Source organism: Allobosea massiliensis (genome assembly GCF_042655245.1).
Lineage (GTDB): Bacteria > Pseudomonadota > Alphaproteobacteria > Rhizobiales > Beijerinckiaceae > Allobosea > Allobosea massiliensis.
In genome coordinates, this window is the sequence record NZ_JBHSLU010000043.1 from 1 (window position 1) to 52,374 (window position 52,374).

The window sequence follows — 52,374 nt, forward strand, 5'->3', positions numbered from 1 at the left end:
GGGGATCTCTCGGTTCAGGGTTGGCGTTCACAACCCAAACCTAACCGGCAATCGCCGGTGACCACCGTCAGCTACACCACGCTATGGGACACGACCTGTCAGGAACGTCTGCTCAGTGCGGAAGCTATCAACGATCGAATCACGGAAAGCGAAACCGGTCGCTCGATCTCGACGGCCTTGCGCTTCGAACCAAAGCTCATAAACCCGATCCAGATTCGTTCGCGTCCGAAAATCGAGGCTCAAATAACGTGACACGGCCTCATCGGGAGTGACGCCTTGGGCAATCAGGCTGTTGAGGTAGGTATCACCCAGTTCCGGGTCGAATGGGCCGTTCGGCGCGTGAGGAACGCGCTCGTTTTTCGGATGAGGCCGACCGGCAAAGGGCCATAAAAAAACGGCCGATACGAGTGGAACATCAATCACCCGCGTCCCTATCGGCAGGCTTGAACGAGCTATCCTACTGGCAGCGTCAGAAACCTGCCAAATGACGAAATCAGCTTCTGCCAGGATCGACGCGCAGGCGGGATCAGACTCGACATGTGGATTGACGTACTCCGAGGCTCCACGCATGCCCGTGGTCAACGAACTGCCGTAGAGCTTCGAGAGCCTAAACATCTGGCAATTGCCGACGAAGGCCACGCGCCGGTCAGTCAGCACCCGTTCCGCAGCCAGCTGATCAAGATCACGCGGTTGCCGGCCCGTCCGATCGACCGAGGATTCAGATGGGGCAGTGGACCGCATGATACCCCCCAAGCCCCACCCTCAGCCGCAGGGCAGTTGCACTCTTACGAAGCTATCAAATGCTCCTGATCTGCTTCTATTGACTTTGAAAGACCCAATAGCCGGCAACGCCCACATGGCAGCGCCCGAGCACGCACATTTGACCTGCTGGAGCCCGCGGTAGCGCGCGAACACGCTCTGCCGGCCTGCCGAAAAAATGGCGATCTCGTAGGACTGCGGCGCCTAGCCGGGTACCTCCATGCCGGGCGAACCGACCGGCATGCCTGGAACCGCGATGCCGATCGCCTTCGGACGCGCGACGAGCAAGCGCTTCACCGCCTCGGCCGGGACATGGCCCTCGATGACGTAACCGCCGATTACGGCCGTGTGGCACGACATCGAGGCCTCGGGCACGCCGAGCCTGGTCTTGAGCGGCATCACATCGTCGACCAGGACCACCTCGACCGCCAGGTCGGCGGCCCTGATATGCTCGACCCAGTTGCCGCAACAGCCGCAATTCGGGTCGCGGGTCACGATCATCTTCGGCAGAGCTTCCGTAGGCGGCCATGTAGACGAACTGGTCCTTGCCCGTGACGTCACCCGCCGCGTAGACGCCAGCCTTGGTGGTGCGCATGCGGTCGTCGACAAGGATGGCGACGCTGGTCTCGTCCTCGATGGCCATGAATATGACGCCCTTCGCCGACCCGGCCGCTGCTGCACCAGCACGAGGCCGGCGACGTCGACCTGACGCCGGTCCCGGTAAGCGACCGCCTCCATGCAGGTCAGGATGCGCCTGCGCGCGAACTCGTCGCGCAGGAAAGCGCGCCCGCAAGGGCTGCAAATCTCTCCAGCCGGCTCGTAGGGGCTGCTGGTTGAGCGTCAGTCAGATTATCGATCTGCCGCTGCAGCTGGGCGATGACATGCCGGGAAAATGGGCCGAGATGCAGGTATAGCGCCATCATCAGCAGCACATAGGGCAATGCCTGACGATGATGGACGAGGCAGTCGAGCACGATCCGGTCAAGCCGGACCGGGTCCGAAAATCGATCGGCGCCGAGGCCACCTTCGCGACCGACATCGTCGAGCGCGACGCCGCGCGGTCCGAGCTCACACCTCTCGTCGCGAAGGTACGGCGCCATTGCGAGGCCAAGCAGCTCAGCGCGCGTACGATGACGCTGAAAGTAAAATACGCCGACTTCCAGGCGGTGACGCAAAGTCGGACGGTCCCGGGGCCATTCACCGGGTCAGAGGAGGTCGAGTGGTTCGCCCAGGCGCTTCTCGATCCGCTGTTCCCGGTTCCGAAAGGCATCCTATAGCGCGACGATCTGGATGCGAGCGGCGCGTCAATCAGGATGAGAACTGATTGTCGCGGCGGGTTGAGATTGGTGCTTTTGATTGTCGCTGGCAAGGTCAGCCGGATGGCTGCTCGTCTCCCGCCGGCGCTTGGTCGATGGTCTTGATTGTCGCGTAGGTCGGCGGCCTGCCTGCTCCGGTGCGCCGCTGGACGGCGGCTCGGCGCCGGTAGCTCTCGACGTTCATCTCGAAGATCGTGGCGTGATGGACGAGCCGGTCGACGGCGGCGAGCGTCATGGCAGGGTCCGGGAAGATCCGATTCCATTCGCCGAAGGGCTGATTGGCGGTGATGAGCGTCGATCGACGCTCATATCGGGCGCTGATCAGCTCGAACAGGACGGACGTCTCGGCCTGATCCTTGGCGACATAGGCGAGATCGTCGAGGATCAGCAGGTGGTACTTGTCGAGCCGGGCGATGGCCGCTTCCAGGGAGAGTTCCCGGCGCGCGACCTGCAGCTTCTGGACGAGGTCGGAGGTGCGGGTGAACAGCACGCGCCAGCCATTCTCGATCAGCGCGAGGCCGATCGCCGCGGCCAGATGGCTTTTACCGCCGCCGGGCGGGCCGAACAGGATCAGGTTCGCGCCCTTCTCGAGCCAGCCGTCGCCGGAGCAGATCGCCATGACCTGGGCGCGCGAGATCATCGGCACGGCGTCGAAGGCGAAGCTGTCCAGGGTTTTGCCGGGCGGAAGGCGCGCCTCGCCGAGATGACGCTCGATACGCCGCCGGTCCCGTTCGGCGATCTCGTGCTCGGCGAGCGCCGCCAGGAAGCGGGCGGCGGGCCAGCCCTCCTTGTCGGCGCGCTGGGCGATATCGGGCCAGTTCAGCTTGATGGCGGGCAGACGCAGGTCGTTGAGGATGAGAGCCAGCCTCTGTGCGTCGATCGGGTGAGTGACCGGTGTCATGCCGCGGCTCCCGACAACAGCACGTCATAGACGGCGAGCGGGACGAGTTCGATGGTCACCACCGGCAGCGCGGCAGGATCCGGCGCAAAGCGTCTGCGCAAGGCCGCCATGTCGGGAAGGCCGCCAGCCGTCAGCATGGATGTCAGGATTTCGGCGAGCTCGGCTTCACAGGCGCGCTCATGCGCCAGGGCGAGCAGATCGACCATGGTCCGGCAGGCGACGCGCTCGGGCAATCGTTCGACGAGGCGATCGAAGGTGCGCCGATAGGCCTCGCGCGGGAACAGCCGGTCGCGATAGACCAGGTTGAGGAGGGCCATCGGCTTGCGGCGCAAGGCGTGGATCACATGGCGATAATCGACGACATGGCCATGCTTGCCATTGCCGTATGATCGGCCGCGCAGCAGCGTCATCAACTTGGTGCCGCCGATGAACACGTCGAGCCGGTCGTCATAGAGCCGGACCCGCAGCCTGTGTCCGATCAGTCGGGACGGGACGGAGTAGAATACTTTCCTCAAGGTGAAGCCGCTGCTCGAGGTGACGGTGACGATCGTCTCCTCGTAATCGCAGGTCCGGCGATCCGGCAGCATCTGGAGATGGCCGCGTTCGGCGTCGATGCGGGCGGCATTGCGACGATTCTTGGCGGCGACGGTCTCATCGATGAAGCGCCGATATCCGGCAAGGTCGTCGAAGTCGGCGCTGGTGCGCAGCAGCAGGGCGTCGCGGATCGCGGCTTTCAGATGGCCGTGAGCGCTCTCGACCGAACCGTTCTCGTGGGCGACACCGCGATTATTGCGCGTCGGCGTCATGCCGTAATGGGCGCACAAAGCGTCGTAGCGCCGCGTCAGATCGGTCCTGGCATCGGCGTCGAGATTGCAGAACGCGGCCGACAGGCTGTCGCTGCGATGCTCGGTGGGACTGCCTCCCAAAGCCCACAGCGCATTCTGCAAGCCCTCGGCCAGCGCGACGTAGCTTTCCCCGCCCAGGATCACATGCGCCTGCTCGAAGCCCGACCAGACGAGCCGGAAGTGGTAAAGTCGATGATCCAGCGCGACGCCGGCGACGCTGACGCCGAGATCGGCCATGTCGGTGAAGTCCGACAATCCCATCCGGCCGGGCTCGTGGATCTGCCGGAAGATGATTTCCTGCTCCGGGCCATGGATGGCGCGCCAGGCGCGGATGCGGCGCTCCATCGTGCGCCGGACGCCGGGGTCGAGATCGGGATGGCGCCGCCGCATCTCCTCGAAGATGCCGATCGGGCGAAGGCCCGGCGCCGAGCGCAGCAGCGGCACGATCTCATCGTCGAAGATCAACGCAAGGGGGTCGGGCCTACGGCGACCACGCAGCCTGTCGCTTTGCGAGGGAAGGCCTGGATCGCCCGATATCCGATATCCTGTCGCGGTGCTGAACCCGGCCTTCGCCGCCGCGATCGCGACAACGTCGTTCTGTCGGAACTTCATGAAGAGCCTCATCTGGTGATCGGTGACGTGGCGGCCGGGCACGCAAGGTCTCCTCCATGTGAGGAGACAGTCTGCGACAGCCGGCCGGCCGCGATCATCAGCGACGATGCTCCGCAAGAAGCTCGCCTTCGTCGGGGGGGCGCGACAGCTACGGGCTACGCCCTGCGCTGCCGCGCCCCCCGACGATTCTCACCTTGATTGTCGCGCAACTCGCATCGTGATTGTCGCGTCGCAGCATCCTCTGATCAGCGTGACCGACCCGACGCTCAACGACGCAGCGGCGACCCCGGTGACCGATCCACAGCTCTCGCTGCTCTAGCGTGACCGACCTGGACAGCTCAGGCAGCCTTGCCACGCGGCTTCCGCCGCTGTTGACCCAGGCCCATTTTCTTAGCCAGGCTGGAACGCGCCTCGGCATAGGCCGGAGCGACCATTGGGTAGTCGGCCGGAAGCCCCCAACGAGCCCGATACTGCTCGGGCGTCATGTCGTAGGCGGTGCGAAGGTGCCGCTTCAACGATTTGAACTTCTTGCCGTCTTCGAGGCAGACGATGTGGTCTGCGGTGATCGACTTCTTGATCGGCACCGCCGGTGTAGGCTTCTCCTCAACCGCGGGCGCGGCCGCCTCAGAGCCCAATCCGGTGATCGCTGCGTGGGTCGTTGCGATCAGGTTTGGCAGCTCGGCCGCAGGCACGCTGTTATTCGAGACGTAGGCCGAAACAATATCAGCGACCAGGCCGACCAGAACGTCGTTGTTCTCTGCCATTGTGCTCTCCCGCAATGCCGGCGAAGCGCCCGCAGAAATTGGAATTAGCTGCCTACTATCTTCAACGAAGACAAACCGACTCGCTATTGTCTACAACAACATAGTCTCAACGAGCCCGCCACGGCCAGAGAGCTATCCACAATTTCCTGATCAGCCCATGAGGTCTCGATTGCTCGCCGCAGACATTTCCGCGCCGACATCGGTCGCAATGCGGCTCCCGACCGCCCGTGGCTACTCGACCATTTTCCGGTATCGATCCAGGGTGCGGCGCACGAGGTCGGCCTCGTCGAGCGCGACATGTGCGAAGTGTGCGACGAGGGAGGCAACGCGCGTCCGCTCGCGCTCCTGATCGCCGTCGGGAACACTCGGTCTCACCTCGTTCCAAACGAGATCGAACGCCGCATGCGCGCGGGCGACGTCGATAGGATCGTTCAACGAAGAAAACGGCATGGTCCGATCATCATGTCCCGGTGGCCGCCTTGGCGAACCGCCGGATTGTGCAATCCCAGCATCCTAGGATGATGGCGCGCCTTTTTTGAGGAGATGCGACGATGGCGACCGGCACCGTGAAGTGGTTCAACGCCACGAAGGGTTTCGGCTTTATCCAGCCGGGCACCGGCAGGACGTCTTGGCCCATATCAGCGCCGCAGAGCAAGCGCCCCGCGCGAGCTTCGCGACGGTCAGAGGGTCTCCTAGGAGCTCGCCCAGAACAAGCGGTCCGGCCGGACCTCGGCCGAGCAGTTGCAGGCGCTGTAGTCGCGAGCTAGCGCGGCCAGAAAAGCGCCGCTCCCTCGTACCGGTCATTCTCTCACCCGTGCTGCGATCATCCTCGTCAAGTCGTCTCCTGCCGAGGCCGGCCGCGCGGGGGGGCGCAATGAGTTCGACAGCAGGTGCTTCCTTTCATGAGGTGGGGGTCTCAACCGATCGTCGCGAGGATCGGGAAGCGTTCGAGCAACCAGAACGCCATGGTCGATAAATGGCCGGACAACATCGCCAGGCCCATTGCGATCATCGTCAGGCCCGCCAGGACCTGAAGGGTGCGCCCGATCCGGCGCAGCCGACGCAGGCGGGCCGCGAAGCCTTCGGCGAATAGGGCCGCCAGCAGGAACGGAAGGCCAAGGCCGAGGGAGTAGAGGCTGAGGAGCGCCACGCCATCGAGCGCGGTCGCGGATGCCGCACTGACGGTCAGAATGGCGCCCAGCACCGGACCGATGCATGGGGTCCAGCCGAAGCCGAAAGCCACGCCGAGGAGATAGGCGCCAACCGGATGTCCGCCTCTGGCCGGGCCCTCGAGGCGCAGCTCCCGCTCAAGCCAGGCAAACCGGACGAGGCCCGTGGTGAAGATGCCGAAGACGATGACAATCACGCCACCGACGAGGCCCGCTTCATAGCGATAGCTGCGGAAGGCGTCCCCCAAGGCCGTCGCGCCCGCTCCCAGGATAACGAAGACGGTCGAGAAGCCGAGCACGAAGCTAACACTCAGGAATAGCGTCGACAGCCGCCGCGCAACGCGAGAGCCTGCCGGTCCCGTCTCGACGGCATTGCCCGCAATGAAAGAGATATAGCCGGGCACGAGCGGCAGCACGCAGGGTGACAGAAAGGAGATCGCTCCGGCCGCCAAAGCAGTCAGGACCCCGATATTTCCAATCTCGCTCACGGCTGCGCGCCCCGATTTCCGGGCTCGGACAGCGTGGGGACATGTCGGGAGATCTCTGAGATCAGCTCCGGCGAATCCCATTCCTTCGGCCCGACCCAGCGCAGCACCTCGGCGCCGTCGGGGCCGAGCAGGAGCGTGGTCGGAAGCCCCGTGATCTTGAACGACCGGACCGCCTTGCCTTCTCGGTCGAGATAGATCGTAAGGTCCTTGATGCCGAACTGTGAATAGAACGGCTTCACCACTTCGGCGCCGTCGCGGTCGACCGACAGCGCGACCACTTCGAAGGCTTTGCTCCCCATCTGGCCCTGCAAGCGATCGAGCGAAGGCATCTCGGTGCGGCACGACAGGCACCAGGTCGCCCAAATATTCAAGAGGATCGCTTTGCCGCGCAGCTCTGCGAGGCGAATGGACCGGCCGTCCGCGCGCTCGAACTTCAGATCGAGCGCGCGCCGGCTCTGCACTGGCGTCGCCCGTTCCGACCAGATCGTACTGCTTCCGTAGACGACTGCAACGACACCGGGTATGGCCAGCATGGCCAGCGCGACGTACAGGCGGTATCTTCCTGGTGTGTTGTGAGCGATCACGTCATCGCCCTGTGTTCGCTGCCTTCCTCCACCGGCTTTGGGAGCCTCTTGCATCACCGCGTCCGAACTCCCCGATAGAGAGAGATGGAGCCACTAGGCGTCGCAATAGCGGCCGTCTCCTCAACATTTTGGAATCCCGCGCCGCGCATCAGTTCCGGAAGGACCCCACGGGCATTAGGTTCTGTGTTCACGCGCCCATCGAGATTCTGAATGATGCCTCTGAACAGAAATCGCATTATTTGCGTGCGCTGAAGGCCATAGTCCGCGATGTGAAGCTCACCACCGGCGGCAAGCGCAGCATACATCGCGGTGAGCGCTGCCACCTTCTCGGCCATCGGCACCTGATGAAACACAAGGCTGGACACGATCTTGGTCGGACGCCGCCCTTCCAGCAATACCGCCACTTGTCGCGCGAAGCCGACGTGCAGAACAACGGAGAGGCCGGCGGCTGACAATCGCTTCTGCGCTCGCGCCAGCACGGCCGGATCGGGATCGACCCCAATGAGCTGAGCGGACGGCGCGACATTTCCTACGCGCAGCAAAAGCGAACCGGTGCCGCAGCCAACATCGAGGATGACGTCGCTGGGCGTAGGGCGGAGTTGCTCAATGAGAGCATTGCGCCACTGACGCTCACGAGTCAGCGCCGCAACCCCGATGTCGTAGAAGGGAGTAAGCCAATGATGTCCGGCGGCAGGCGTGTAGGTCAGTTCAGGTGGCATGATCGGTCCTTTCCGTTCGGCCATCATGCAACCTGTAGCGACTACAGGATCAATACCGAAAAGCTGTGAGGTTCGTCGTGCTGTGTTCGGCAGCAAGGCACCGTCCTTCTTCAAGCCGGGCACCACACGGTCACCACCAGATGGAGACGGAAAACCGTCCGCCAGATAGCGTGTTCAAACTCGGGGGATTCTGCGCCGTTGCATGGTGGCGCATTGGGGAATCGCGTATTGATGATTCGCGGTTTTGCCTCCCTACGAGGCAATCGATGAGGCGCGTGCTATGCAGAGGCTTCATTCGGTCGCGACCGCCATCGATGCCGTTAATGCCGTCATCGCGAAACTCGTCTGCTGGGGATTGCTTGCAAATGCGATCCTCATCGCCGGCAACGCGGTGGCGCGGAAAGCTTTTTCAGTCGCATGGCCGCTGGCATTCGACATGCAGTGGCATTTTTTTTCAGCCGTCGTGCTTTTGATGGCGGCTTACACCCTCCAGCGCGACCAGCATGTGCGGATCGACATTCTCGCGCAGAGGCTCGGAGAGCGCGGCCTTGCCTGGCTCGATCTGATCGGCATCGTCACGGTGCTGCTGCCGGTTTGCGTCGCGATGATCTGGATCAGCTGGCCGCAATTTGCCACCTCATTCCTCGCCAGCGAGACGCGGGCCAGCCGCGAAAGCCTGAGTTCGCTGCCTGCCTGGATCATCAAAGGCTTCATTCCGGCAGGTTTCCTACTTCTCGCTCTTCAAGGTCTTGCCGAAGCCCTGCGCTGCGTCGCTGCGCTCAGACGAATCGCGCCACGACCACTTCAGCGGTTCCAACTGATCGAGAGGGAGAATTGACCGCCGAACTGCTCGCGCCCGCGATGCTTTGCGCCCTCGTCGCGGTTCTGTTGGTCGGGTTTCCTGTAGCGTTTTCGTTGGCAGCCGTAGCGGGCGTCTTCGGCGCCTTGGGCGTGTCTTCGGGTGCCTTTCCACCCACGTTCCTGACCGCGATGTACTTCCGCGTCCTGGGCATGTTCAACAACGAGAACCTGCTAGCGATCCCGTTGCTCGTGCTCATGGGTCTGATCCTCGAAAGGACAGGCATTGCAGAGGACATGCTGCTGGCGCTCAATCGCCTCTTCCGCAGACTGCCTGGCGGGCTAGCCTATGCGGTCGTCATTGTCGGCACGGTCCTGTCGCCGATCGTCGGATTTGTTTCGGCGTCAGTCATCGCGCTTGGATTGATCGCGCTGCCGGTCATGATCCGGGCCGGCTATGATAGCCGGCTGGCGACCGGCGTTGTCGCCGCCTCGGGAACGCTGGCCCAGGTGGTGCCACCGAGCCTGGTCCTGATTGTGTTGGCCGAGCAACTCGAAGTGTCGCTGATCGACATTTATCGGGGCGCTCTGCTACCCAGCGTCGCGCTGGTGGCGCTTTACATGCTCTATATCTTCGCCTTGACCACCTGGAAACCGCTTCTGGCGCCCCCGGTACTCGATTCCGGTTGGATAGGCAAAGCCGATTGGCGCTCCCGGCTGCGGCTCTTCCTCGATGGGGCTTTGCCTATTGGTTTGGTTGTTTGCGTGTTGGCTTCGGTCGCGTTCGGCATCGCAACTCCAAGTGAGGCGGGCGCTATCGGCGTCACCGCGGCGCTGACGTTAGCGTGGGCGAAACGGCGGCTTAAGCTCGCTGGTATGAAGCAAGCGCTCGTCGCGGCGGGCGTGCTTTGCTCCGGCGTTGTCTTTCTGCTGATCGGTGCGTCCTTCTTCACGCTGGTATTCCGTGGGCTGAACGGACATCTCATGATCGAGGCCTTGTTCCAGCACATTCCGGCCGGTCAAATCGGGTTCGTCCTCGCAGTGAATGCGGCGGTCTTCGGCCTGGCCTTCTTTCTCGATTTTTTCGAAATCGCCTTCATCGTTCTGCCGCTGATTGCGCCGATCGCTCACACGGCTGGCGTGGATGTCGTGTGGCTGGCTGTCCTGCTTGCGATCAACTTGCAAACATCCTTCATGCATCCGCCCTTCGGTATCGCCCTCTACAATCTCCGCAGCGTCACGCCCGCCTCGATCAAAACCTTGAGCATTTATTGGGGCGCCGTGCCGTTCGTGCTGATCCAGGCGCTTACGGTCGTGCTTCTCATTCTGTTTCCCGCCCTCGTGCTTCGCAATGTCACACCTCCCCCCTCAGGCCGGGAGCTTCAAATCGACCTTCCGCCGCTCATGTTGCCTGATCCGGTATTGCGCTAGAAGAACCAGCTCGGTTTTCCGTGTTTTGGCCCACAGCGGCAGGCCTGCTGGCGGATGATTTCCACTTGAACCTGAAGCGGCATCAGGTTGTAAGGCTCCCCATATCGACCGTTAACAGCATATCAGGCTCCTTCGCGCACGCTCTCCTTCATGCAATTTCCCACCTTGCGTCCCTTTGTCAGATTGGCTGCCGCACTCGCGCTCGGCGCCTTCGTCCTGTCCGGCTGCGTCGTCGGCGAGGGCGACACGCGTCACCTGCAGCCGCTTCCGGCCAAGCTCGTCGCGCAGATACACGCGAAGGGCATGAGCGAGGCAGACCCGATCTTCGTGCGCATCTACAAGATGGAGAGCGAGCTCGAAGTTTGGAAGCGTGACCGCAGCGGCAGGTACGCCTTGCTGAAGACCTACCCGATGTGCCGCTGGTCAGGACAACTCGGGCCGAAGAAGCGCGAGGGCGACCGTCAGGCGCCCGAGGGCTTCTATACCGTCACGGCGGATCTGATGAATCCGCGCTCGCAGTTCTATCTCTCCTTCAATCTCGGCTACCCGAACCCGCTGGAGCGATCGCAGGGCTATTCCGGGTCGGCGCTGATGGTGCATGGCGCCTGCACCTCGGCTGGCTGCTTCGCGATGACGGATGAGGGCGTCAGCGAGATCTATGGGCTCGCGCGCGAAGCCTTCGCCGGCGGCCAGGCCGGCTTCCAGGTCCAGGCCCTGCCGTTTCGGATGACGCCGGAGAACATGGTGCGGTACCGGAGCAATGCGCACATCGCCTTCTGGCGCAACCTGAAGGAAGGTGCCGACCATTTCGACGCGACGCGGCAGCCGCCCAAGCTCGCCGCCTGCGGCCGGCGTTACGTCTTCAACGTCAAGGGCGACACCAGCTCCTTCGACCCGGCCGGCCTACGAGGTCGAACCGGAAATCCAGGGCCTCGTGGCGGAGCGCCGCGCCCGCGATGAAAGCCGCATTGCCGAACTCGTCGGCACTGGGCTCCCGACGGCGGCCTTCGCCTACGCCGATGGTGGCATGCACCCGAGCTTCCGGAAGCTGCTCAGGACGATGGGACCCGAGCGGATGCAGGCCATGGTGTCCGGCAAGGTGGAGATCAGTCGCCCGGATGCTGCGCTGGCGGACCCGTTCGAAAGCGGCGACGCCGACGCGACCGGATCGCTCCCCAAGCGTTGACCGATATCCGGGCCCCATGACGCAGGTCACGGGCGCGACCAGCAAGGACATATCCCGATCATGAACAAGAGTTCGCTGCCGGCTGGAAATCAGCGCGCGATGCTGGATGCCGCTGACGCACGGCAAAGGATCGTGCTGATCCTGCTCCTGGCCTTCGTCTCGTTCGCCTTCGCGATCAGCTTCGATCACGTCACCCGCGAGATGCGCGGTCCGGCACTGCAGCAGCAAAGCCCCACCTCGCCGACATCGACCTTCGCCCGCCATGCAAGCGCTTAAGTGGATTCGCTACGGCGCTTGGGCCGCCGTCGCCATTCTGGTCTTCGTCAGTGCCGCGATCCTGATCGGCTGGTGGCAGGTCGACGGCCCCGGCCGGAAACGGACCGAGGTCGCTACATTCGCTGTCGGCGGCCCGTTCACGCTCGTCAACCACAAGGGCGAGACCGTCACGGAAGCGACCTATTTGGGCAAGCCGACGCTGGTGTTCTTCGGCTTCACCCATTGCCCGGAGGTTTGCCCGACGACGCTGTTCGAGATCAGCAACCAGCTCGGCAAGCTCGGCCCCGACGCGGATCGCCTGCAGGTTCTCTTTGTCACGGTTGACCCGGAACGCGACACACCCGCGCAGATGGCGCTTTACCTGCAATCCTTCGATTCCAGGATCATCGGCTTGTCCGGTACCCAGGCGCAGGTCGATACCGCGCTCTCGGCCTACAAGGTCCATGCCAAGCGGATTGAGACCGAGAGCGGCTACACCATGGACCATACGGCGTCGGTCTACCTGATGGACGCCAAGGGCCGCTTCAAGAGTATGATCGACTATCATGAGGACGACGCGGCGGCGCTGGAGAAGATCCGGCTCTTGTTGAACGCGAGAGGCTAGCCACCAATGACAGCTTTCCCCGTCCTCTCGGACAAGCACGCCCTCGAGGACGGCACGCAACTCGCGCCGCGCTTCGACACCAATGGCCTGATCACCTGCGTCACCACCGATGCCGAGACCGGCGAGCTGCTGATGGTCGCGCATATGAATGCGGACGCCCTGGGGCGCAGCATCGAGACCGGCGAAGCCTGGTACTGGTCGCGCTCACGCCAGCAACTTTGGCACAAGGGCGACACCTCGGGCCAGATCCAGACCATCGTCGAAATGCGCATCGACTGCGACCAGGATGCGCTCTGGCTCAAGGTCAATGTCGCGGGCGATGGTGGCTGCTGCCATACTGGCCGGTGTTCCTGCTTCTATCGCGCCAAGCCCCTATGCGCAGGCGCCGAGGCTCCGCTCATTCGCGTGTGTGCCGGCGATTGAGGCCCGTGGCAGGTTAAAGCCGCCCAGCTAAGACCCGGTCGTGAAAGACCATGCCTGTGGCCATGGCAGCGACGAACAGGAGGACAAGCGGCAGCCCCATCAAAAAGGCGGAAATGGCCGGTCCCGGGCAGAAGCCGGCGAGCCCCCAGCCGACGCCGAAAATCGCCGATCCAATGAGAAGGCGCGCGTCGATCTGCGTCTTCTCCGGCAGATGAAATCGTGCATCCAGAACCGGCTTCGCCATGCTGCGCTGGAGCACGACGCCCGGCATCGCGACGAGCACAGCGCCGCCGAGCACGAACATCAGGCTCGGGTCCCAATCGCCGCTCGCGATGTCGAGGAAACCGAGGACGCGCGCGGGGTCGACCATGCCGGACAGCGACAATCCGAAGCTGAAAATCGCGCCCGCAAGCAGGGCGATGGCAGGGCGGGCATAAATGGAACCGCTCATCTCAGCATCCCCATACTTGTTGCCGCGACGATCCCGGCGGCGAGGAAGGTAGCGGTCGCGGCAAAGGAGCGTTTCGAAAAGCGGGCAAGGCCGAGGATGCCGTGGCCGGACGTGCAGCCCGAGCCCATACGGGTGCCGATGCCCACGAGCAAACCGGAGGCAAGGACAAGGGGCCAGGTGGTTTCGATCGTCACGGCCGGGAATCGGCCAAACGCTGCTGCGTAGACAAATGGCCCTGCGAGAAGACCAACGACGAAGGCTGCATTGGCCCAAACGGGTCTGCCGCCGAGCAGGTTTCCCAGGATGCCGCTGATGCCGGCGATCCGACCGTTGGCGACGAGCAGCAGGACGGCGGAGAGACCGAGCAGCATGCCGCCAAAAAGCGCGGGCAGGTAAGGCGTCATCTCCGCCCCTCCGGACTGCAAAAAATGGCATAGAGCGCCGTGACGAGCTGAGCCGCCTTTTCCTCCGACAGGCGATAGAATATCTGCTTGGCCTCGCGGCGCGTTTGCACGACACCCGCCTCGCGAAGCACGCCGAGCTGCTGCGAAAGGGTCGGCTGACGGACGCCGAGCTCCTCCTCCAACTCACCGACCGAGTGCTCGCCTTCGGCCAGGGTGCAGGCGAGCATCAGCCGCACGGGATGCGCCATCGTCTTCAGAAGGGACGCGACCTCTTCTGCCCGGCTTGCCATCTCCTCTGGCGGCATGGTGGCGGACGCCGATTTTTCGATTGCAGTCACCGTGCCGCCCCTAGCGCGTCGAGTGGAATTTTCAGATAGCGCCGGCCGTTGTCCTCCGGATCGGGGAGCTGGCCGGCGCGCACGTTCACCTGAAGTGCATGGAGGATCAGCCTCGGCATCGGCAATGTTCGGTCCCGCGCTTCGCGAAGCGCCACGAAGCTGTCCTCGGTCATATCGGCGAGATGCGGGTTGGAGCGCTTTTGCTGGCTCACCGTGCTCTCCCATTTCGCATGTCGCCCGCCCGGCTGGTAGTCGTGGCCCGTGAAGACGCGGGTCTCATCGGGAAGCGCCAGAATCCGCTGGATCGAATGCCACAGAACCTTGGCGCTGCCGCCTGGAAAATCGGCGCGGGCCGTGCCCGAGTCCGGCATGAAAATCGTGTCATGAACGAAAGCGGCGTCGCCGATGACGTAGCTGACGGAGGCGAGCGTGTGTCCGGGCGAGAACATCACGTGGCCTTCAAGATTGCCGACCCTGAAGGTGTCGCCGTCCGAAAACAGTCGGTCCCACTGCGATCCGTCGGTCGCCAATTCCGGCCAGTTGTAGATGTCCTTCCAGAGCTTCTGCACGTCGACAACGCGCGCGCCGATCGCCGTCGGCGCGCCGGTTTTCTCCTTCAGATAAGCGGCGGCCGAAAAGTGATCGGCATGCGGGTGGGTGTCGAGAATCCACTCGACCGTCAGCCCTTCGGCCCGCACATAGTCCAGGATCGCATCGGCATGAACAGTCGCGGTCGCGCCGGACTTCTCGTCGAAATCGAGGACAGGATCGATCACCGCGCAGGCGCCTGTCGCCGGATCGGTGACGACATACTGAATGCTGCCCGTACGCGCGTCGTGGAAACCCATGACGCGCGAAACCTTGGCGTCCCGTCGATCAAGCCAGACTGCGGCGCCGGACAGGTCGAAGCCGTTGCCCTTTCCGAAGATCTCGACCTCCGCGCGCTGCATTCGCCCGTCGAGCACCTCACCGATCGCGTAGAGCGTGAGCGCCCGCATTCGGGGGCACCTCAAGGTTTGTTCGCTAAACCGCGTTTAGTTGGACGGATCGAGAACGCGGCGCATTGGACTTGCGGTCGAGCAGTTTTTCACCGTCTGGCCTGAGCTCCCCCGTGGGCGCGACATGGCGGTAAAGTGTTTGCCTTGTCACGCCGAGTTCGGCGCAGAGATCGCTGATTTTCGTCTCAGGCTTACCCATGGCCGCCTGCGCCAACCGCAGCTTTGCGGCCGTCATCTTGAATGGTCGGCCGCCGTTGCGCCCGCGGGCTCGTGCTGCAACGAGGCCGGCGTTGGTGCGCTCGACGATCAACTCGCGCTCAAACTCCGCCAGCGCCGCGAAGAAGTTGAACATCAATCGACCGTTCGCCGTCGTGGTGTCGATCGATGCGCCTTGTCCGGTGAGCACCTTCAGTCCGACGCCGCGTCCGTTGAGAGCCTGCACGATATCGACGAGATGCTTGAGATTGCGGCCGAGCCGATCGAGTTTCCAGACCACCAACGTATCGCCATCGCGCAGCGATCTCAGGCAGGAATCGAGGCCCGGCCTATCATCCCGCTTCCCGGATGCCCGATCGGTGTAGAACTGGTCGGGCGCGACTCCGGCCGCGACGAGCGCATCGGATTGCAGGTCAACGACCTGGCTGCCGTCCGCCTTGCTCACCCGCATGTAGCCGATCAGCATGTGCTTTCCCTCTCCGCGGCCGTCACATAAACGGACGATTATCCGAGCGCGGTCGCGGCAACCTGACGATCTACGAATCCTGTCACTAATCCCGTCATTCTGTCAAAGGTCTGCAAACGCATTGATCTGTTGATTGTGTGACGTAGATGGATGAGCGGACTCGGCACGGTCAGTGGGGTGGGTTAGGGTCGTTCCTCCTCGATGGAGCGATGGCTGACATGGCGCGGCGGGAGCTGCTGACCGATGATGAGCGAGGACGCCTCTTCGGCATACCGGAGGAAGAGGCCGAACTGATACGGCACTACACCTTGTCGCCCGCCGAGTTCGACCTTGCTGCCGATCGGCGCGGCAGTCGCAATCGTCTTGGTTTTGCTGTCCAGCTTTGCCTCCTGCGCTATCCGGGCTTCGGTCTGCGCGCCGACGAGGCGGTGCCCGCTGCACTACTGACCTACCTTGCTCACCAGCTCGGGCTACCGGCGGCTGTTTTTCTCGACTACAGCCGTCGCGTCCAAACCCGGCTCGACCATGCCGGCGAAATTTCCAGCTCCCTCAGCTTGCGTCCCTTCGTCCGCGCGGATTTGCCAGTCGCCCTCAATCTCGCCACCTCGGCCGCATGGTCCACCGACAAGGGGGAGCCGATCGCACGCGCGATTGTGGATGGTCTGCGAGCCGCCAAAATCATTCTTCCCGCTCCCGACACGATCGAACGCGCCGGGTTGGCCGGGCGCGCTCGTGCCCGACGAAAAGCGGCGGAAGCTCTCGTCGCCCCTCTGGCGCCCGAGCAACTTGGCCGTCTCGATGCTCTTCTCGTCAACGATGCCGCGTTGAACTCTACGCCGCTGGCTTGGCTGCGCGACATACCGGAGTCGCCCTCGACGACGAACATCAACGACCTTCTGGAGCGCTTATCCTTCGTGCGCACCTTCGGCATCGCTGCCGACGACGTGATGTCCGCGGTTCACGAGCACCGTTTCCGGCAGTTCGTGCGCGAAGGCGCGGTCGCGCCAGCTTTCCTGCTCTCCGACTACTCGGCAAACCGGCGCCGCGCGACCCTCGTCGCGAGCTTGATCGACTTTGAGACGCGACTGGCGGATGCCGCGATCGACATGTTCGACAAGCTTGTCGGCTCCCTGTTCAGCCGAGCCAAGCGCGGTCAGGAACGGCGTTACCAGGCAACGACCCGCGACGTTGGCCAGCTCATGCGCCTGTTCGGCCGCACGATCGCGGCGTTGTCGGAGGCGCGCGATTGCGATACCGACGCGCTCGCCGTGATCGACGAGACGGTTGGCTGGCATCGGCTCCTCGCCGCCAAGCCCCAGATCGATGCGCTCGCCGAGTTGGCTGGCGAAGACATGCTGGTCGCTGCGACCGAGCGTTACGCCACGATCCGTCGTTTCGCGCCGGCTTTCCTCGAGATGTTTGCCTTCAGCACGGCTGGCGGTGGAGCTTCACTGCTGGAGGCGGTCGAGACATTGCGCGACCTCAACCGTCGCGGTCGGGGCGAAGTGCCGCACGACGCGCCGCTGCCGTTCAAGAACAAGCAATGGAAGCGGCTCGTGCGGCGGGAGGACGGCCGTATCAACCGCCGACTCTACGAGACCGCCGTGCTCTCGACGCTGCGCGACCGCTTGCGGGCCGGCGACGTCTGGGTCGAGGGTACGCGTAACTATCGGCGTTTCGACGCCTATTTGCTTCCGAAGCGCGCGGCGGCCGAGTTCACCGCCGGTTTGCCGATCGGCGCTCCTGCGGACACCTACATCGCAGAGCGCGCCCGCATGTTGGATTGGCGACTGAGGCGCTTCGCGGCACTTCTGCGCCAGGACAAGCTGGAAGGCGTGTCGATGGTGCGTGGCAACCTGAAGGTGAAGCCCTTGCTGCCGGCGACACCACCCGAAGCCGACATACTCGACCGCAAGCTCGATGCCCTATTGCCGCGCGTGCGTATCACCGAACTGCTGCGCGAGGTCGCGGCGCGGACGGGATTCTTGTCCGCGTTCCGCGATCTGCGCAGCGGCAAGACCCACGGCAACCCGAACGCGGTGCTCGCGGCCGTCCTGGCCGATGGCACAAATCTCGGCCTTGAGCGCATGGCGAACGCCAGCCAGGGCGTCAGCTACGCCCAGCTTGCTTGGACCCACAACTGGTATCTCTCGGATGAGAATTATCGCGCCGCGCTCGCCATGATTGTCGATGCACATCATCGGCTGCCGTTCGCGCGCCACTGGGGCGACGGCACGGCCTCGTCCTCCGACGGGCAGTTCTTCCGGGCCGGTCGCGACCGCGCGGGCGCTGCCGAGGTGAACGCCAAATATGGCGGCGAGCCGGGGGTGAAGATCTACACCCATCTCTCGGATCACTTCGCTTCGTTCCATTCCCGCGTCATCTCGGCGACGGCGGGCGAAGCACCCTATGTCCTGGACGGCCTGCTGCTGCACGGCAGCGCATTGGCCCCCCAAGTGCATTACACCGATACAGGAGGCGCGACGGACCACGTCTTCGCGCTGTGCCACCTGCTCGGGTTGCGCTTCGTGCCGCGGCTTCGTGATCTCGCCGACCGCCGGCTCGGCACGATCGAGCCGGCTTCAGGATACAAGGGCCTGGAAGCTCTGATCGGCCGACCGATCCGCACCGAGGTCATCTCCGAGAACTGGGACGACATCGTCCGCCTCGCCGCATCGATCAAGGCCGGCACAGTGGCGCCTTCGACCATGCTGAAGAAGCTTGGAGCCTATAAGCGCCAGAACCGCCTGGACTTCGCGCTCGGCGAGATTGGGCGCATCGAGCGCACGCTGTTCACGCTCGACTGGCTGGAACATCCGTCTCAGCGTCGGGCGTGCCAGGCGGGACTGAACAAGGGCGAAGCCCGCCACGCATTGGCGCAAGCCGTCTATGCCCACCGACAAGGGCGCTTCTCCGATCGAACCCTGGAGAACCAGGCTCACCGTGCCTCGGGGTTGAATCTCATCATCGCCGCCATCGCATACTGGAACACGCTCTATCTTGAACGCGCCGTCGATCATCTGCACGATCGAGGTGAGACCACCTCCGAGGCGTTGCTTGCCCATATCTCCCCGATGGGCTGGGCACATATCGGCTTGACGGGCGACTATCTCTGGGAGCGTCCCGACGACATTGCCCCAAACAGCTATCGTTCCCTCAACGATCCGGGAGCACGCCTCCAGCAGGCTGCATGAGCGATGTTCACGATCCGTCCAAATTAACGCGGTTTAGCGTACAAACCTTGAGGTGCGCCCAAAATGCTGCGACGAAAGCAAACCAGCCGCAGCGACTGAGCTGCGGCGCATGTTGCCCAAGCAAGAGGCCAAGCGCTGTGACCGACAACAGCTGCGACGGGACGAACAAGATATGCAGCATGCCGTTATAGAACACGCCGATGCCCTCGATCGGCGCGTGAGCCAGCGCCGGCTCGACGGCCGCGATGAGCGATGCAAGTGCCAAGACGAAGTGGATCATGCCACTCCCTTCAAGAGGAAGCCCACACCAACTAGTGCGATGATGCCTCCCGCGGTTCGCACTGCCGGTGCCCCCCAACTCCAACGCGTCGTGAAGCCGAACGAAACCCCGATGAGATGGAGCAGACCGGTGGCGATTACGAAACCTGCGGCATAAGCAAGCGCGTTGGCGGCGGCGGGCAGTTCGGTGCCGTGGGCGTGGCCATGGAATATTGCAAAGAGTCCGACGATCGCGGCAGCGCCGACCAGCGGCGGCCGCGCGGCCAGGGCCACCATGACTCCGAGCAGGACGGCCGAAAACGCAATGCCGATCTCGACCGCCGGCAACGGGACCCCGATGATGCCCAGCGCTGCGCCAAAGGCCATGACCAGCGGAAACACGATCGGCAGGAGCCAGATCGCCGGCGCTCCGAGGAATGCCCCCCATAGACCGACGGCGACCATGGCCGCTACATGATCCCATCCGAACAACGGATGTGCGAAGCCGCTCATGAAGCCGCCGGCAACGCCGGCCGCTTCATGAGCGTCGGCAACAGGCGATCCGACCGACAAGGCCATGGCTGCCAACGCCGCCATTCCTGCCACCCGTCGGGTGTAAGCGCGGTTCCGCATTATTGCCCGTCCTCCTTCAATAGCGTTGCGTTGCGCAAGGCGTTCGTTGGGCTCGCAGCCTTCACTCAATCTGATCGAGCGTCTGTTCAACAAGCTCAAGAACTGGCGGTGCGCGCCAGACGTTGCAACAAGCGCAAGGAATATTACCTTGGATTCGTCGCTATCGGCGCAGTAAAACTCTGGTTACCCTTTGTCAACGAAGCCTGGAGCTAAACATCGGCGAGAATACACAGTTTTATTCGGATCGAGAAAGCGAGGTTTTCGGACGTTTTTACAACAATTCCAGAATCAGTAATCAAACGCGACATCAAGCCAAGCTGTTGATATAATTTGAACTAAATTTCAAATCAGTTCTAAGATGCAATAATCTCGTAAGCCAGGCGTCCAAATTTTGCCCAGTCTTCGCTGAAACGCAGATGATCTCGGCCACCGGATTCACGGCACGAATGTTGTTGCAACAAGCAGCCTCGTCGAAGCCGACATGCGGCGCAAGGTCCATCTTGTTGACGATCACGATCTTTACCGCGCGGAACATGTGAGGATACTTCAGGGGCTTATCCTCTCCCTCGGTGGTTGAGATCACGGCGATCTTCATCGCCTCGCCCAAATCGAACATCGCCGGGCAGACAAGGTTGCCGACATTCTCGATCAGCAGGAGGCTGCCCGGAGGGGGATTGAGCGCGCGAGCTGCTTCGGCCACCATGTCCGCCTCGAGGTGGCATCCCGCGCCGGTGTTGATCTGGATCGCGGCAGCACCGGCGGCGCGGATGCGCTCGGCGTCGTTGCTGGTCATCTGGTCGCCTTCGATTACCGTGATCGTAACCTGCCCCGCCAGCGCCCGGATCGTTGCCTCAAGGAGCGCCGTCTTGCCCGCGCCCGGCGAGGACACGAAGTTCAAGGCCAACACGCCGCGACCTTCGAACCAGCCCCGGTTGCGCTGCGCGATGGCGTCGTTCTTGGCCAGGATCGCGGTTTCCAGAGCGACGGAGCCGCCATGCAGCGCAGTCGCCTCGGCTTGGCTCTGATTCCCGTGGTCATGGCCATGGTCATGGGCGTGTGCGTGTGCGTGCCCGTGGTCATGATCATGCGGCAGGCCATGTGCATGGGCAAACGCATGCGCCTCAGCCACCGAAAGCCCTACCGGGACCTCTGTCGCCGGGCCGGTGCGCAGCAGGCTGGTCTTGCCGCTGGCCATATCGGTCATTGTCACTTGGTTCGTCGGATCGGCACAGCCGCATATTCCGCACATCACGCGTCCTCCCTGATTTCGTAGTCCTTGACTGTGAAAGTCTCACCCTCGGCCTCGACGAAGCCGAGGGTGGCGCCCGCAAGGGCGGTGCCTTCGGTCACTATGTCCCAGCAGAAGGCCAATGCCTGCCGCTCGATGCAGGCGTGCGGGCCAATAGCAACGCGCACGCCGCGCACCCGGCGGCCCCGTGCGTGTTCGCAGACGATCGCGGCGATGCTGCGGGCCATGCCAAGTTCATGCATTCTGAACTGCTTTCCGTCCTGTATGCGGACCGCGAACGCCCGGCCAGCCGCCTATTGCCGTCGGATCCGCCGCAGAACTGTCACCGAGGCTAGCGCCAGCGCCGCCATGGCGGCGAGTTCCCAATGGCTATGGGACGCCGGAGCGCCATGGCCGGGATGCGCCAGCGCCACCGCAGGCAAAAGGACAAACACGGCAGCCAGTCCGCCCGTCGAATATTTGGTCATGGTCGTTTCCTCTCTCGTTGGATTGGTCAGCAGATGCGCGGCAATTGTTCGCCGACAAGCATGTCGACGATCCGTCCGCCGCCAAAGACGGTCTTCATAACCACGGTTCCCGGATGGGCGGCCGTGGCCTGTCCGATGATGCAGGCCTCGACACCGGCCGCCATGCCTTGCATGGCGGCCAAAGCCGCCTCGGCCTGGTCAGGCGGCACGAACAGCACCAGCGTTCCCTCGTTGGCCAGATAGAGCGGATCGAGCCCGAGGATTTCGCAGACCCCCTTGACCTCGGGGCGCAGCGGCAGGTCGGTCTCGGCGATCACGACCCCCACCCCGGCAGCATCGGCGATCTCGTTCAGGGCCGAGGCAAGCCCGCCACGGGTGGCATCGCGAGCGCAGCGCAGATCGGGTGCGGCGGCCAGGACCGCGTCCATCAACAGGTTCAGAGGCCGGCAATCCGATATGACATCGGTGGTCAGCGCCATGTCGCCGCGTGCGGCCAGGATGGCAGCGCCATGATCGCCGAGTACGCCGTTGACGATTGCCACGTCGCCGGGCCGGACATTGCCCGCCATCAAATCGCGGCCGGGCGGGATCACGCCCACACCGGCGGTGGTGACAAAGACGCCGTCGCCCGACCCCCGGCCCACCACCTTGGTGTCGCCGGTGACGATGCGCACCCCGGCGGCCTCGGCGGCGGTCTGCATCGAGCGGGCGATGCGGCGGAGGGTGGCGATCTCGACGCCCTCCTCGATGATGAAGGCGGCTGACAGCCACAGCGGCCGCGCGCCGCCCACGGCCAAGTCGTTGACCGTGCCGCAGACCGCGATGGTGCCGATGTCGCCGCCGGGAAATTCCATCGGCGAGACGACGAAGCTGTCGGTGGTGAAGGCAAGTCGCGCGCCCGGGTCCAGCAGCGACGGATGCATCAGCCGTGCCTGATCCTCCATCCCCGGCGGCGCGAAGACCGAGGTGAACACATCCTCGATCAGATCACGCATCGCCTTGCCGCCGCCGCCATGGGCTAGCGTCACCCGGTCGGCGACGACGCGCCGAGGGGGACGCAGTCGCTCGTTCACAGCGCCTCCTCCAGCCGCAGCCCGCCATACTGGTAATAGGCAGCGCAGGCCCCCTCGGAACTGACCATCAGCGCGCCCAGCGGCATTTCGGGCGTGCAGCGCTTGCCGAACTGCGGGCAGGAATGCGGCTTGATCCGGCCGGTCATCACATCGCCGCAGCGGCAGCCATCGGGCTCGGCCACCAGGCGCGGCCCCTTGCCGTAGCCGACCCCGAACTTGACCTCGGCATCCCAGGCTGCATAGGCGGGGCGAATGCGCATGCCGCTGGCGTCGATCTCGCCCAGGCCGCGCCATTCGAAACTGGGCCGTGGCTCATAGACCTCTGCGCAGGCGGCGATCGAGACCGGGTTGCCGTCATCCGGCACGACGCGGGAATACTGGTTTTCCACCTCCGCGCGGCCGTCGCGGATCTGTTCCAGCACCATCAGCACCGATTGCAGCAGGTCCAGCGGCTCGAACCCCGCCACCACGATCGGCTTGCCATAGTCGCGGGCGATGAAGTCATAGGGCCGCACCCCGATCACCATCGAGACATGCCCCGGCCCGACAAAGCCGTCGAGGATCATGTGCGGATCGTCGAGCAGCGCCTTGATCGGCGGTGGCACGGTGATGTGGTTGCAGAAGACCGAGAAATTGGTCTGCCCGTCCGCTGCCGCCTGCAGGATGGTCAGCGCCGTCGAGGGCGTGGTGGTCTCGAACCCCAGGCCGAAGAACACCACCTCGCGGTCGGGGTGGCGCCGGGCCAGTTCCAACGCGTCGAGCGGAGAATAGACCATGCGGATGTCGGCTCCGTCGGCGTTGGCCTGGATCAGCGACTTGCGATGCCCCGGCACCCGCATCGCATCGCCGAAGGTGGTCATGATGACGCCCGGCCGTTCGGCGATCTCGACGCATTCGTCGATCCGGCTCATTGGCAGGACGCAGACCGGGCAGCCCGGCCCGTGGATGAACTCGAGCCCCGGCGGCGTCAGCTTGTCGAGACCGTAGCGAAAGATCGCATGGGTATGCCCGCCGCAGATCTCCATGATGTGGACGGGTTTTTCGCGGGTAGCACCGATCTCGTCGGTGACGCGGGCAATGGCGGCCAGCACGCCGCGCGCGGCGATAGGGTCGCGGAATTCGTCAGCGTAGTTCATGATGCCAGCATCCTTTCCGAGGCCTTCATCGCCTCGATCTCGGCCTGCGCCTCGCCAAGCTGGCGCAGGACGTCAAGCGTCAGCGCCGCCTCTTCTTCATTGATCCGGCTCATGGCAAAGCCGACATGGATCAGGGACCAGGTGCCGATCAGCGCTTCGATCGGCTCGTCTTTCAAGATGCAAGCGACGTTGACCTGACGGCGGACGCCCATCACCTCGACTGTGGCTAGCTTTCGGCGGGCATCCGTGATTTCTACGATCCGGCCCGGGATTCCAAGGCACATGGGGTGTCCTCCGTTTGGCTGACGGCCAGGGCCACAACGGCCTGGCCAACTGCTAGTCCCCCGTCGTTCGCGGGGGTTCGGGCGTGGCTGAGAACCGTCAGCCCGCGGGCTTCGAGTCCGTGATGGACCAGCGCGAACAATGTCGCGTTCTGGAACACGCCGCCCGACAGGGCGACGGTGTCGATGGCGGTATCTTCGGTGATGCGCTCGGCCATCCGCACGACGGCCTGCGCCAGCCCGCGGTGAAAGCGGGCCGCTATGACACCGATCGGGGTGGCTAGGATCAGATCGCCGAGCATTGCCCGCCAGACCGCCAGCGGCTCAATATAGGGAATGCCCTTGCCCCCCGTCAGCGGAATGCTGAACGGATAGGCCATGTCGTCAGGCTCTGCCATCGCGGCGGCGTCGATCGCGGCCTCGAAGCGCATGGCGGCCTCGCCCTCGTAATCCTGCGCCTCCCAGGCCAGGCCCGCGATGGCGGCGGCCGCATCGAAGAGTCGCCCGCAGGAGGTCGACACCGGCGCATTCGTGCCACGCGCGATCATCGCATCCAGAGTCGCGCGCGGCGCCGCGGAAAGCCTGCGGAAGATCTCGAGCCCGTCGAAATTCATCGCGAATTCGGCCCAGCCCATTTCCGCCATCAGATGCGCATAGGCGTTGCGCCAGGGCTCACGGATCGCTGCTGCCCCGCCGGGCAGTGCCACCGGCTTGCACGATCCGACCCGCGCATAGCGCCGATAATCGCAGACCAGAAACTCGCCGCCCCAGAGCGTGCCGTTATCGCCAAGGCCGCTGCCGTCAAGAGCGATGCCAAGGACCGGGCGCGCATCCAACGGGCGGCCGTTCTCGGCGAGACAGGCGGCGACATGGGCGTGATGGTGCTGCACCGCGATCACCGGACGACCGCCGGCCAGCGCCCGCCCGGCCTGGGTGGACAGGTATTGCGGATGCAGGTCGACCGCGATCACGCTCGGCGCATGGTCGAACAGCCGGGTGTAGAGTGCCAGGTTCCGCGCGGCGTCGGCATGGGTGGCGGCATCCTCGAGATCACCCATGTGCTGCGATAGGATCGCTTGGCCGTCCTTGACGAGGCAGAAGGTGTTCTTCAGCTCTCCGCCCATCGCCAGCACCTGCGCCGCGCGCGAAAAGCCGGGCGGCAGTGGCAGGCCAGTCGGAGCAAAGCCGCGTGCCCGGCGCAGCACGCGCATCCGGCCAAGGTCCACCCGCACCACAGAATCGTCGATGCGGTTGGCGATCTCGCGGTCGTGCAGGCAGGCAAAGTCGGCAATGGCGGACAGCCGGTCGCGGGTTTCCTGATTGCCAATACATTGAGGCTGGCCTGAAGGATTGCCGCTGGTCATCACCACGGGGCGGCCGATGCGGCGCAGGATCAGGTGATAGAACGGCGTGTAAGGCAGCATCACCCCAAGCCGGTCCAGCCCCGGCGCGATGGCCCCGGGCAGGGCGTTCGGCAACGATTTGAGGAGCACGATCGGCGCTTCGGGGCCGGACAGGGCTGCGGCCTCGGCCTCGGAAACCTGGCAGAATTCGCGAACCACGCCCAGGTCGCGGGCCATCAGCGCAAAGGCCTTGCCATTGCGCCCCTTGCGGCGGCGCAGTTCGGCGACGGCGGCGGCATTGGTTGCATCGCAAGCCAGGTGTACGCCGCCCAGGCCGCGGATCGCGACGATATGGCCGTTCAGGATCATGCCGCCAGTGGCGTCGATGTCATCGAGCATCGAAAAGGCTTCGTGGTTGACCGCGCCGGGGCCCAGCTTCTCGATCCAGATCTGCGGGCCGCAGCGGCCGCAGGCGACCGGCTGGGCATGAAAACGCCGGTCGGTGGGGTCGGCATATTCTCCCGCGCAGATCTCGCACAGGTCAAACGGGGCCATCGTCGTCCGGGCTCGGTCATAGGGCGCCCCGGTCACGATGGAAAAGCGAGGGCCGCAATTGGTGCAATTGGTGAAGGGATAGCGGTAGCGGTGCTGGAACGGATCGCGGATCTCCGCCAGACAATCGGGGCAGGTCGCGGCATCGGGCGTCACCGAGCCGCGCATCGTACCGAGCGCCTCCGAAGCGACGATGGCAAAACCCAAAGGCGGCGCATCGTCCAGGGGCTCGACGCGCAGCTCCTCGATCCGGGCCAGCGCCGGTAGGGCGGCGTGCAGCCGGCCCGGAAAGCTGTCCAGCCCCTCGCCCCAGAGCCGGATCACCACGCCCTCGGCGGTGTTCTTCACGTCACCCGCCAGCCCCATCTCGCGCGCCAGCCGCCAGACCGTGGGCCGGAAGCCCACGCCCTGGACCTGCCCGCGCACGGTCAGGCGCGCGCCGGTCATGGCGCGGATTCCCATATCAGCACGCGGTTGTTGCCGCTGTCGGCCACGGCGACCGTGCTGCCACGCACCGACAGGCCGTAGGGCCAGCACAGGCTGTCGCGCATGGCCAATCCCCAGCGGTTGTCGCCCTTCGAGGCGAAATCAGGCTGGCCGGTCAACCAATCGGCCTCGGCCGCAAAGCCGACCCCGGCAAAGCCCAGCAGCCGCGAATTGGCTGTATCCCCGACAATCAGCCGGTCGCCCAGCACCCCGAGCGCATAGGGCATGTTGACCGCTAGCGACGACGGGTAATAGGCGCCCCGGTTCAGGTCGCAATCAGTCATCCTGGCCTGGCCTACGAGGGAATCGGCAGGCTGACCATTGGCTTGGGGAAAGCTGGACCAGACCATGACGCGATTATTGCCCGCATCCGCGACCGCCAGGCCGCCGCGCCAGCCGGTGGCCATATGGGGCCAACGCATGGAACGCGCCGAGACTGGCCCGCCCGCATTCTCGTCGCGGCAGGTGAAACAGTCCTGACCCAGCGCCAGATCGGCGGGCTGTCCGGTTTCGACCGGATCGTTCCAGACCAGCAGGCGGCGGTTGCCGGTGTCGCAGACGACTAGCCTGCCGTCGATCTCGGACAGGCCATAGGGCCAGTGAAGCGTCTGAGGCCCCGGCGCATCCGCGCCGCGATTGGCCAGCGCCGACCCCGCATCGGCCTGACCAAGCACGATGTCGGCCGGGCTTTCCGGGCCCTCGGGCAGGCGGTGCCAGATCAGCACCCGGTGGTTCCAGGCATCCGCCACCGCCAGGCCGCCGCGAAAGGCGGTGATGCCGGTCGGCACGTTCAGCGTGGCGGCGGTCACCGGCCCCTTGGCATTGCGCCCCTCGCGGCCAAAGGCGGGCTGGCCGAACAGGATATCGGCCGGCTGGTCGTCGCGGTCCGGCAGCTTGCGCCAGCCCAGCAGCCGATGGTGCCCGGTATCGGCGACCCAGAACGAGCCGTCGGGATGCAGGCAGACGCCACGCGGCCCGAACAGGCGATGCGCAGCCGGGGTAATCGGGTCGGCCAGCAGCCCGCCATCCGATCCCAAGATCACCTGCGCGCCCGACGGGTCGAGAAGCGGAGGGCCTTTTGTCACCGTGCCCTCGGCCTTGATCGGCGCAAACGAGGGCGCGAGCGAAACCTTCATGGCACGATCCTGACCTGGATGTGCGAGCCGATGACCCGCACCGCATGGGCGTGCAACTGCACCTCGGGCGCGGTCAGGCACTCGCCACTTTCCAGCGCATAGCGGAAACCATGCCAAGGGCAGGTCAGGATGCCCGCCTCGACGGCACCCTCGGTCATCTCGAGCCCCATGTGCGCGCAGGCGTTGCGAAAACAGGTCACCAGATCGCCCTGCCGCGCAAAGATCACCGATTCGCCGCCGACGGTCTCGAACAGCGTTGTACCATCCGGCAGCTTCGCCAGATTGAGCGCGTTGATCCAGCTGCCCCCCAGCGTCTCGGCAAAGGGCGAGGTGAAATGCACCGTGTCGGCACCACCGCCGCCCAACCCCTTGACCTGGCGCACTTCGGTGATCTCGGGCACATGATCCTCGATCGCCTTCTTGACGCCGGCATAGAACGTGAGTTGCGAGGCCGGGCAGCCGTCGCAGGCACCCAGAAAGCGGATCTCGGCGCGGTTGCCCTCGACCGAGGCGACCTCGGCATTGCCGCCGTGGCTGGCCAGCATCGGGCGCACCGTTTCCAGCGCGGCCTCGACCCGTTCATGCAGCGACGGCTTTAGGATACCGTGCCGGCGCAGGACGGCATAGACGACTTCGTCGCGCGCCGCATCGACCAGCGCCTTGCCAAAGCCGTCGTGGGACTTCAGCGTGCTGATCATTCGCCGGAACGCTTCGGCGTTCAGCGCGTCGATTGCTGCAGCCTGCGCCGTGGCCCCAATCCGCGCCGCATCGTCCCAGCCCTCGGCCAGCGCCTTGAGCGCATTGAGATCGCCCAAGAGCCGGTCGAGGCCGGGTCGATCACTGTGCTCGGGGGCGCCGCTGTCAGGCATCAGATCACGCGTACTTCACGTTCTTGAGGAGGAAAGGCTGGATCAGTCCGGTCACGCCTCCCGCAGCAAGTGCCGCCGCCCAGATGGGGGCGATTTGACCGACCCCGACGCCGACAACGATTCCCGCAAGGGAACCGAGAGTAAACTGGAGGATCACCTGTCCATTGTTCTTGAACAATTTCCCGGTGAAGAAGAGCTTCGCAGAATTCATAGCCATGGCGAACATGTGCGGTCCTCCCTCAGGTCAGCGACAAAACGACGACGGTCGCGACGACGGCCGCCCCACCGGCGATTGCACCGTAAAGGCCGCCCATATAGGCGGCGAGTTCGGTTCCAAGTGCTGACTTTCCGACCGCGACACCGCCCACGGCTCCAGTAAGCAGCGCAGCGAGGCATCCTGTGGCCAATGCAGCAAATATGATCAAGCGATGGTCTCCTTCTTCGAGTTTGTTCGGTGTGGTCAGTGCATGGCGTTGGGCGCAAACGCACCGTGGGGAGCGAGGTGCGACGAAAGTTCGGCAATCGCCTCGGCGACCGCCTGCGCCTTGTCCTCGACCCCGCGGGCGGCAAATATGCCCTTGGCCTCGCGCAGCAGGGCCACCGCCGCCGCAACGTTGCGCGGGTTTCCCGCCTCGGGGTTCGCCGGATCGTCGGGCAGGTTCGCCATGCAGTTCGCCTTGTTGGCGATGGTGTTGGCATAGGCCTCGGGCATGTCGCGAAAAGTGCGAACCTTCAGCGCCTCGTCATAGGCATCGAGCGCGCGAAAGCCGTTCTCGACCCGGTGCGCCGAAGACACATATTGCAGCGCATTGCCGAGGTTGTTCTGGAGCATCGCATACTCGACCGGCTGGTCGATCAATGTAACGACACGCAGCGCTTCCTCGAATGCCTGAACAGCCAACGCCTCGCGCAATTTGCCCGACTCGTCGGTAAACGGCATCGACAGGAAGGCCGTGGCCAGATTGTTCTGCAGGATAGCGAATTCCTTGGGAAAGGCGGTCCGGTCAAAGGTACGCAGGGCACGCTGATAGGCGCTAATCGCAGGCTGGATCGGGGCAAGTCCCATCCCCGCCATCGTCTGGCAGATCAGCCCGAGGTTCATTTCGGCCTCGGCGATCTCGGCATCCGAGCCCTCTGCCGTCAGAGTTGCAATGGCGGTCGTCATCTCCAACCGCGCCGCCTTGATCGCCTCTGCGTCGCTGCCAGGCACTGCCATCAGCGCGGTCGAAAGCCGCGCACGAATGCGCGCGGCACCCAGAGCTTCGTTTGGCGGCACCAGAGCGATCGCCCGGCGATAAAGATCGACGGCCGCGCGCAGATCCTCAGGGTCGCGCGGGGCCTGTTGCAGGCCCATCGCAATTTCCATCAGCATCTGTGCCTTGTCGGAGTCAGATGCGTCTGCGTCCTCGACCGCCGCAAGCGCCGCGTCGACCTGTTGCTTCGTGCGGCTTGATGCGCCCAACGAGTCCTCCCTGCGCGACTCTGACGGTCGCGTTATCCCTGATCACCCTAGAGCATCAACGCTCGACCGTCTACTTTCTTTCTTACTTGTAAACTAACTTTGCTAAGTCGCCGGGGATCGGAGCGCAGAGGGCGCACATCTCAGAATTCCAATGTACCGGTAAGTCGGACACCGCCATGGCGAGCAGCCCATGGGCCTGAAATACGTCGCGCGCCTGCGCGACGCGGTCGCCGGCGGCGTTGCGCTGTTTAAGCAAGCAGCCTCCGGCCGTCGCATGATGCACCGGCAGAACCATCAGCGTCTGGTCCCGGATCAGGACCACAACCGCCGCGACACCCTGCAGATAGGTCTCGACAACCGGCGCCGGCAGATAGACAGACCCGTCACGGACGGCGATGCCACTGCTCATGTCGAAGCCCAGTGTCGCAACAGGGTGGTCACCTTGTTTGCGACAAGCTCGACTGCCGTGGAGACTGTAGGGCTGAGAGACAAGCCAAGCGCGAGTGTCTCTGCCTCGATCAGGAAGACCGTTACGTGCGCGGGAAACGCATCGCCATAGATGCGCTGCCCGGCATAGATCGCGTTGTCCCAGCGAAATTCGTGCAGGCCTGCTCCGCGCGCCGATGGTGCTGCAAGAACTTCGCCCGGTACTTCGTAGACCGAACCTGGTGTTCCCATGGGAACCCGAGCGTCCACAATCAGCAGATGGGTGGCGCCCCGCGCTTTGTAAATTACGGCCATACCGTCGGTGCCAACGTCAAACAGGCGAACAGACGCTGGCAACTGGCGGTTGCGAAGCAACTCGATCACCGCGGGGCCCGCCCCATCATCGCTGCGGTTCGGATTTCCGCAGCCCAGGACGACGATTTGCTGTCCGATCAAATCCGCCATAACCTGCAGGACCATGCGGGCTCGACCGGAAGCATCAGTTCGGGAAGATCGCAGCATCTGGCGTGGACTTTGTAATACATGCAGGTCTCGCAGGGTTGCGGCATGCCCTCAGCTTCAATCGTGTGGTCGGTAAAGCCTGCAATGATCAGCTTCTTGTCGAGGTCGTCGCCGGCTTCGAGCTGAAGCCGGTTGACGATGGCATTGACCTCTTCGCTTGTTTCGGCCCGTGGCCAGACTTCGGTCTGCAGCCCCGCCGAGAGGCGGTCGGCGATTGAGCGACGCAAGGCATCCATGTCCATCATGCGTGGACCTTCATATGCGCCAGAGCCTGCACCACCAGTCCGGCTTGGCAGGCAAGTTGAGTTCAGGCAGATCGCACCAGCGCCGGTGCACTAGATAGTACATGCACTCCTGACAGCGCATCCGGTCCGGTCCGTAAGGCTCCAGAAGCCAGCCCGAGATCACCAGTTTCTGGCGCAGATCGTCCGCGCTCAGCGGCCGCAGGATGTCCAGTAGTTTCCCGAACTCGCGGTCGGTTTCAGGGAACGGGCTGACCTCGGTCACAAGCCCATCCTCGAATATATCCTCGATCATGCGAAGCAACATATCATGGTCCGCATCAGCCGGAGAAAGGCCGTAGCGGTCCGTGAAGTATTTCGTATCCCGTGCCGTGGCGACGGCATCTTTGTTTTCGCTCATGACGGCCTCCCCACCGGTGTGCGTTTCTCCCGAAGCAATTCCGCTGTAAGGCGAGATTGCTTCGGGGTAGATGGGTCAGGCGGTCCGGAAGCGGGCCATCTCCTCGCCGGTGTCGCCGTCATGCGCATGCACGGTGCAGACGAGGCAGCTGTCATAGGACCGGCAAACGTGGCCGACCTCGACCGGATCATGCTTGTTCTTGATCGGGGTTCCGAGCAAGGCCTCTTCGATCGGGCCGCGCTGGCCGTCGGCGGAACGCGGGCCAACGTTCCAGGTCGTCGGTGCGATGATCTGGTAGTTCGCGATCTTGCCGTTCTTGACTTCGATCCAGTGGCACAGAGCGCCACGGATCGCTTCGGTGGCACCCCACCCCTTGCCGTCCCGTTCAGTCGGCTTGATGTACCACTCGTCGTTCAGGCGGAACTCGCGCAGGATACGCTCCGCCTCGCGATAGAGGATGCACAGTTCGTGCATCCGCGCGAAGTGTCGCAGCATGATCGAGGCACCGCCCATCTTGCGGTACATGTCGAGCACGAGACCATCTGAATGCTGGAATGCCTGCCCGGTCGTGTTTCCAGCGATCAGACGCCGTGCCAGCGGACCGGCCTCCAGCGCGCCGCTCTCGGCGTGCCGCACGGCGGTACCCCAGGAGTATTTTCCATTCGTATCGACGGTATTTTTGGCGATCGGCTTGGTGGTACGGTCGAAAGGATGAACGGCGCTCTTGCCTTCGTCATACCAGGCATGGGTCGTATCTTCGCGGGTGAAGATGTGCTCCATCGGGCCGAAGCTGTCGGTGGCACCGTCATAGGTACCGGCCTTCATGATCACCGCACCTGAGCGGCTGTCTATTGTCGGCTTGTTGTACTTGTCTTCATGCGGCAGGTAGCCCCAAGTCACGAACCTGCCGTGGCCCTTGCCATAGTGTTGCAGTCCGATCTCCTTCGACATGCGCCAGAACAGGCCCAAGTCCGAATTGGCATGTTTCGGGCTTTCGTCCAGCCAGGCCTCGAACTGCTCGAGGGTCTGGATCTGTTCGTAGCGCTCCATCGAACAGCCGAGCCAGAGCGGTTCGATCCAGTTCTGGCGGAAATGCTCGAGAATCGCCCAGGCGCGCGTCACGTCGGTCAGGGTGGGGGCACACATCACGCCGCCCGGCACCATGAAGGAGGAATGCGGCCACTGACCGCCCAAGAGCGCGTAGATCTCAACCGGACGGCCCGAGATCGTCACGCCAGCCTCATAGGAGGTGCCGGTGAAGGGCGAATAGCGCTTGACCGCTTCTTCGTAGAACGGGCTCGCCGCATAGTTGGCGTTGGTGTAGTCGATCATGAAGAGTCCGTAGTGGTGGCGCGGCAGCGATTGCAGCGACTCCACGATCTGGCCGAGGTTGCGTGCAAGGATCGCGTTACGCGGCACGGTCGTGCCCCAGGCGGTGTCAAGCGCCCAGGCGGCGCAGGTCAGGTGCGAGGCGCCGCAGATGCCGCAAGCGCGCGGTGTCACCACGAGCCCGGCCTGCGGGTCCTTGTCCTTCAGGATCACCTCGAAGCCGCGGAACAGTTCCGCATGCGTCCAAGCATTGGTCACCACACCGTCCTGGATATCAACGCGCACGTCGAGATCGCCTTCGACGCGGCCGACCGGAGAGATGTCGAGAGTCTCGACGCTGGATAGTGCTGTCATTTTCTTGGTTCCTCCCTGAACGGATTTAAACGACGAAGATGTCTTCTTCCGCCCAAGCGGGGGCCATGCCCTTGGCGGCGGCGGTCAGCTTGATGTATCCGACCTTGTCGACGCCCGTAGGCATGTCCTTGGGCACACCCATGACCGTCTGGGTCTTGAAGACGGTGCCAGGGCTCAGATCGAAGAAGGGGAACTCAGGTTCCGTGCAGCCGAGGCAAGGCATGCCGGCCCGTGTCTTCGACGAGTGGCGGTTCCAGAGGATGCGATTGCAGGGGCTGTGCGTCATCGGGCCGCGGCAGCCCAGATCGTAGAACAGGCAGCCCTTGCGCTGCCCGAAGGCTGTGGTCGAGACCTTGTAGGCGAAATGCATGTTGCGGGTGCAACCGGTCTGCGTGAAGGACGAGAAGAACGTCTTCGGCCGGTGGAACTCGTCAAGGGTCAGATCGCCCGCACGCCCCGTTGCGACCGCAACCAGAATCTGCGTGACCCAGTCGGGATGCGCCGGGCAACCCGGGATGTTGATGACCGGAAGGCCCGACTTCGCCTTGAAGTTGGTGCCGAGCGAGCCGCCTTTGGCACGCTTGAGGAATTGCAGGCCGACGCTTTCGGACGGGTTCGGCGCCATCGCTGGGATGCCGCCATAGGTGGCGCAGTCGCCGATCGCGACGACGAAATCCGCCGCTGCCGACAGTTCCTTGACCCACTCCTTCATCGGGCGGCCGCAGAAGCGGTTCCACTCGCCGGTGCCATTGGGCGCGTTCACGACGGTGCCCTCGAACACGAAGATGTCGAGCTTGATCTCGCCCGAGATGCATTTCTTCAGGATGGTCTTGACGTCTTCGCCAAGCTCCAGCCCAAGCGAGGGCTGCCACAAGATGTTGATGCCGAAATCGGTCACAAGGTCACACGCGCTCGGTTCCTCGGCATTGAGGAACGACATCGTGTTCCCCGAGCACGCACCACCTTGCAGCCAAAGTAGATTGGCCATTTTCTTCCTCCCTCTCGTTGAGCTGCCTTGGCCCCCCAGCCAAGGGTAGCGACCCGATCGACTCTTGTGAGGGTCGATCCTGAGACGGGCAGGATATCGGCCATAGCGCGCAACTCGAAATCAACTTGCGCCCTGAAAAGGTGGAATCTATGAAACAAATTGCATACTGCAAACTTAGTTTGCTGTTTTGACAGCCGGTTTCAGCGGCGGCCGCCGAAAGATGGGCAGCGCGATTCTCCCAAGTGACGGTACCAGACCCCGACGCAATGGTTGCACCAGCGTCCCTTCGGGTTCATCGCGACGGCTCCAAGTGTCTCGGACAGTGGGGCCAAGCCTAAGTTTTTGAATGGAGCCTGCGATTTTGGCCAACGCTTGCTCGGATCCGGAAAGGCAACGACATTAAACCGAGAGGGGTCATCAGAACCGCTTTCCTCTGTCATGCCCGTCGCTTGCGCTGGATATCGTAACGCTTGATCTTGTTGGCGAGTCCTACGCGCGACAGCCCCAGGTCGGCGGCAACCTTGCTCTGGTTCCATTGGTGGCGGTCCAGAGCGCGCTCTACCACTGACCGCTCCACTCGTTCGACAATATCTTTGAGGCTACCTTCTGAAATCAGTGCAGACAATTTGTCGCGATCATACACTGGAGTTTTGGAAATTTTGTCGGAGAGGTGCCGGAAGGCGATGTAGCCGCCCTGCTCGGCTACCGCGACCATGCGCTGAACTTCGGTCTCGAGTTCGCGGACGTTGCCGGGAAAGGGATAGGCCTCCAGCCGCTGCAAGGCGTCCGCCGTGATCCCAAGTACATTCCGGCCGACGACACCCGCATATTTCTCGACGAAGAAGCGCGTCAGTACGGGGATATCTTCGGGGCGCTCGGCCAGCGATGGAACATTCAATTGGAAGCCTCGCAGACGGTAGTAAAGGTCGCGCCGGAAGCTGCCCTTCTCGACCAACCGTTCCAACCGCTTGTTCGACGCTGCGATGATGCGGACATCGCTGTGCAGCATGGTATCCGAACCTAGGGGCTTCACCTCACCCTCCTGCAGAAAGCGCAGTAGCGCGATCTGGAACTGGGGCGATATGTCGGACACCTCGTCGAGCAGGATAGTGCCGCCATCGGCCGCACGAAACAGCCCCAGTCGGTCCGAGATTGCGCCGGGAAAGGCCCCGCGGACATGCCCGAAAAGTTCGGAGTGCAGCACGTTCTCCGCGATGCCGCCGCAGTTCTGCACCAGCATCGCCGACTTGCGCCGCGGCGAATTGAAATGGATCGCGCGGGCTAACAGCTCCTTGCCCGTGCCGGTCTCGCCCTGGATCAGCACCGGCATGTTGGTCTTAGCGGCCATCTGCGCTTCGGAGACCAGTTCGGCCATCTTCCGGCTGAGGAAGACCAGCCGCTCGAACTGCGAATAGCCACCCTGGACAAAGCTTTCCTTCACTCCGTGGAAGATGTCGTCGTCGAGTGACAGCTTTAGCTCGCGACTCAGGATACGGTGACGCCGCGACAGTTCGACATGTTCAAGCGCCCGCTTCGCAACAAGGCTAAGCTGCATCGCCTCTACCGGCTTGAACAGAAACAGGTACGAAGCCGTCCGGTTAGCCAGTTCGTGGCCGGATCTGACCTTTTCGTGGTCAAGAAGGAGGATGCGCGTACAGGAGGTATGCGCCAAGCGTGACCGCAACAGCGCGCTTTCGTCCTGGGAAACTTCGTCGCAGCAGTCGTAAAGAAAGAGATTCACGTTCACTTCTTCAAGCCTGCGGATCGCTGACCTGTCGTCCTCGCTGAAAATGAGACGGTATCCGTCGGCCTCGCTGAGCGCGCGCGAGACCCCTTCAAGAACGGCGGCGTCGGTAGACTTCACCAGAACCGTCTGAAATGTGGCCAAATCAGTTCTCCGTCGCAAAACTGCAAAGCAACTTTACGTTCTGTCCGCAGACTTCTCAAGCCCAGCTGCAGACAACCCCTGAAGAAGCCCCGATTGGTCGGACATGTCCTCCTTGGTTGTGCGGTCTGCGATGAACTCTAGCGGTGAACGGTATCCCAGCCCCTTATGCGGGTGAAGCCGGGTGTAGTGATCGAACCATGCTCGCAGCTGACGCATGACGATTTTGGCGTTGGGCAGCGGATTGACCCCTGGCTCAGTGCCTGATGGTTTGAACGAAATCCTCGACCATGCCGTTGGATTGCGGGCTCTGGACCAGTGTCGTCGGCAGTTCGAAGCCAATCTCACGCGCGAAGCGTCGGGTTTTCCCTCGGCAAGCCTCGTTCGGGGCGGCCTGGGCAAATTCACAAGCTGATCTACCGGGTCATGCAGGCCCGCAGCCTGCTCTCCTGCGATGTCGCAGCGACCGCCTGATGCTGGATCGAGTGAAGTCGACCGTCTTCGTCGATGCCCAGCGAAACCACGTTGATCGTATCGGGCCGGCGGACTTGGGAGAACATATGCTGTCGCGTCAGCCCCAGCCGGACAGAGCACTCTAACGCGAGCGAGCCATCACAGGCAGGGAGAGCTGATGCTGCGGGCGTAAGCCGGAGCCGAACCCGCGGCCGACATAAGGCGAAACGACCCGGACATTCTCGCTCGACAGCCCGAAGACACGGGGTGCCGCCAGCTCTACGCACATGTCGGAGGGGTGCGTCGCGATGCAGTACTCGCTTGCGCCCAGAATGGTGTGGATGCGGTTCAGCCCGCCGATCGCCGAACAGCCCGAGCCGGGCTCGCGCTTGTTGCAGGGCGTGGCGGCATCGTTGAAATAATAGCAGCAGCGCGTGCGCTGGTTCAGATTGCCGCCGGTCGTGGCCGCATTGCGCAGCTGCGGCGTCGCGCCGGCCAGGATCGCACTGGCGAGCAACGGAAAGCGCGCGGCGACGCGCTCGTCTTAGGCGACCATGGTGTTGGAGACGAGCGCGCCTATCCGCAGAGACCGGTTCTGCCTCTCCGCGATGCCCTGAGCCCCACGATGCGCGTCACGTCGATGGCTGCTCGACGTCGTATTTCATCGGGTCGACGAGTTTGGTGCCGCCGGCGATGAGGCGCGCGCTGGACTCCGCGGAAAGCGCCCTGATCGCATCGTCGACGGTGTCGGCGCGGTGATAGGAAAAGCGGTTCATTCCGCGGCCTCCTTCATTAGCTGGCCGCGCTGGACGAGCACGTCTTCGATGGCGTCGACGATGTTGGGGTAAGCGCCGCAGTGGCAGATGTTGCCGGTCATATGCTCGCGGATCTCCTCGCGAGTGGTGGCGCGCCCCTCCTCGATCAGCGCCACGCCGGAGCAGATCTGTCCTGGCGTGCAATAGCTGCACTGGAGGGCGTTGCGCTCGACAAAGGCCGCCTGCAGCGGATGCAGCGCACTGTCCTGCGACAGCCCCTTGATCGTGGTGATCGCTTTGCCGTCCTGCATCACCGCGAGCTGGAGGCAACTGTTGATCCTCTGCCCGTCGATCAGGACGGTGCAGGCGTCGCACTGGTCATGGTCGCAGCCCTTCTTCGTGCCTGTCAGCGCGAGGTCGTGCCGGAGTAGATCGAGCAGCGTCGTGGCGGGCGCGACCTTCACCGATGCCGAACATCTCGAAGCCGCCATCCACGAGAGCGTCATCGACATCAACCGCAAGCGCATGAAAACCCATTCGTGTGACAATCTGCGAATTGCTGCTTAGGGCAATTCCGGCAGGTGTCGGCGTCCTTGCTCGGACAGGAACGCATACATGCGCGCCGCAGCCGGCAACAGCGCGCGCTCGGGGCGGCGGATCACGAACCATTCACGCAGGAGAGGCAGCCCCTTGACCTTGACGATGGCGATGCGCCGGTCGGCGACTTCGGCGGCGATGACGTGGCTAGAGATGAATGCCATGCCCAGGCCGGCCATGACGGCTTGCTTGATCGTCTCGTTGCTGGCGATCTCCATGCCGATCCGTGGCGCCATTGCGTGCTCAGCGAAGTAGCGCCCCATCAGAATGCGGGTGCCCGAGCCCGGCTCGCGGACGAGAAAGGTTTCCGCCTCGAGCCCGGCGACTTCGACGCTGGTCCTGCCGGCAAGGCGATGTCCGGGCGCGCAAATGATGACATGCGGATGATCGCCCAACTTTTGGCTTTCAACGAGGAGATCATCCGGCGGCCGGCCCATGATTGCGAGGTCGAGCTGGTTGCTCCGCATCAGGCTGAGCATCTCGCCGCGGTTGCCGATGACCAGCCGGACCTCGATGTTAGGATGCGCCTGCTGGAAGGCCGAAATGATGAAAGGCACGAAGTATTTCGCGGTGCTGACTGCACCGATCGAAACCTCGCCGCCTTGGCCAGCGCGCATGGCAGCGAGTTGACGCTCGGTTTCGAGGACGAGCGTCTCGATGTGCTGTGAGAGCGCGACCAAAAGAACTCCCGCCTGCGTCGGGACGAGGCGCCCGTTGGCGCGCTCGAACAGGGGCAGGCCCATCCGCTCCTGCAGGGTCTGGATCTGGAGCGAAACGGCCGGCTGCGTCACGCCGATGGATGTCGCGGCGGCGGTGTAGCTCCCGCTCCGGGCCACGATGGCCAGCGCCCGCAACTGGCGCAACGTGGCGTCGCGGAGATGGCGACTGGCATTAGACATTCTTTGGCCTATCAACAGAAGAATAAATTTCCCTTTTAATCTAGAAGCCCGAATGTGAAGTCAATGGACGGTTCGGCCCAGCGAGGCAGCGCCGCATTCGAAGGCTCCTGGGGAGGAAGCTCGTGTTGGACCAACCGTCGCTGGCGCAATGTCTTGCGCCCTATCGAACTGGTGGCGAGCTGCAGACGCAGGTCGCCGACACGACCCTCGCTTTGGCGCAGGCAGCGGTTTCGATCTCCGAACTGGTCTCGAAAGGCGGCCTGGCCGGCGATCTGGCGGGCGCAACGGGCGCGACTTCCGACGGCGACGCCCAGAAGGCGCTCGATCTCATCGCCAACGACCTGATCCTCGCGGCGCTGTCGCGCTGCCCGGTCGCACAGATCGCCTCGGAAGAGAACGACGAGATTCAGCACCTTCCCGGCAACGGCCCTCTCGCGGTGGCGGTCGATCCCGTCGACGGCTCCGCCAACATCGCGACGAACGGGGCGATCGGCACGATCTTCTCGATAAGGGCGGCGGATGCGGGGGATGCGTCGGAACTCGGAGCTTTCGCCTCGACCGGTGAGGCCCAGCTTGCCGCAGGGTATGTGCTCTACGGACCCCAGACGACGCTGGTTCTGACGACGGGGTCCGGCGTCGATGTCTTCGTGCTGGAACGGAAGACGGCTGCCTTCCTGCGCACGAAGACAGGGATCCGCATACCGCGCGGCACGCGGGACTATGCGATCAACGCCTCGAACGCCCGGCACTGGGACCCGCCAGTGCGTCAGTTCGTCGAGGATTGTCTCGCAGGCTCATCAGGACCGCTGGGCGTCGACTACAACACCCGCTGGTATGCCGCGATGATCGGCGAGGCGCACCGCATCCTGTTAGGCGGGGGCGTGTTTCTCTATCCCGGCGATGCCAGGCCCGGCTATCATGAGGGCCGCCTGCGGCTGGTCTACGAGGCGCAGGCCGTCGCCTTCCTGATCGAACAGGCGGGTGGAGCCGCTAGCGACGGCTATCGGCCGATCCGAACGATTCTGCCGCAGCGCCTGCACCAGCGCGTGCCGCTGATTTTCGGCGCGCCCGAAGAGGTCTCACGCATCGACATGCTGCATGCCGCCCCGGCGGATGACCGGTCCGTCGCGCCGCTGTTCGGGCGGCGCGGCCTGTTCCGGTCCTGAGCGGAGATCGGTTGATGTCGATCAAGCATCCGATCATCTCGATCACCGGCTCTTCCGGGGCAGGCACCACCTCGGTGAAGCGCACCTTCGCGCAGATATTCCGGCGCGAAACCATTGCCGCAGCCTATATCGAGGGCGACGCCTTCCACCGCTACGACCGCCTGGAGATGCGAAAGCTGATGGCCGACGAGGCCGCCAGGGGCAACAAGCATGTCAGCCATTTCAGCCCCGCCACCAACCTGCTCGAAGAGCTGGAGGCGGTCTTCAAGTCCTATAGCGAGACCGGCGCGGGCCAGACCCGCCACTACATCCACGATGCTCAGGAGGCCGAGACCTACGGCGTGCCGCCCGGCAAGATGACCGATTGGGAGCCGCTGCCCGCCGACACCGACCTGCTCTTCTACGAGGGTCTGCACGGGGCGGTCTGCGACGAGAGGCTGAACATCGCCCAGTATGCCGATCTCAAGATCGGAGTCGTGCCGGTGATCAACCTCGAATGGATCCAGAAACTGCACCGGGACCGGTCGGCGCGGGGTTATTCGACCGAGGCCGTGACCGACACGATCCTGCGGCGCATGCCGGACTACATCCACCACATCTGCCCGCAATTCTCGCAGACCGACGTCAACTTCCAGCGCATTCCGACGGTCGACACCTCGAACCCGTTCGTCGCGCGTTGGATCCCTACGCCCGACGAATCCATGGTCGTGATCCGGTTCAAGAACCCGCGCGGGATCGACTTCTCCTACCTGCGCTCGATGATCGCCGGCAGCTTCATGTCACGCGCCAATTCGATCGTCATTCATGGCGGGAAGCTCGACCTCGCCATGCAGCTGATCCTGACCCCGATGATCCTGCAACTCGTGGAACGGCGGAGGCGGGCATGAACAAGATGGCACCCATGGCTCTCGGGCACGAGGCGTCGATGCATCGCGACATGGCGAACGCGATCCGCTTCCTCGCCATCGACGCGGTTGAGAAGGCCAAGTCGGGGCATCCCGGCATGCCGATGGGAATGGCCGACGTCGCGACCGTGCTGTTTGCGCAGTTCCTGAAATTCGATCCTGCCGACCCCGCCTGGCCCGACCGCGACCGCTTCGTGCTATCGGCCGGACATGGTTCGATGCTGCTCTATGCGCTCCTGCATCTGACCGGATATCGAGGCATGGACATCGCGCAGCTCAAGGCCTTCCGGCAATGGGGCTCGCTGACGCCCGGCCATCCGGAGCATGCCCATACACCCGGTGTCGAGACGACGACCGGGCCTCTCGGACAGGGGCTTGCGACAGCGGTAGGCATGGCGCTGGCTGAGCGGCTGTCGAACGCCCGCTTCGGCGACGACCTCGTCGATCATCACACCTATGTCATCGCCGGCGATGGCTGCCTGATGGAAGGGCTGAGCCATGAGGCGATCTCGCTGGCGGGGCATCTCCGGCTGGGCCGGCTGATCGTCCTCTTCGACGACAATTCGATTTCGATCGACGGCGCGACGGCGCTGTCCTGTTCGGACGACCAGCTCGCACGCTTCGCCGCCAGCGGCTGGCACGCCGCTCGGATCGACGGACACAACCCGGAGACGGTGGCCGAGGCGATCGCGGCGGCCAAGGCCGATCCGCGTCCATCGCTGATCGCCTGCAGAACCATCATCGGTTTCGGCTCACCCAATCGTCAGGGAACGGAAAAGGTCCATGGCGCACCGCTGGGCGCCGACGAGGTCGCGGCGACGCGGGCCGCGCTGGCTTGGCCGCATGCGCCCTTCGAAGTGCCTGCGGAAGTCGGGGACGCCTGGATACGAGCCGGGCAAAAGAACGCCAAGGCGCGCAGGGACTGGCAGGCTCGCCTGAAGGATGCGCCGTCTGACGTTCGGGCTCGGTTTGCTGCTGCACTCGCGGGAGATATCGGGGACGTTGGCCGGTCAGCTTTGGCGACGATCCGCACGCGCTTTCTCGCCGATGCGCCAAAGATTGCGACGAGACAAGCTTCGCAGCAGGTGCTGGACGCGATCGCGCCCGCCATTCCCGATCTGTTCGGCGGCTCGGCCGACCTGACGCACTCCAATCTGACGCACGCCAAGAGCCAGAAGCCGGTGACGCCCGGCGATTTCGCCGGCTCTTACGTCCATTACGGCATCCGCGAGTTCGGCATGGCCGCCGCGATGAACGGCATCGCCCTCCATGGCGGCTTCATCCCCTATGGCGGAACGTTCCTCGTCTTCGCCGATTACTGTCGCCCGGCGATCCGCCTCTCGGCGCTGATGAAGCAGCGCGTTGTCTACGTCATGACGCATGATTCGATCGGGCTGGGCGAGGACGGGCCTACGCATCAGCCGGTCGAGCATCTGGCTTCTCTGCGAGCCATTCCGGGCCTGCTCGTGTTCCGGCCGGCCGACGCGGTCGAGACGGCCGAGGCCTGGGCCTGCGCGCTGGCTCACGATGGCCCGTCGGTGCTGTGTCTGACTCGGCAGGCTCTGCCGATGCTTCCGAGACCACATGAAGCCGGCGAAACCGTTAGCGGTGGCGCGTGGGTTGTCCGCGAACCAAACGGCAAGCGGGATATCACGTTGATTGCCACGGGTTCCGAGGTCGCGCTGGCATTGGCAGCCGCCGACGCGCTGCACGAACAGATGGTCGAAGCCGCGGTGGTGTCCATTCCCTGCTTTGAACGCTTCTCGGCCCAACCACCCTCCGTGCGACAGGCGATTCTGGGGCGCGCGCCCCGTATCGGTATCGAGGCCGCGGTGAGCCTGGGCTGGGATCGCTGGATCGGCAGCGAGGGCACCTTCGTGGGCATGCACGGCTTTGGCGCCTCCGCGCCTGCTGACGTGCTTTTCGAGAAATTCGGGCTGACGGCAGCGGCCATCGAGACCGCGGCGATGAAGGCCGTGATCGTCTCGCGCAGTGGCAGGGGGCTGAGATGATGGCCCGTTTCCCAACCCTCGACGACGCCGAATTTTCGGGCAGGCGCGCGCTTGTGCGGGTCGACCTCAACGTGCCGATGGAGAACGGCGCGGTCACGGACACGACCCGCATCGACCGCATCCTGCCGACGATCCGCGAGATTGCGGCCAAGGGCGGCAAGGTCGTGCTGCTCGCCCATTTCGGACGGCCCAAAGGTCGCGACGCCAAGGACAGCCTGCGGCAGGTCGTGCCCGCTCTCACCCATGCGCTCGGAAGCCCTGTGATCTTCGTCGAGGACTGCATCGGCGAGGATGTCGCCAGGGCGGTTGCGGCTGCGAAGAACGGTGACGTTCTGCTGCTCGAGAACACCCGCTTCCACGCCGACGACGAAAAGAACGATCCGGAATTCGTCAAGGCGCTTGCCGCCAATGGCGACCTCTTCGTCAACGACGCCTTCTCGGCGGCGCATCGGGCCCACGCCTCGACCGAAGGGCTCGCCCATGTCCTGCCGGCCTATGCCGGACGCACCATGCAGGCGGAACTGGAGGCGCTGTCGGCCGGGCTCGACAATCCAGCGAAGCCTGTGATGGCGATCGTCGGCGGCGCGAAGGTCTCGACCAAGCTCGACCTGCTCGGCAGCCTCGTGAAGAAGGTTGATATGCTGGCCATTGGCGGCGGCATGGCCAACACCTTCCTCGCCGCGCGCGGCGTCTCCGTCGGCAAGTCGCTCTGCGAGCATGACCTCGTCGCCACCGCACGCGAGATCGAGGAGAAGGCCAGGGCCGCTGGCTGCGAGATCGTGCTGCCGGTCGACGCGCTGGTCGCCCGCGAGTTCAAGGCCCATCCCGGCCACCGCGTCGTGCCGGTATCGGATGTCGCCGCCGACGAGATGATCCTGGACGCCGGCCCCTTGAGCGTGGCCGAGGTCGTGCTCAAGCTGGACAGCGTCCAGACCCTGGTCTGGAACGGGCCGTTCGGGGCCTTCGAGCTGCCGCCCTTCGACACCGCGACGGTGACCGTCGCCAAGGCGGCAGCCCGGCGCGTCAAGGCGGGCAAGCTCGTCGCCGTTGCAGGCGGCGGCGACACGGTCGCGGCGATGAACCATGCCGGCGTCGCCAACGACCTGACTTACGTCTCGACGGCGGGCGGCGCCTTCCTTGAATGGATGGAAGGCAAGCCGCTGCCAGGGGTAGAGGCGCTGCATCGTCACCCAGAACTGGAGAGCACCTGACCATGGCCCGCATCACGCTTCGCCAACTGCTCGATCATGCCGCCGAACAGGGCTATGGCGTGCCGGCCTTCAACATCAACAACATGGAGCAGGGGCTCGCCATCATGGCGGCGGCCGAAGCGGTCGACGCGCCCGTGATCATCCAGGCAAGCCGCGGCGCGCGGAGCTACGCGCACGACATCATGCTGGCAAAGATGATCGAGGCTCTGGAAGAAATCTATCCGCAGATCCCGCTCTGTCTGCATCAGGACCACGGCAATGACGAGGCGACCTGCGCCACCGCGATCCGGCACGGGTTCACCTCGGTGATGATGGATGGCTCGCTCAAGGCCGACGCCAAGACCCCTGCCGACTACGCCTACAATGTCGCGATCACCCGCCGGGTCGTCGACATGGCCCATTGGATCGGCGCGTCGGTCGAGGGGGAGCTTGGAGTACTGGGCTCCTTGGAAAGCGGACAAGGCGAGGCCGAGGACGGGCATGGCGCCGAAGGTCAGCTCAGCCACGACCAGTTGCTAACGGATCCCGACGAGGCCGTCCGCTTCGTCGCCGAGACCAAGGTCGATGCGCTTGCCATCGCCATGGGCACCTCGCACGGCGCCTACAAGTTCACCCGCAAACCAGATGGTGACATCCTCGCCATGCAGGTCGTCGAGGAGATCCATCGCAGGCTGCCAAACGTCCACCTCGTGATGCACGGCTCCTCCAGCGTGCCCCAGACGATGCAGGACATCTTCAACGCCCATGGCGGGGAGATGCCGCAGACCTGGGGCGTGCCGGTCGATGAGATCGTGCGCGGCATCCGGCACGGTGTGCGGAAGGTCAATATCGACACCGATTGCCGGCTCGCCATGACGGCGCAGTTCCGCCGCGTCGGCCAGCAGGCGCGAGCCGAGTTTGATCCGCGCAAGTTCCTGAAGCCCGCAATGGACGCAATGGCCGATCTCTGCCGCGAACGCTTCGAGCAGTTCGGCACGGCGGGACAGGCCGGCAAGATCAAGGTGCTGCCGATCGCCGCCATGGCGAAGCGCTACCGCGCCGGCGAGCTCGACCCGCGGATCGACCCTCTCGCGGTCGCCGCCTGAAAACCTCTTGTCCAACCAGCCACCACCGAGGAGCTCCCAGATGAACCAGCAATCCCTGACGGTGACCGGCAAGGAGCGCTACCGCTCCGGCGTCATGGAATACCGCAAGATGGGCTATTGGGAACCCGACTATGTCCCCAAGGACACCGACATCATCGCGCTGTTCCGGATCACCCCGCAAGACGGCGTCGACGAGATCGAGGCGGCGGCCGCCGTGGCGGGAGAGAGCTCCACTGCGACCTGGACCGTGGTCTGGACCGACCGGCTGACGGCCGCCGAGAAATACCGGGCGAAAGCCTATCGCGTCGATCCGGTGCCCAACGCGCCGGGCTCCTTCTTCGCCTACATCGCCTATGATCTCGATTTGTTCGAGCCGGGCTCGATCGCCAACCTGACGGCCTCGATCATCGGCAACGTCTTCGGCTTCAAGCCGCTGAAGGCGCTGCGGCTCGAGGACATGCGGCTGCCCACCGCCTATGTGAAGACCTTCCAGGGGCCGGCGACCGGCATCGTCGTCGAGCGCGAGCGGCTGAACTGTTTCGGCCGGCCGCTATTGGGGGCGACCGTGAAGCCCAAGCTCGGGCTGTCTGGCCGCAACTACGGCCGCGTCGTCTACGAGGCGCTGAAGGGCGGGCTCGACTTCACCAAGGACGACGAGAACATCAACTCGCAGCCTTTCATGCATTGGCGCGACCGCTTCCTCTACTGCATGGAGGCGGTCAACAAGGCGCAGGCCGCGACCGGCGAGGTCAAGGGCACCTATCTCAACGTCACCGCCGGCACGATGGAAGACATGTACGAGCGGGCAGAGTTCGCGGCCGAGCTCGGCTCCTGCATCGTCATGATCGACCTCGTCATCGGCTACACCGCGATCCAGTCCATGGCGAAATGGGCGCGCCGGAACGACATGATCCTGCACCTGCACCGGGCCGGGCACTCGACCTATACGCGCCAGCGCATCCACGGCGTCTCGTTCCGCGTCATCGCGAAATGGATGCGGCTCGCCGGCATCGACCATATCCATGCCGGCACCGTCGTCGGCAAGCTCGAGGGCGATCCGGCGACGACGCGCGGCTATTACGACATCTGCCGCGAGGATCATAATCCGCAAAAGCTCGAACACGGCATTTTCTTCGACCAGCCCTGGGCGAGCCTGAACAAGATGATGCCGGTGGCGTCGGGCGGCATCCATGCTGGCCAGATGCACCAGCTGCTCGACCATCTCGGCGAGGACGTCGTGCTGCAGTTCGGCGGCGGCACTATCGGCCATCCGATGGGCATCCAGGCCGGCGCCACCGCCAACCGCGTCGCGCTGGAGGCCATGATTATGGCCCGCAACGAGGGCCGCGACTACCTGCACGAGGGCCCGGAGATCTTGGCGAAGGCGGCCCAGAGTTGCAGCCCGCTGAAGGCCGCGCTGGAGACCTGGGGCAACGTCGCCTTCAACTACGAATCCACCGACGCGCCCGATTTCGCGCCCGTCGCCAGCGTCTCGATGTGAGGAGGACGACTATGCGCGTGACCCAAGGCTGCTTCTCCTATTTGCCCGACCTGACCGACGACCAGATCAAGGCGCAGGTTCAGTACTGCCTCGACAAGGGCTGGGCGGTGAACATCGAGTTCACCGATGACCCGCATCCCCGCAACACCTATTGGGAGATGTGGGGCTTGCCGATGTACGACCTCAAGGACCCGGCCGGCGTGATGATGGAGCTCAGCCAGTGCCGTCGGGTCTATGGCGAGCGCTATATCCGGATGTCTGGCTTCGACGCCGGCCATGGCTGGGAGTCGGTGCGGATCTCCTTCATGGTTAACCGGCCCAAGGTCGAGCCCGGCTTCCGGCTGGAGCGGCAGGAGGCCAAAGGCCGCCAGCAGCGCTATGTGACGCATGCCTACGCGACCGACCGGCCGGAAGGGGAGCGTTATGGGTCTTGAGGCGCAGGCTCGGTCTCTCATGAGTTCGCGCTCTCTCTCCCCCCTCGTGGGGGAGAGTTGGAGAGGGGGGGCGAACGGCTGGGTGAGCTTCATATCGATCAAGCACAACCGCCAGCACCCTCTTGCAAACCGCTCGCCCGGTCTTTCGCCCCCCACTCCTATCCCCTCCCCAAAAGAGGGAGGGGAAGAGCTTGGCCGCCCAGCGCTGGCGCGGACCCTGTCATCGGGCGCAGCCCGTGTCTGAGGATACGGACGAGAACCCAGGCGGCGGCCCGCCCGCCAGCATCTCCCTTCGCGAGGAATTCGACGGTGCCGGCATCGCTGAGGTCCTGGCGCAGCTCGACCGGGAGCTGATCGGTCTGAAGCCGGTCAAAACCCGCATCCGCGAGATCGCCTCGCTGTTGCTGATCGAAAAGGTGCGCCAAAAGATGGGCATCAGCGCCGGCCAGCCGACGCTGCACATGTCCTTCACCGGCAATCCGGGGACCGGCAAGACCACGGTCGCCTTGCGCATGGCTGACATCTTGCACCGGCTTGGCTTCGTCCGGCGCGGCCATGTGATTTCGGTGACGCGCGACGATCTCGTCGGGCAATATATCGGCCACACCGCGCCCAAGACCAAGGAGATCCTGAAGAAGGCGATGGGCGGCGTGCTGTTCATCGACGAGGCCTATTACCTCTATCGGCCCGAGAACGAGCGCGACTACGGCCAGGAGTCGATCGAGATTCTGCTGCAGGTGATGGAGAACCAGCGCGACGACCTCGTCGTCATCCTCGCCGGCTATGCCGAGCGCATGGAGACGTTCTTCCGCTCGAACCCGGGCTTTCGCTCGCGCATCGCCCACCACATCGATTTTCCCGATTACGGGGACGAGGAGCTGTTCAGCATCGCCGAGCTGATGCTGGCCGGCCAGAACTACCGCTTCAGCAGCGCGGCGCAGGACGCCTTCCGCAGATACATCGCCGCGCGGAAATCCCAGCCGCTTTTTTCCAACGCACGATCGATCCGCAACGCGCTCGACCGCGCCCGCCTGCGCCAGGCCAACCGGCTCGTAGCCGATCTCGACGCGCCGCTGAACGCCGAGACGATCATGACGCTGGAGCCCGAAGACATCCTCGCCAGCCGCATCTTCGCCCAGGCTGCCGACAGCCGCGTCTCGGCGGCCTAGTAGTGGAGATTCCGACAATGCCAAACCCGCTGTTGATCGCGCCGTCGATCCTATCGGCCGATTTTGCCCGTCTTGGCGAGGAGGTTCGTGCGCTGGACGCCGCCGGCGCCGACTGGATTCATTGCGACGTGATGGACGGGCATTTCGTGCCCAACATCACCTTTGGGCCGGATGTGGTGCAGGCCATACGCCCGCACACCGACAAGGTCCTCGACGTCCATCTGATGATCTCGCCAGCGGATAACTACCTCGAGGCTTTCGCCATGTCAGGAGCGGACGTGATCACGGTTCATGCCGAGAGCGGGCCTCATCTCCATCGCTCGCTGCAGACCATACGAGGTCTCGGCAAGCAGGTCGGCGTCACGCTCAACCCCGCGACGCCGCTCGCGGTGATAGAGCCGGTGATCAGGCTGGTCGATCTCGTCTTGGTCATGAGCGTCAATCCGGGCTTCGGCGGCCAGGCCTTCATTCCCGACGCCGTCGATCGCGTCGCAGCCGTGCGGCGTATGGCGCGCGACCGGGGCTTGAGTCTGCGCATCGAAGTGGATGGCGGCGTCGGACCGGCGAACGCCGGCGCGTTATACGCGGCAGGCGCGGACACGCTTGTCGCCGGGTCGGCCGTATTGAAGGACGGACCCGCTCACTATCGCGCCAGGATGGAGGCGATCCGTGCCGCCGCCGTGAACGTGACGCCATGAAGTATCGCCACAAGCCGCGATCAAAGCTGGGCGCGGTCATCTTCGATCTCGACGGCACGCTTGTCGACAGCGCTGCGGACATCGCGAGTTCTCTCAACCATGCGCTGAGCTGCGAGGGCCTCGCGACCGTTCCATTGGCCAATGTCCGCACCATGATTGGCGATGGCGTCGCGGCCCTTGTGAGGAAGGCGATCGACCATCAGGGCGCCGCTGTCGATCCGGATCGATGCAACAGGGTGACGGAGCGTTTCATGACATTCGCTCATTCCGTGCCAGTCAACGCCTCCACGCTGTATCCCGGCACGGAAAACCTGCTGCGAAGGCTGCGGCGCGACGGAGTCAGGTTGGGCGTCTGCACCAACAAGCCGCATGATCTCGCCGGACGCGTCTTGCAGATGCTTGGGGCGGCTGAGATCATCGATGGGTGGATAGGCGGCGGGCATTTTGCGATGAAGCCCGATCCATCGTCGCTACTGGCCGTGATTGAGGAGCTCGGGGCCACTCCGGACGCGACCGTTTATGTCGGCGACATGCGTGTCGATTATCTCACGGCGTTGAACGCGGACACTGCCTTCATCGGGGTCAATTTCGGTGCTTGGCGCTATGATTTGCCCGACATGGACAAGCCGTGTGTGGTCATGAGCATGGAGGAGTTGCGCAAGGGGCTGGTTGCAGAATGAGTGACCGCGCCGTCATGCATTGGCCGAAGGCGATGATTTTCGATCTCGATGGGACACTGGCCGAGACCGAAGAACTCGATCGGCTAAGTCTCAACGATTCATTCGAGGCACTGAATCTCGGTTGGAATTGGTTGTCACTTGGCAGCTAATTACAAGAATGCGGCCGTTCTCGCCATAGCGTGCACTTAAAATACGAGAATCGAACAGCTCAGATTCCTAAATTATCTGCAATCACATTGTGTCGAAGCTGTTGTAAGTATTGAATACCACGGGGATATTTTACGATTTCCGGACCGAGAAGGCGTTCCAGCTCGTCGGCCAGATGGGGCTGGTTGGGCAGGTGATCTACCTCACCCATCATCCGCACCTTTGCAAGATCGCTCGGCGGGTGTGTCCTGGCGCTAGGATTCATGAACTGACTGCACGCCTGCAACGATAGTAAGATTGCTTGCGCACGCCCGGATCTGGACGCTATTCACATGCACTTCCTCGCAGAGCCCGTCTCTGCTTCGGCGCCGTGTGTTAGCGCCTGCCATTCTCACGCGCCATGGCTAGCTTCCTGCGGCAACAGGTCGGCCGGCACGGTGATCCGATAGGTCGGATGCAGTCGCCCGCCTGCGGCGAGAGCGCGATCGCCACGCCCCATGTCGATCTGCGACATGTCTATATGCTTGCGCCAAGCTTGAGCGTGTTTGTCGGCATAGACGAAGAACAGACGTTTGACCTTCACGCTCTGGCATTGGACGAGCAGCGTCGTCAGCAAGTTCGGGCGCAGATTGACCAGGCTCTCAAACGTCATGTCGAGGGTGTGAAAGCTCTCATTGTTTGGCAGCTCATCAAGCGCCTCGAGGATCGCTCGCTCTGCCGACGACATCCGTATCGGCCAACGCCAGGGGCTGAGGGTGAACTCCGCGTCCGGGCCGTCGGACAGGCTGAATTCGCTATCTTCAACACCTGTCGGCTGCTCACCGAACAGCGCGTCGTTTCGCCGGACGAACCGTGGATCGGGTTGCAGCTCGACCAGCCATGTCGGCATGGCCGAGCCGTAGAGATAGATCGCCGCGTCGCCGCCCAACTGCAGATAGTGCGAATGACCGTGAAGGCCGAGGGCGCTTACCCCTCCGACATGGAAGCTATGTCCCATGATCCATTGAGCGGAGAGCAATGGTATTTTCCATCCCGTGGCGGCTTCTCGACTTGCGCCGGTGGTAAAGGGGCGGCGGTAGAGGCCTTGTCTCACTCGCTCCAGCCAGCCCTGCTTCACATAGGCCGAAACCGATTGTCGCGAGATGGCGTGGCGCGTCATCCAAGCCATATCCACCAGAAAACCCGGCGGGATGGCCTGGAGGAGTAGCTTCAGCTTCGACGCGCCTTGTCCATTCATGTTTGACAATATTCCATGAACTCAAAGTGAGCGCGAGCGCGGATTTTTTGGATTTGACCTGATGTCAAACGAGCGTTGACAACAGCAATCTTTTTCAAAGTAGCCGGGCCGGCTATCCTGCTGAGTTGAAGGGCTGAGATGGCGTCTCCCTGCGGGCCGGGCTGTCGGCGAAGCTGAAGCCCCTGCGGGTCTTCACCCATGCGGGCGTCCATCCCTGACGCGGGGTGGAGAGGCGGCGCAATCCGGCGGACGATGGCAAGCCGATGTCCATGAACTCGCCCAGGTCGACGAATTTGGCGCCTACTACGCTGCGCAGCGACGGGCAGCCCGCACGCGGGCCGATGGTCTGACGGGCGAATTCCTGCACCGGACAAGGTTGCGGCAGAGGTGGAGCGGATCCCGATGCACGCGAAGATGAATCTCGCGAAGGTCCAGGTAATCGTCATGCGGCGGCAGGTGTTTTTCGGCGAAGAGCGTCGTTGCCATGAAGCCAGGTCCACCGAGAGCAGCGCAATCCCGCTCTTCTGCGATGGCGTCCTGGTCCGGTTCCGGATCTTCCACGATCAACCCGCAAGGGGTCGGCTACGCGAGCGTGCCGCCGCTGCGGCTGACGCCTTCGCGGTGATCGCGACCGGCCCCGGCCCTTCGAGGAGCCATCGAGCGGGAATTCCCCCGCTCCCGGATGGAGCCTCACAATGTCGAACGATCTTGTCCTTGCCCAGAGCCACGCCTTCGCACTCGCTCGCACGCTGATGGTCCCGATTACGGTCTTCCAGATCGATGGCGCCTATGGAGTGCTGCCGAGCGACGAGATCGACGACGCAGACGAGCTCCACGTCATCCATGAGTTCGACCCTCATGATCGCCGGCCGGCTCACTGAGCCGGGAGTGGGCGCCGCAAGCGAGCGGTCGCCCGCAAGGGAGGCTGCGCCGCGAACGATTGATCTCATTTCCCGTCGAAGGTCGATCCGCGCCCTTGCAGGCGCCGCTCTTCGCGGCGGTTGGGCTTGGACCCGCGAGATGTGCGGGAGGGACGACGCAGCAGGAAAGGCCGGACGTAAAGCGCCGGGAGAGATGATGGAGCAACGAGAACTCGAAGAACTGAAGGGGCGCGTGTTGTGTGCGGCGGTGCTGGAGAAAGCCGGCTTCGCCATCGATCTGAAGGAGAGCACGCGCCGCGCCGTCAAGCACCGGCGCGGCAGCGACATCATCATCGTGATCCACGAAGGCCGGGGCTGGTTCGATCCGCTGTCGGACGCCAAGGGCGATGTCTTTTCGCTGATCCAGCATCTGGGGGCTCCGTGGGCATTTCTACATTAATACACGCTAAGGGAATTTGAAGTTGTTTGGATTGAAGCGGTTAGCCCGGATTGGCCTGAAGCGTTCGAGGGG

At 63.8% G+C, this 52,374-nt stretch carries 61 protein-coding genes and 3 pseudogenes; 23 read left to right on the forward strand and 41 right to left on the reverse strand.

What is annotated here, in order from left to right; translation table 11 throughout:
* Positions 1-81: 81 nt before the first annotated feature.
* Together ACFPN9_RS14175 and ACFPN9_RS14180 are read right to left on the reverse strand one after the other, a co-directional pair.
* A complete protein-coding gene (locus ACFPN9_RS14175; RefSeq protein WP_377817204.1) occupies positions 82-741 on the reverse strand; it encodes a WcbI family polysaccharide biosynthesis putative acetyltransferase in 660 nt (219 codons plus the stop codon).
* A 222-nt stretch (positions 742-963) separates the two neighbouring features.
* Positions 964-1,254: a DUF411 domain-containing protein gene (locus ACFPN9_RS14180; protein WP_377817205.1), complete on the reverse strand. Its 291-nt coding sequence runs from the start codon at positions 1,252-1,254 to the stop codon at positions 964-966.
* Between the two features lie 455 nt (positions 1,255-1,709).
* Here ACFPN9_RS14180 and ACFPN9_RS14185 point away from each other — a divergent pair, with 455 nt between their 5' ends.
* On the forward strand, positions 1,710-2,036 hold the full coding sequence (locus ACFPN9_RS14185) for a DinB/UmuC family translesion DNA polymerase (protein ID WP_082735221.1): 327 nt from the start codon (positions 1,710-1,712) through the stop codon (positions 2,034-2,036).
* A gap of 94 nt (positions 2,037-2,130) precedes the next feature.
* On the opposite strand, the gene istB is transcribed toward ACFPN9_RS14185, so the two are convergent.
* The 4 genes from istB to ACFPN9_RS14205 all read right to left on the reverse strand — a co-directional run bounded on the left by istB (position 2,131) and on the right by ACFPN9_RS14205 (position 5,647).
* Positions 2,131-2,976, reverse strand: a complete 846-nt coding sequence (gene istB, locus ACFPN9_RS14190; protein ID WP_066720174.1) for an IS21-like element helper ATPase IstB — start codon at positions 2,974-2,976, stop codon at positions 2,131-2,133.
* Positions 2,973-4,475, reverse strand: a complete 1,503-nt coding sequence (gene istA / locus ACFPN9_RS14195) for an IS21 family transposase (protein ID WP_082737602.1) — start codon at positions 4,473-4,475, stop codon at positions 2,973-2,975. Before istA ends, istB begins: the two co-directional genes overlap by 4 nt.
* Positions 4,476-4,771: 296 nt before the next feature.
* Positions 4,772-5,197 (reverse strand): Ros/MucR family transcriptional regulator, encoded by a 426-nt coding sequence (locus ACFPN9_RS14200; protein WP_068078949.1) that lies wholly within the window; start codon positions 5,195-5,197, stop codon positions 4,772-4,774.
* A gap of 231 nt (positions 5,198-5,428) precedes the next feature.
* Positions 5,429-5,647, reverse strand: coding sequence for a hypothetical protein (locus ACFPN9_RS14205; RefSeq protein WP_068078947.1), 219 nt, complete (start codon positions 5,645-5,647; stop codon positions 5,429-5,431).
* Positions 5,648-5,748: 101 nt separating this feature from the next.
* Here ACFPN9_RS14205 and ACFPN9_RS14210 point away from each other — a divergent pair.
* Positions 5,749-5,893, forward strand: a pseudogene (locus ACFPN9_RS14210) (cold-shock protein).
* A 220-nt stretch (positions 5,894-6,113) separates the two neighbouring features.
* Here the strand turns inward: ACFPN9_RS14210 and ACFPN9_RS14215 are convergent.
* From ACFPN9_RS14215 to ACFPN9_RS14225, 3 genes are read right to left on the reverse strand one after another with little or no spacing between them, the layout of a single operon-like run.
* On the reverse strand, positions 6,114-6,854 hold the full coding sequence (locus tag ACFPN9_RS14215; RefSeq protein ID WP_068078946.1) for a cytochrome c biogenesis CcdA family protein: 741 nt from the start codon (positions 6,852-6,854) through the stop codon (positions 6,114-6,116).
* The gene (locus ACFPN9_RS14220; RefSeq protein WP_082735368.1) at positions 6,851-7,492 is read right to left on the reverse strand and encodes a TlpA family protein disulfide reductase; all 642 of its coding nucleotides are present in this window, start codon (positions 7,490-7,492) and stop codon (positions 6,851-6,853) included. The genes ACFPN9_RS14215 and ACFPN9_RS14220 overlap by 4 nt, the downstream gene beginning before the upstream one ends.
* Positions 7,492-8,271 carry a class I SAM-dependent methyltransferase gene (locus ACFPN9_RS14225; RefSeq protein WP_377817206.1) on the reverse strand — a complete coding sequence of 260 codons (780 nt, stop codon included), beginning with the start codon at positions 8,269-8,271 and terminating at the stop codon, positions 7,492-7,494. Before ACFPN9_RS14225 ends, ACFPN9_RS14220 begins: the two co-directional genes overlap by 1 nt.
* Positions 8,272-8,437: 166 nt before the next feature.
* Between ACFPN9_RS14225 and ACFPN9_RS14230 the strand changes: the two genes are divergently transcribed.
* The 7 genes from ACFPN9_RS14230 (at position 8,438) to hisI (ending at position 12,875) form a co-directional block, all read left to right on the forward strand.
* A complete protein-coding gene (locus ACFPN9_RS14230; protein WP_068078940.1) occupies positions 8,438-8,995 on the forward strand; it encodes a TRAP transporter small permease subunit in 558 nt (185 codons plus the stop codon).
* A complete protein-coding gene (locus ACFPN9_RS14235; RefSeq protein ID WP_068078939.1) occupies positions 8,992-10,386 on the forward strand; it encodes a TRAP transporter large permease in 1,395 nt (464 codons plus the stop codon). Before ACFPN9_RS14230 ends, ACFPN9_RS14235 begins: the two co-directional genes overlap by 4 nt.
* Before the next feature lie 150 nt (positions 10,387-10,536).
* The gene (locus ACFPN9_RS14240; RefSeq protein ID WP_377817207.1) at positions 10,537-11,346 is read left to right on the forward strand and encodes a L,D-transpeptidase family protein; all 810 of its coding nucleotides are present in this window, start codon (positions 10,537-10,539) and stop codon (positions 11,344-11,346) included.
* Positions 11,321-11,572, forward strand: a complete 252-nt coding sequence (locus ACFPN9_RS14245) for a hypothetical protein (RefSeq protein ID WP_377817208.1) — start codon at positions 11,321-11,323, stop codon at positions 11,570-11,572. The genes ACFPN9_RS14240 and ACFPN9_RS14245 overlap by 26 nt, the downstream gene beginning before the upstream one ends.
* 60 nt (positions 11,573-11,632) lie before the next feature.
* Positions 11,633-11,848, forward strand: a complete 216-nt coding sequence (locus ACFPN9_RS14250) for a hypothetical protein (protein WP_068078937.1) — start codon at positions 11,633-11,635, stop codon at positions 11,846-11,848.
* Positions 11,835-12,452, forward strand: a complete 618-nt coding sequence (locus ACFPN9_RS14255; RefSeq protein WP_068078935.1) for an SCO family protein — start codon at positions 11,835-11,837, stop codon at positions 12,450-12,452. Before ACFPN9_RS14250 ends, ACFPN9_RS14255 begins: the two co-directional genes overlap by 14 nt.
* A gap of 6 nt (positions 12,453-12,458) precedes the next feature.
* The gene (gene hisI, locus ACFPN9_RS14260) at positions 12,459-12,875 is read left to right on the forward strand and encodes a phosphoribosyl-AMP cyclohydrolase (RefSeq protein WP_068078934.1); all 417 of its coding nucleotides are present in this window, start codon (positions 12,459-12,461) and stop codon (positions 12,873-12,875) included.
* A 13-nt stretch (positions 12,876-12,888) separates the two neighbouring features.
* On the opposite strand, the gene ACFPN9_RS14265 is transcribed toward hisI, so the two are convergent.
* From ACFPN9_RS14265 to ACFPN9_RS14285, 5 genes are read right to left on the reverse strand one after another with little or no spacing between them, the layout of a single operon-like run.
* Positions 12,889-13,326: a DUF6691 family protein gene (locus ACFPN9_RS14265; protein ID WP_068078933.1), complete on the reverse strand. Its 438-nt coding sequence runs from the start codon at positions 13,324-13,326 to the stop codon at positions 12,889-12,891.
* Positions 13,323-13,730: a YeeE/YedE family protein gene (locus tag ACFPN9_RS14270; RefSeq protein WP_068078931.1), complete on the reverse strand. Its 408-nt coding sequence runs from the start codon at positions 13,728-13,730 to the stop codon at positions 13,323-13,325. The genes ACFPN9_RS14265 and ACFPN9_RS14270 overlap by 4 nt, the downstream gene beginning before the upstream one ends.
* Entirely contained in the window at positions 13,727-14,035 is a 309-nt protein-coding gene (gene bigR / locus ACFPN9_RS14275; protein ID WP_068078929.1) for a sulfite-sensing transcriptional repressor BigR, read from the reverse strand. The genes ACFPN9_RS14270 and bigR overlap by 4 nt, the downstream gene beginning before the upstream one ends.
* A 29-nt stretch (positions 14,036-14,064) precedes the next feature.
* Complete coding sequence (blh, locus tag ACFPN9_RS14280; RefSeq protein WP_082735367.1) at positions 14,065-15,066, reverse strand: bifunctional sulfur transferase/dioxygenase Blh; 1,002 nt, start codon at positions 15,064-15,066, stop codon at positions 14,065-14,067.
* Positions 15,067-15,091: 25 nt separating this feature from the next.
* On the reverse strand, positions 15,092-15,748 hold the full coding sequence (locus ACFPN9_RS14285; protein ID WP_068078928.1) for a recombinase family protein: 657 nt from the start codon (positions 15,746-15,748) through the stop codon (positions 15,092-15,094).
* A gap of 218 nt (positions 15,749-15,966) precedes the next feature.
* Between ACFPN9_RS14285 and ACFPN9_RS14290 the strand changes: the two genes are divergently transcribed.
* Positions 15,967-18,942: a Tn3 family transposase gene (locus tag ACFPN9_RS14290; protein WP_377817210.1), complete on the forward strand. Its 2,976-nt coding sequence runs from the start codon at positions 15,967-15,969 to the stop codon at positions 18,940-18,942.
* 7 nt (positions 18,943-18,949) lie between these two features.
* On the opposite strand, the gene ACFPN9_RS14295 is transcribed toward ACFPN9_RS14290, so the two are convergent.
* From ACFPN9_RS14295 to ACFPN9_RS14410, 24 genes and pseudogenes are all read right to left on the reverse strand, one after another.
* Positions 18,950-19,222 carry a hypothetical protein gene (locus tag ACFPN9_RS14295; protein WP_068078300.1) on the reverse strand — a complete coding sequence of 91 codons (273 nt, stop codon included), beginning with the start codon at positions 19,220-19,222 and terminating at the stop codon, positions 18,950-18,952.
* Complete coding sequence (locus tag ACFPN9_RS14300; protein ID WP_305681383.1) at positions 19,219-19,779, reverse strand: HupE/UreJ family protein; 561 nt, start codon at positions 19,777-19,779, stop codon at positions 19,219-19,221. Before ACFPN9_RS14300 ends, ACFPN9_RS14295 begins: the two co-directional genes overlap by 4 nt.
* Before the next feature lie 361 nt (positions 19,780-20,140).
* Complete coding sequence (hypB, locus tag ACFPN9_RS14305; RefSeq protein ID WP_305681352.1) at positions 20,141-21,037, reverse strand: hydrogenase nickel incorporation protein HypB; 897 nt, start codon at positions 21,035-21,037, stop codon at positions 20,141-20,143.
* 44 nt (positions 21,038-21,081) lie between these two features.
* The gene (locus ACFPN9_RS14310; protein ID WP_068078311.1) at positions 21,082-21,324 is read right to left on the reverse strand and encodes a hydrogenase/urease maturation nickel metallochaperone HypA; all 243 of its coding nucleotides are present in this window, start codon (positions 21,322-21,324) and stop codon (positions 21,082-21,084) included.
* Positions 21,325-21,375: 51 nt separating this feature from the next.
* Complete coding sequence (locus ACFPN9_RS14315) at positions 21,376-21,549, reverse strand: hypothetical protein (protein ID WP_156449851.1); 174 nt, start codon at positions 21,547-21,549, stop codon at positions 21,376-21,378.
* 26 nt (positions 21,550-21,575) lie between these two features.
* Entirely contained in the window at positions 21,576-22,622 is a 1,047-nt protein-coding gene (hypE, locus tag ACFPN9_RS14320; RefSeq protein WP_305681353.1) for a hydrogenase expression/formation protein HypE, read from the reverse strand.
* Positions 22,619-23,758 carry a hydrogenase formation protein HypD gene (hypD, locus tag ACFPN9_RS14325; protein WP_068078314.1) on the reverse strand — a complete coding sequence of 380 codons (1,140 nt, stop codon included), beginning with the start codon at positions 23,756-23,758 and terminating at the stop codon, positions 22,619-22,621. The genes hypE and hypD overlap by 4 nt, the downstream gene beginning before the upstream one ends.
* The gene (locus ACFPN9_RS14330) at positions 23,755-24,042 is read right to left on the reverse strand and encodes a HypC/HybG/HupF family hydrogenase formation chaperone (RefSeq protein WP_068078317.1); all 288 of its coding nucleotides are present in this window, start codon (positions 24,040-24,042) and stop codon (positions 23,755-23,757) included. Before ACFPN9_RS14330 ends, hypD begins: the two co-directional genes overlap by 4 nt.
* Positions 24,012-26,381 carry a carbamoyltransferase HypF gene (gene hypF / locus ACFPN9_RS14335; protein ID WP_305681354.1) on the reverse strand — a complete coding sequence of 790 codons (2,370 nt, stop codon included), beginning with the start codon at positions 26,379-26,381 and terminating at the stop codon, positions 24,012-24,014. The genes ACFPN9_RS14330 and hypF overlap by 31 nt, the downstream gene beginning before the upstream one ends.
* Positions 26,378-27,556 carry an NHL repeat-containing protein gene (locus tag ACFPN9_RS14340; protein WP_068078326.1) on the reverse strand — a complete coding sequence of 393 codons (1,179 nt, stop codon included), beginning with the start codon at positions 27,554-27,556 and terminating at the stop codon, positions 26,378-26,380. Before ACFPN9_RS14340 ends, hypF begins: the two co-directional genes overlap by 4 nt.
* Entirely contained in the window at positions 27,553-28,425 is an 873-nt protein-coding gene (locus ACFPN9_RS14345) for a NifU family protein (RefSeq protein WP_068078329.1), read from the reverse strand. The genes ACFPN9_RS14340 and ACFPN9_RS14345 overlap by 4 nt, the downstream gene beginning before the upstream one ends.
* Before the next feature lie 4 nt (positions 28,426-28,429).
* Positions 28,430-28,651 (reverse strand): hypothetical protein, encoded by a 222-nt coding sequence (locus ACFPN9_RS14350; protein ID WP_068078333.1) that lies wholly within the window; start codon positions 28,649-28,651, stop codon positions 28,430-28,432.
* Between the two features lie 13 nt (positions 28,652-28,664).
* Positions 28,665-28,850: a hypothetical protein gene (locus ACFPN9_RS14355; RefSeq protein WP_068078336.1), complete on the reverse strand. Its 186-nt coding sequence runs from the start codon at positions 28,848-28,850 to the stop codon at positions 28,665-28,667.
* Positions 28,851-28,885: 35 nt separating this feature from the next.
* Entirely contained in the window at positions 28,886-29,887 is a 1,002-nt protein-coding gene (locus tag ACFPN9_RS14360; protein WP_068078341.1) for a tetratricopeptide repeat protein, read from the reverse strand.
* Between the two features lie 82 nt (positions 29,888-29,969).
* Complete coding sequence (locus ACFPN9_RS14365) at positions 29,970-30,296, reverse strand: hypothetical protein (protein WP_068078344.1); 327 nt, start codon at positions 30,294-30,296, stop codon at positions 29,970-29,972.
* The gene (locus ACFPN9_RS14370; protein WP_305681355.1) at positions 30,293-30,793 is read right to left on the reverse strand and encodes a hydrogenase maturation protease; all 501 of its coding nucleotides are present in this window, start codon (positions 30,791-30,793) and stop codon (positions 30,293-30,295) included. Before ACFPN9_RS14370 ends, ACFPN9_RS14365 begins: the two co-directional genes overlap by 4 nt.
* Positions 30,766-31,080: a hypothetical protein gene (locus tag ACFPN9_RS14375; protein ID WP_054207158.1), complete on the reverse strand. Its 315-nt coding sequence runs from the start codon at positions 31,078-31,080 to the stop codon at positions 30,766-30,768. Before ACFPN9_RS14375 ends, ACFPN9_RS14370 begins: the two co-directional genes overlap by 28 nt.
* 10 nt (positions 31,081-31,090) lie before the next feature.
* The gene (locus ACFPN9_RS14380; protein WP_305681356.1) at positions 31,091-31,477 is read right to left on the reverse strand and encodes a hypothetical protein; all 387 of its coding nucleotides are present in this window, start codon (positions 31,475-31,477) and stop codon (positions 31,091-31,093) included.
* 75 nt (positions 31,478-31,552) lie between these two features.
* Complete coding sequence (locus tag ACFPN9_RS14385; RefSeq protein ID WP_068078347.1) at positions 31,553-33,160, reverse strand: nickel-dependent hydrogenase large subunit; 1,608 nt, start codon at positions 33,158-33,160, stop codon at positions 31,553-31,555.
* A 25-nt stretch (positions 33,161-33,185) separates the two neighbouring features.
* Entirely contained in the window at positions 33,186-34,148 is a 963-nt protein-coding gene (locus ACFPN9_RS14390; RefSeq protein WP_068078350.1) for an NADH-quinone oxidoreductase subunit B family protein, read from the reverse strand.
* A gap of 436 nt (positions 34,149-34,584) precedes the next feature.
* Positions 34,585-36,036 (reverse strand): sigma-54 dependent transcriptional regulator, encoded by a 1,452-nt coding sequence (locus tag ACFPN9_RS14395; protein WP_068078356.1) that lies wholly within the window; start codon positions 36,034-36,036, stop codon positions 34,585-34,587.
* A 718-nt stretch (positions 36,037-36,754) separates the two neighbouring features.
* Positions 36,755-37,262 (reverse strand): annotated as a pseudogene (locus ACFPN9_RS14400) (FAD binding domain-containing protein); the annotation flags it as partial.
* Positions 37,259-37,747 (reverse strand): (2Fe-2S)-binding protein, encoded by a 489-nt coding sequence (locus ACFPN9_RS14405; RefSeq protein WP_082735059.1) that lies wholly within the window; start codon positions 37,745-37,747, stop codon positions 37,259-37,261. The gene ACFPN9_RS14405 and the pseudogene ACFPN9_RS14400, both read right to left, overlap by 4 nt.
* 57 nt (positions 37,748-37,804) lie before the next feature.
* Complete coding sequence (locus ACFPN9_RS14410) at positions 37,805-38,701, reverse strand: LysR substrate-binding domain-containing protein (RefSeq protein WP_305681358.1); 897 nt, start codon at positions 38,699-38,701, stop codon at positions 37,805-37,807.
* Positions 38,702-38,859: 158 nt separating this feature from the next.
* Here ACFPN9_RS14410 and ACFPN9_RS14415 point away from each other — a divergent pair, with 158 nt between their 5' ends.
* The 11 genes and pseudogenes from ACFPN9_RS14415 to ACFPN9_RS14465 all read left to right on the forward strand — a co-directional run.
* A complete protein-coding gene (locus tag ACFPN9_RS14415; protein WP_068078364.1) occupies positions 38,860-39,903 on the forward strand; it encodes a class 1 fructose-bisphosphatase in 1,044 nt (347 codons plus the stop codon).
* Between the two features lie 14 nt (positions 39,904-39,917).
* Complete coding sequence (locus ACFPN9_RS14420) at positions 39,918-40,790, forward strand: phosphoribulokinase (protein WP_068078367.1); 873 nt, start codon at positions 39,918-39,920, stop codon at positions 40,788-40,790.
* The gene (gene tkt / locus ACFPN9_RS14425) at positions 40,787-42,820 is read left to right on the forward strand and encodes a transketolase (RefSeq protein ID WP_068078373.1); all 2,034 of its coding nucleotides are present in this window, start codon (positions 40,787-40,789) and stop codon (positions 42,818-42,820) included. The genes ACFPN9_RS14420 and tkt overlap by 4 nt, the downstream gene beginning before the upstream one ends.
* Positions 42,820-44,031 carry a phosphoglycerate kinase gene (locus ACFPN9_RS14430; RefSeq protein ID WP_068078375.1) on the forward strand — a complete coding sequence of 404 codons (1,212 nt, stop codon included), beginning with the start codon at positions 42,820-42,822 and terminating at the stop codon, positions 44,029-44,031. Before tkt ends, ACFPN9_RS14430 begins: the two co-directional genes overlap by 1 nt.
* Before the next feature lie 2 nt (positions 44,032-44,033).
* Complete coding sequence (gene fba, locus ACFPN9_RS14435; protein ID WP_068078376.1) at positions 44,034-45,116, forward strand: class II fructose-bisphosphate aldolase; 1,083 nt, start codon at positions 44,034-44,036, stop codon at positions 45,114-45,116.
* A 40-nt stretch (positions 45,117-45,156) separates the two neighbouring features.
* On the forward strand, positions 45,157-46,617 hold the full coding sequence (locus tag ACFPN9_RS14440; RefSeq protein ID WP_068078378.1) for a form I ribulose bisphosphate carboxylase large subunit: 1,461 nt from the start codon (positions 45,157-45,159) through the stop codon (positions 46,615-46,617).
* Positions 46,618-46,628: 11 nt separating this feature from the next.
* The gene (locus ACFPN9_RS14445) at positions 46,629-47,051 is read left to right on the forward strand and encodes a ribulose bisphosphate carboxylase small subunit (RefSeq protein WP_068078389.1); all 423 of its coding nucleotides are present in this window, start codon (positions 46,629-46,631) and stop codon (positions 47,049-47,051) included.
* Between the two features lie 236 nt (positions 47,052-47,287).
* A complete protein-coding gene (gene cbbX / locus ACFPN9_RS14450; protein WP_068078392.1) occupies positions 47,288-48,220 on the forward strand; it encodes a CbbX protein in 933 nt (310 codons plus the stop codon).
* 17 nt (positions 48,221-48,237) lie between these two features.
* The gene (rpe, locus tag ACFPN9_RS14455) at positions 48,238-48,918 is read left to right on the forward strand and encodes a ribulose-phosphate 3-epimerase (protein ID WP_068078395.1); all 681 of its coding nucleotides are present in this window, start codon (positions 48,238-48,240) and stop codon (positions 48,916-48,918) included.
* Positions 48,915-49,598, forward strand: a complete 684-nt coding sequence (locus tag ACFPN9_RS14460; protein WP_068078398.1) for an HAD-IA family hydrolase — start codon at positions 48,915-48,917, stop codon at positions 49,596-49,598. The genes rpe and ACFPN9_RS14460 overlap by 4 nt, the downstream gene beginning before the upstream one ends.
* 14 nt (positions 49,599-49,612) lie before the next feature.
* Positions 49,613-49,729 (forward strand): annotated as a pseudogene (locus tag ACFPN9_RS14465) (HAD family hydrolase); the annotation flags it as partial.
* 77 nt (positions 49,730-49,806) lie between these two features.
* Here the strand turns inward: ACFPN9_RS14465 and ACFPN9_RS14470 are convergent.
* The 3 genes from ACFPN9_RS14470 to ACFPN9_RS14480 form a co-directional block, all read right to left on the reverse strand.
* On the reverse strand, positions 49,807-49,956 hold the full coding sequence (locus ACFPN9_RS14470) for a hypothetical protein (protein ID WP_156449854.1): 150 nt from the start codon (positions 49,954-49,956) through the stop codon (positions 49,807-49,809).
* Between the two features lie 180 nt (positions 49,957-50,136).
* Positions 50,137-50,982, reverse strand: coding sequence for a type IV toxin-antitoxin system AbiEi family antitoxin domain-containing protein (locus tag ACFPN9_RS14475; RefSeq protein WP_305681360.1), 846 nt, complete (start codon positions 50,980-50,982; stop codon positions 50,137-50,139).
* Entirely contained in the window at positions 50,979-51,182 is a 204-nt protein-coding gene (locus tag ACFPN9_RS14480; RefSeq protein ID WP_156449779.1) for a hypothetical protein, read from the reverse strand. The genes ACFPN9_RS14475 and ACFPN9_RS14480 overlap by 4 nt, the downstream gene beginning before the upstream one ends.
* Positions 51,183-51,677: 495 nt before the next feature.
* On the opposite strand from ACFPN9_RS14480, the gene ACFPN9_RS14485 reads away from it, so the two are divergent.
* Positions 51,678-51,863 carry a hypothetical protein gene (locus ACFPN9_RS14485; RefSeq protein ID WP_067254014.1) on the forward strand — a complete coding sequence of 62 codons (186 nt, stop codon included), beginning with the start codon at positions 51,678-51,680 and terminating at the stop codon, positions 51,861-51,863.
* A complete protein-coding gene (locus ACFPN9_RS14490; protein ID WP_377817209.1) occupies positions 51,826-52,302 on the forward strand; it encodes a hypothetical protein in 477 nt (158 codons plus the stop codon). The genes ACFPN9_RS14485 and ACFPN9_RS14490 overlap by 38 nt, the downstream gene beginning before the upstream one ends.
* The last annotated feature ends 72 nt before the right edge of the window (positions 52,303-52,374 follow it).

Bases quoted from the DNA above. Each gene is read 5' to 3' on its own strand.
- fba (WP_068078376.1), top strand. From the start codon at position 44,034: ATGGCCCGCATCACGCTTCGCCAACTGCTCGATCATGCCGCCGAACAG.
- ACFPN9_RS14390 (WP_068078350.1), bottom strand. From the start codon at position 34,148: ATGGCCAATCTACTTTGGCTGCAAGGTGGTGCGTGCTCGGGGAACACG.
- ACFPN9_RS14205 (WP_068078947.1), bottom strand. From the start codon at position 5,647: ATGCCGTTTTCTTCGTTGAACGATCCTATCGACGTCGCCCGCGCGCAT.
- ACFPN9_RS14240 (WP_377817207.1), top strand. From the start codon at position 10,537: ATGCAATTTCCCACCTTGCGTCCCTTTGTCAGATTGGCTGCCGCACTC.
- ACFPN9_RS14445 (WP_068078389.1), top strand. From the start codon at position 46,629: ATGCGCGTGACCCAAGGCTGCTTCTCCTATTTGCCCGACCTGACCGAC.
- ACFPN9_RS14350 (WP_068078333.1), bottom strand. From the start codon at position 28,651: ATGTTCGCCATGGCTATGAATTCTGCGAAGCTCTTCTTCACCGGGAAA.
- ACFPN9_RS14405 (WP_082735059.1), bottom strand. From the start codon at position 37,747: ATGACGCTCTCGTGGATGGCGGCTTCGAGATGTTCGGCATCGGTGAAG.
- ACFPN9_RS14385 (WP_068078347.1), bottom strand. From the start codon at position 33,160: ATGACAGCACTATCCAGCGTCGAGACTCTCGACATCTCTCCGGTCGGC.
- ACFPN9_RS14175 (WP_377817204.1), bottom strand. From the start codon at position 741: ATGCGGTCCACTGCCCCATCTGAATCCTCGGTCGATCGGACGGGCCGG.
- ACFPN9_RS14490 (WP_377817209.1), top strand. From the start codon at position 51,826: ATGAGTTCGACCCTCATGATCGCCGGCCGGCTCACTGAGCCGGGAGTG.
- ACFPN9_RS14460 (WP_068078398.1), top strand. From the start codon at position 48,915: ATGAAGTATCGCCACAAGCCGCGATCAAAGCTGGGCGCGGTCATCTTC.
- ACFPN9_RS14300 (WP_305681383.1), bottom strand. From the start codon at position 19,779: ATGGCCTTGTCGGTCGGATCGCCTGTTGCCGACGCTCATGAAGCGGCC.
- ACFPN9_RS14315 (WP_156449851.1), bottom strand. From the start codon at position 21,549: ATGACCAAATATTCGACGGGCGGACTGGCTGCCGTGTTTGTCCTTTTG.
- ACFPN9_RS14420 (WP_068078367.1), top strand. From the start codon at position 39,918: ATGTCGATCAAGCATCCGATCATCTCGATCACCGGCTCTTCCGGGGCA.
- ACFPN9_RS14290 (WP_377817210.1), top strand. From the start codon at position 15,967: ATGGCGCGGCGGGAGCTGCTGACCGATGATGAGCGAGGACGCCTCTTC.
- ACFPN9_RS14255 (WP_068078935.1), top strand. From the start codon at position 11,835: ATGCAAGCGCTTAAGTGGATTCGCTACGGCGCTTGGGCCGCCGTCGCC.
- ACFPN9_RS14470 (WP_156449854.1), bottom strand. From the start codon at position 49,956: ATGGGTGAGGTAGATCACCTGCCCAACCAGCCCCATCTGGCCGACGAG.
- ACFPN9_RS14475 (WP_305681360.1), bottom strand. From the start codon at position 50,982: ATGAATGGACAAGGCGCGTCGAAGCTGAAGCTACTCCTCCAGGCCATC.
- ACFPN9_RS14340 (WP_068078326.1), bottom strand. From the start codon at position 27,556: ATGAAGGTTTCGCTCGCGCCCTCGTTTGCGCCGATCAAGGCCGAGGGC.
- hypD (WP_068078314.1), bottom strand. From the start codon at position 23,758: ATGAACTACGCTGACGAATTCCGCGACCCTATCGCCGCGCGCGGCGTG.
- hypB (WP_305681352.1), bottom strand. From the start codon at position 21,037: ATGACCGATATGGCCAGCGGCAAGACCAGCCTGCTGCGCACCGGCCCG.
- ACFPN9_RS14365 (WP_068078344.1), bottom strand. From the start codon at position 30,296: ATGAGCAGTGGCATCGCCGTCCGTGACGGGTCTGTCTATCTGCCGGCG.
- hypF (WP_305681354.1), bottom strand. From the start codon at position 26,381: ATGACCGGCGCGCGCCTGACCGTGCGCGGGCAGGTCCAGGGCGTGGGC.
- ACFPN9_RS14345 (WP_068078329.1), bottom strand. From the start codon at position 28,425: ATGCCTGACAGCGGCGCCCCCGAGCACAGTGATCGACCCGGCCTCGAC.
- blh (WP_082735367.1), bottom strand. From the start codon at position 15,066: ATGCGGGCGCTCACGCTCTACGCGATCGGTGAGGTGCTCGACGGGCGA.
- ACFPN9_RS14265 (WP_068078933.1), bottom strand. From the start codon at position 13,326: ATGAGCGGTTCCATTTATGCCCGCCCTGCCATCGCCCTGCTTGCGGGC.
- ACFPN9_RS14250 (WP_068078937.1), top strand. From the start codon at position 11,633: ATGAACAAGAGTTCGCTGCCGGCTGGAAATCAGCGCGCGATGCTGGAT.
- ACFPN9_RS14480 (WP_156449779.1), bottom strand. From the start codon at position 51,182: ATGGGTGAAGACCCGCAGGGGCTTCAGCTTCGCCGACAGCCCGGCCCG.
- tkt (WP_068078373.1), top strand. From the start codon at position 40,787: ATGAACAAGATGGCACCCATGGCTCTCGGGCACGAGGCGTCGATGCAT.
- ACFPN9_RS14380 (WP_305681356.1), bottom strand. From the start codon at position 31,477: ATGAGCGAAAACAAAGATGCCGTCGCCACGGCACGGGATACGAAATAC.
- ACFPN9_RS14220 (WP_082735368.1), bottom strand. From the start codon at position 7,492: ATGCAAGAGGCTCCCAAAGCCGGTGGAGGAAGGCAGCGAACACAGGGC.
- rpe (WP_068078395.1), top strand. From the start codon at position 48,238: ATGCCAAACCCGCTGTTGATCGCGCCGTCGATCCTATCGGCCGATTTT.
- ACFPN9_RS14185 (WP_082735221.1), top strand. From the start codon at position 1,710: ATGATGGACGAGGCAGTCGAGCACGATCCGGTCAAGCCGGACCGGGTC.
- ACFPN9_RS14230 (WP_068078940.1), top strand. From the start codon at position 8,438: ATGCAGAGGCTTCATTCGGTCGCGACCGCCATCGATGCCGTTAATGCC.
- ACFPN9_RS14485 (WP_067254014.1), top strand. From the start codon at position 51,678: ATGTCGAACGATCTTGTCCTTGCCCAGAGCCACGCCTTCGCACTCGCT.
- ACFPN9_RS14375 (WP_054207158.1), bottom strand. From the start codon at position 31,080: ATGATGGACATGGATGCCTTGCGTCGCTCAATCGCCGACCGCCTCTCG.
- ACFPN9_RS14370 (WP_305681355.1), bottom strand. From the start codon at position 30,793: ATGGTCCTGCAGGTTATGGCGGATTTGATCGGACAGCAAATCGTCGTC.
- ACFPN9_RS14295 (WP_068078300.1), bottom strand. From the start codon at position 19,222: ATGATCCACTTCGTCTTGGCACTTGCATCGCTCATCGCGGCCGTCGAG.
- istB (WP_066720174.1), bottom strand. From the start codon at position 2,976: ATGACACCGGTCACTCACCCGATCGACGCACAGAGGCTGGCTCTCATC.
- ACFPN9_RS14270 (WP_068078931.1), bottom strand. From the start codon at position 13,730: ATGACGCCTTACCTGCCCGCGCTTTTTGGCGGCATGCTGCTCGGTCTC.
- ACFPN9_RS14440 (WP_068078378.1), top strand. From the start codon at position 45,157: ATGAACCAGCAATCCCTGACGGTGACCGGCAAGGAGCGCTACCGCTCC.
- ACFPN9_RS14285 (WP_068078928.1), bottom strand. From the start codon at position 15,748: ATGCTGATCGGCTACATGCGGGTGAGCAAGGCGGACGGCAGCCAGGTC.
- bigR (WP_068078929.1), bottom strand. From the start codon at position 14,035: ATGCCGCCAGAGGAGATGGCAAGCCGGGCAGAAGAGGTCGCGTCCCTT.
- ACFPN9_RS14310 (WP_068078311.1), bottom strand. From the start codon at position 21,324: ATGCATGAACTTGGCATGGCCCGCAGCATCGCCGCGATCGTCTGCGAA.
- ACFPN9_RS14330 (WP_068078317.1), bottom strand. From the start codon at position 24,042: ATGTGCCTTGGAATCCCGGGCCGGATCGTAGAAATCACGGATGCCCGC.
- hisI (WP_068078934.1), top strand. From the start codon at position 12,459: ATGACAGCTTTCCCCGTCCTCTCGGACAAGCACGCCCTCGAGGACGGC.
- ACFPN9_RS14200 (WP_068078949.1), bottom strand. From the start codon at position 5,197: ATGGCAGAGAACAACGACGTTCTGGTCGGCCTGGTCGCTGATATTGTT.
- ACFPN9_RS14430 (WP_068078375.1), top strand. From the start codon at position 42,820: ATGGCCCGTTTCCCAACCCTCGACGACGCCGAATTTTCGGGCAGGCGC.